Below are 55,418 nucleotides of genomic sequence, written 5' to 3'. Positions count from 1 at the left end.
CGATCAGGGTCAGCACCACGGCGGTCACTTCACGGGGTACCGAGAAGGAGAGGCTCATGGCATCACTGATGGCGTTGACTTGGGGAAAGGTGCCGATGCCGAAGAAGGCGACGCCGATGCCGAACAGGGCGAACAGCTTGGCGAGCGGCCTGGAGCCGAGCCCCTTCTCCAGATAGTACATGGGGCCGCCCGCCATCTGGCCGTTGGCGTCCTGCTGGCGATATTTCACCGCCAGCAGGCACTCGGCGTACTTGGTGGCCATGCCGAACAGGGCGGCCATCCACATCCAGAACAGGGCGCCCGGGCCGCCCAGCTTGATGGCGGTGGCGACCCCGACGATGTTGCCGGTACCTATGGTGGCGGAGAGGGCGGTGCAGAGGGCGCCGAAGCTGGAGACATCCCCCTGCTTGCCCTGGCCCTGATCGCGGCCAAAGACCAGCTTGAGAGCGAGCGGCAAACGCACGATCTGAAGCAGACCCAGACGCAGAGTAAGATAGATGCCGGTCCCGACCAGCAGGATCAGCAGGGGTGGCCCCCAGACAAGGCTATCGATGGCGGCCAGCGCCGATTGAATTGATGACATGCATCCTCCTTAAAAAACAACGATTAAGGAGGAGAAGGATGATCTTCCCATAGGTGTCGCGATCGGCCAGAGGCGATCGGATGCGGGCCAAGCCCAGGTACAACCATCCCATCCCCTCTGTCCTTTTGCCTGAGAGTTTCCGGCGCCAGATTGCGATGCAATCACGGTGCCTTGCTCCTTCGGCGCCCGATTCAACGGGTCTCTCCAGAGTATCGTCCAGTAGCAGTCCACACCGGTTGCCCGGTACCTGAAAGATTCACTTCTTCGGTGGATGGTCGCCCATCGCTCTCCTGCTACCTTCATCCGAACTAGTTTGGATTAGGAAGCGGGCATGGTAATCCAAAAAATGTGAGCTGTCTCGCACTCGTGCCCTGCTCCGCCGCTTTTTTCCGTTCTCCCCCCTGAACGGGGTAAATGCTAAATGTTTGTTAACTATCAATACTTTACCTCCCACCACCGGATTCGGCTTCTTCCGACGCTCGACTGGGGGTTTATATCGATAGCCCCTTTCGTCTCGACCAGAAAAACTTGCCGACATATTCAATCAAAAGGGTTGCACACAAACTCAATAAGCCGATAATCCCGCGCATAACTAAGCACTTCGCAAGGAAGTTATGCAGTGTGCCTGGTTGGTCCCACCGGACCGCTCGCCTGACCCGGCCGTCGCCGGTTCAATCGCATATGGCTTGGGCATATCACGCCCCCTAAGGATGACCAAAAGAGAATGAACGAGACCCTGGTTGCACAAGATTACCGTCAGCTGGTTGAACAATTCGGCTCCCCCCTGCTGCTGCTCGACAAGGCAGCCGTCCGCAAACAGTATCGGGCCCTGGCGGCCGCCCTGCCCGATGTACGATTGCACTATGCACTCAAACCCCTGCCCCACGAGGCAGTGGTCTCTGTCTTGAAGGAAGAGGGGGCCTGTTTCGATCTGGCCACCAATGGCGAAGTGGATCTGGTGCGCAGTCAGGGTGTCCGCCCGGGACGCTGCATTCATACCCATCCCATCAAGCGCGACAGCGACATCCGCTATGCGCTGGAGTACGGCTGCACCGTGTTCGTCTACGACAACCCGCTGGAGCTGGAGAAATTCCTGCCCTACAAGGACGAGGTGAAACTGCTGCTGCGGGTGAGCTTCCCGAACCCCGAGACCAAGGTCGACCTCTCCAAGAAGTTCGGCTGCACGCCGGAGCAGGCACTGCCGCTGCTGCAGCTGGCCCAGGCCAAGGGGATCAAGGTGATGGGGCTGTCGTTCCACGTCGGCTCCCAGGTCCCCCACCCCCGTCGCCACGTACAGGCCATCGACGCCTGCCGCGAGATCATGGAGCAGGCCTGGGCGCTCGGGCTCAAGCCCTGGGTGCTGGATATCGGCGGCGGCTTCCCGGTCGACTATGACGGGGGCGAGTTCGACATCGACGGCTTCTGCGCCCCCATCCGCGAGGCCCTGGCCAAGCTGCCCGCCACCGTGCAGAAGATTGCCGAGCCGGGCCGTTTCATCAGTGCGCCGGCCATGACCTCGGTGGCCAGCGTCATGGGCAAGGCCCACCGCGGCGACAAGATCTGGTACTACCTGGATGACGGTCTCTACGGCAGCTACAACGGCCAGCTCTACGACCATGTCACCTACCCGGTAAGCACCCCCTACGCCCAGGGCCCGCTGCACAATGCCGTGCTCTCCGGCCCGACCTGCGACAGCGTGGACGTCATTCGCGATGGCATCATGCTGCCGGATCTCGAGATTGGGGAGCTGGTCGTGGGCAGGGTGATGGGTGCCTACACCTGGGCGTCGGCCTCCACCTTCAACTTCTTCCCCAAGGCGAGCATCCTCATCCTGGACAGCGCCCAGAAGCAGAAACTGGTCGCCGTGGCCTGACGGGCACAACACAGCGCACAAAAAAAGAGGGGAAGCATCGGCTTCCCCTCTCTCGTTTCATCGTCAGGCTAGATGAACTGGCTCGTCAGCAGCCAACCGGTGTAGGCGACGAAGCAGGCGAGCAGCACGCCCCCCTCCAGCCGGTTGATACGCCCCTGTCCCTTGCGGCCCAGGCACATCACCAGCAGCACCAGGGTCAGACCCATCATCAGGCTCCAGTCCCGGGAGAGCACCTCGGGCGCCACTTCCAGCGGCTGGATGCCGGCGGCGATGCCCACCACCGCCAGGGTGTTGAACAGGTTGGAGCCCAGCACGTTGCCAAGGGCCAGATCGTGCTCGTTCTTGCGAATGGCGATGAGGGAGGAAGCGAGCTCCGGCAACGAGGTACCGACGGCGACGATGGTGAGACCAATCACCAGATCGCTGATGCCAAAGCCCTGGGCGATGGTCACCGCCCCCCACACCAGCAGGCGGGAGGCACCGATGAGCAGCACCAGCCCCAGCACCAGCCAGAACAGCGCGACCTTGAGGGACATGCCCTCACTCTCGATGTCTTCCTCGGTCTCCGTATCCAGCGCATCGCCCTTGCCGTTCATGCCGGCCCAGATGGACCAGCCCATCAACGCCACGAACACGGCCCCCAGAATGACCGCATCGGTGCGGCCCAGATGGCCGTCGATGAGCAGGGCACCGGAGAGCAGCGTGATGCCGAGCAGGATGGGGATCTCCTTGCGTACCACCTGGGAAGCCACGGCGATGGGGCTGATAAGGGCCGTCAGGCCCAGGATCAGGGCGATGTTGGTGATGTTGGAGCCATAGGCGTTACCGAGCGCGAGCCCGGGATTGCCCTGGGACGCGGCCAGGGCCGACACCACCATCTCGGGAGCAGAGGTACCAAAACCGATGATCACCATGCCGATGAGCAGCGGCGGCATGCCGGCATAACGGGCGGTCGCGGCGGCGCCGTCCACAAACTTGTCCGCACTCCAGACCAGCAACGCCAGTCCGGCAATCAAGGCAACAAAAGCCAGGGTCATATTCTTCCATCTCATCCACGGCAAACACGAGAGCCAGGCGCAAGCCTGGCTCCATCCAAAAACGGGCTCAGTGTAACGGGGCCGCTTGCTATTTCAAGGACTAATCAAACAACGATTAATCTTTCACAGCGCCGCCAGCAGACTCTGGGCATCGGAGACCTCGAACTTGCCGGGCGCCTCCACGAAGAGCTGCTCCACCACACCGTCGTTGGCGATGAGAGCGAAGCGCTGGGCGCGCACGCCGCCAAAGGCACCGGTCTCCTTGGCAAGACCCAGTGCCCGGGTCCAGCTGCCGTCACCGTCCGCCAGCATGGTGATGGCATCGGCGTTCTGGGCCTGCTGCCACGCCTTCATCACGAAGGCATCGTTGACCGACAGGCAGCAGATGGTATCCACCCCCGCAGCTTTGAACTGGTCCGCCAGCACCACGTAGCCAGGAAGATGGGCGTTGGAGCAGGTGGGGGTAAAGGCGCCGGGGACGGCAAACAGCACCACCCGCTTGCCTGCAAACAGGGCCCGGGTGTCCAGTACCTGCTTGCCCTCGGCGGTGATAAAGGTAAATTCCCCTGTAGGCAGGGATTGACCGACCGTGATCATGATGACGCATCCTTAGGTGACCGAAAGAGGCCCAGTCTACTCCAAGCCGAAGGGCAACGACACCGGTCAACCGGACGGCCTTCGGGGTTTGGCAACATGGCACTACTGCGAGCGCCGCGCCTGCCAGGTTGCGATCGCCAGCAGGGAGTCCGGCGTGAACTCCTCGGCCCGCCCGGCGATCTCGTCGAGGCTCATCCAGTGCACCTCGCTCACCTCCTCCGCCTGCAGCTGCACAGGCCCCTGATAATGGCAGCTGAAGAGGCCGCCCCAGACCCGGTAAGCCCCGCCCCTCGCCTCCCCTTCTGCATAGAAGGTGCCGAAATCCTGCAGGGGGACGTCGCGAATCCCCAGCTCCTCCGCCAGCTCGCGCCGGGCGGAAGGCGCCATCGCCTCCCCCGTGGTCACCACGCCGCCGGCGCAGGCATCCAGCATGCCGGGACAGAAGTCCTTGGCCAGGGTACGCCGTTGCACCAGCACGCGCCCGGTGTCATCCAGCACCAGGATATAGCTGGCACGATGGCGCAGGTTCTCCTGACGCACCCTGGCACGCTCCGCCACCCCGATCACCCTGTCCTGTTCATCTACTATGTCCACCCACTCCACACGCGGCACCTTCGTCAATCCAGAGATGGCCGCAGTATATCGGGGCCAGGGCCTTGTACGGCACTACTTTTTCCCTCGCCAGCCCCTGAGGCCGTCATGCCGAAAAGCGGATTCATACAAACCACCCACAATTGTCACATCACTGTCACCCTTGCTGGGCATAGTGTGCCCTGTCCAAGCAACAGGGTCTCTGGTCATGAAGGTGTTCAAGCAGTTGTCTCCCCGTCGAATAGCCCGCTATATCAAGAGCTTCCATCATGGAAGTTTCATGGTAGAGGCGATGGGACGGTTCGAGTTTCAGGGGGGCGTCATCGATGTGACAGGGCTGAGCTGTCGTCAGGCCCTGCGTCTGGCCCGCCAGATCAACCTGGCCGTGCGCGACCTGCGCACCACCACCCTGCTGCCGGGCTGACATACTCCTTTCTGTCTGTAGTCTGCTTCCATGCTCTTGCTTGCCCGCCGCTCACCGTAGCGTGCGGGCTTTTTTTATGGGCGACGTCGCACCCGATGGGCTCAATGCTGCAGGATCTGGGAGAGGAACAGCTTGGTCCGATCCGACTGGGGGTTGTCGAAGAACTGATCCGGCACGTTCTCCTCGATGATCTGCCCTCTGTCCATGAAGATCACCCGATCCGCCACCTGCTTGGCAAACCCCATCTCGTGGGTGACGCAGAGCATGGTCATCCCCTCGTGGGCCAGCTCCACCATGACGTCCAGCACCTCGCGCACCATTTCGGGGTCGAGCGCCGAGGTGGGTTCGTCAAACAGCATGACCTGGGGATTCATGCAGAGACTGCGGGCGATGGCGACCCGCTGCTGCTGACCGCCGGAGAGCTGGCCCGGGTACTTCAGCGCCTGCTCCGGGATCCGGACCCGGCGCAGGAAGTTCATGGCGATCTCCTCGGCCTCCTTGCGTGGCAACTGCTTGACCCAGATGGGGGCAAGGCAGCAATTCTCCAGCACGGTCAGATGGGGGAAGAGGTTGAAGTGCTGGAACACCATCCCCACCTCCCGGCGCACCGCCTCGATGTTCTTGAGATCCGAGGTCAGGGCCGTGCCCTTGACCAGGATGTGTCCGCTCTGGTGCTCCTCCAGCCGGTTGATGCAGCGGATCATGGTGGACTTGCCTGAGCCAGATGGGCCGCAGATGACGATCTTCTCTCCTCTGCCCACCTGCAGGTTGATGTTGCGCAGCACATGAAATTCACCGTACCACTTGTTGACTGCTTTCAGTTCGACGACAGCGTCCGTTTTCATCTCGAAACTACTCCTAATGCTTGTGGCCCGTGTTGAGTTTGCGCTCCAGATAGATGGAGTAGCGGGACATGCCAAAACAGAACATCCAGAAAATCATGGCGATAAAGACATACGCCTCGGTGGAATACCCCAGCCAGGCTGGATCCGCCAGCGCCACCTTGGAGATGGCCAACAGATCGAACAGCCCGATGATGAGCACCAGGCTGGTGTCCTTGAACAGGGAGATAAAGGTGTTCACCAGCGAGGGGATGGTGATCTTGAGGGCCTGCGGCATGATGATGAGTCCCATCACCTTCCAGTAGGAGAGCCCCAGGGCATCCCCCGCCTCGTACTGCCCCTTGGGTATTGCCTGCAACCCCCCTCTCACCACTTCCGCCACATAGGCCGCCTGGAACAGGATGATGCCGATGAGCGCCCTCAGCAGCTTGTCGAGCTCCACCTCGGTACTCATGAACAGCGGCAGCATGACGGACGCCATGAAGAGCACTGTGATGAGCGGCACCGCCCGCCAGAACTCGATGTAGACAGTGGAGAGGCTGGAGATGACCGGCATGTGGGAGCGACGTCCCAGCGCCAGCAGGATACCGAACGGCAGGGCGACCACTATGCCCACCACCGCCAGCACCAGGGTCAGCATCAGCCCCCCCCAGCGGTTCGTCTCCACCACCTCCAGCCCAGCCCCACCATGGATGAGGAAGAAGGCGATGACAGGAAACACCAGCAGGGTAAAGAGCGCCAGCCCCCCCTTGCGAGGGGTCTTTGGCCAGATGAGCAAGGCCAGCAGCACCGCCAGGCCGGCGAAGGTCAGGTTGATGCGCCAGTACTGATCGGCCGGATAGAAGCCATAGAGATACTGCCCCAGCCGGCTCTCGATGAAGATCCAGCACGCCCCTCCCTCGGCGCAGGCTTCACGGCTGTTCCCCTGCCAGGTGGCCGAGAACAGCGCCCAGTCCAGGGCGGACCAGATCAGTGGCAGCAGCAGATAGGCCAGCGCCATGGTCAACAGGCCGTTCCACCAGTTGGGAAACAGATTCTGCCTGAGCCAGGCGACCAGGCCCCGGCGATGGCTGGGAGGCGGCAAGGCCTCCTGCAATTCGTTCACGAACATGACAGCTCCCTAGCGCTCCACCAGCGTCATCCTGCGGTTGTAGATGTTCATCAGCACCGAGGTGGTGATACTGATGACGAGATAGACCCCCATGGTCATGGCGATGACCTCGATGGCCTGCCCGGTCTGGTTGAGGGTGGTGCCCATGAAGACAGACACCAGATCCGGATAGCCGATGGCCGTGGCCAGCGAGGAGTTCTTGGTAAGGTTCAGATACTGGCTGGTCAAGGGAGGGATGATGACCCGCATCGCCTGGGGAATGATCACCAGCCGCAACGTCTTGGCGGGGGAGAGCCCGAGTGCGGAGGCGGCCTCCGTCTGCCCCTTGCTGATGGCCAGGATGCCGGAGCGCACTATCTCCGCGATGAAGGCCGCCGTGTAGATGGTCAGCGCCAGCAGCAGAGCCGCAAGCTCGGGCAGGACCGTCATCCCTCCCCGGAAGTTGAATCCCTGCAACGCTGGCACGCTCCAGCTGAGCGGACTGCCCGCCAGCAGGAAGGTGACGGCCGGGAGCAGAATGACCAACCCGGCCGCACAGCGCCAGAACGGGAATATCCTGCCGGTCAGGGCCTGACGGCGCCGTGCCCAGCGGCTCAGTCCCCAGCTCAGCACCACGGCGATCAGCAGGGCCCAGAGCACGTAACCGAATCCCTCTTCGAACACCGGCTTGGGTAGATAGAAGCCCCGCACGTTGAGGAAGGCGAGCCCCCCCAGATCCACGCTCTGGCGCGGTGATGGCAGAGTACGCAGCACCGAGAAGTACCAGAAGAAGATCTGCAGCAGCAGCGGGATGTTGCGAAACGTCTCTATGTAGACGGCCGCAATCCGCGCCACCAGCCAGTTGCGCGACAGACGCGCCACCCCGAGCATGAAACCGAGCAGGGTGGCAAACAGGATGCCGAGCACGGAAACCAGCAGGGTGTTGAGCAGCCCCACCACAAAGGTACGGCCGAAGGTATAGGTTTCGTCATAGGAGATCAGGCTCTGCAGAATGCCGAAGCCAGCCGTGTTGCCCAGGAAACCGAAGCCGGTGGTGATGCCACGGGTGGCCAGATTGGTCAGGGCATTGTTGACGATGTAGAACAGGAACCCGACAACGACCGCGATGGCCAGGCACTGGAAGATCAATGCCCGCACCTTGGCGTCATACCACCAGCGGCCCTGTTCTTTCCTATGGTTTGATGCGTGTAACGCCATGAGGATGACTCCGACAAAGCCAGGGGAAATGGGGGGCCTTGCCCCCCGATTGTTGTCGACTCAGCGGATGGGCGGCGCGTACATCAGGCCACCCTTGTTCCAGAGCGCGTTGATACCGCGATCGATCTTGAGGGGGGAGCCGGCACCGACGTTGCGATCGAAGGATTCGCCGTAGTTGCCGACCTGTTTGACGATGTTGTAGGCCCACTTGTCATCGAGCCCCAGCACCGAGCCCTTGGGCTCTTCCAGCCCCAGCAGACGGCGGATATCCGGGTTGGTGGACTTGAGCATCTCATCCACGTTGGCACTGGTGACCCCGGCTTCCTCGGCGTTGAGCATGGCGTTCAGACTCCAGCGCACCACCTTGAACCACTGATCGTCCCCCTGGCGCACGGCAGGCCCCAGTGGCTCCTTGGAGATCACCTCAGGCAGCACCATGGCCTCCGCCGGCTTGGTGAGCTTGATCTTGAGGGCATAGAGCTGGGACTGATCCGAGGTCAGCACGTCGCAGCGCCCCGCCTCGAACCCCTTGACGGTCTGATCCGAGGTATCGAACACCACAGGGGTATATTTCATGCCACCATTGGCGCGGAAATAGTCCGCCAGGTTGAGCTCTGTGGTGGTACCGGACTGGATGCAGACGGCGGCGCCGTCGAGCTCCTTGGCGCTCTTGACCCCGAGGGACTGCTTGACCAGGAAGCCCTGGCCATCGTAGTAGTTCACCCCGGCAAAGGTCAGACCCAGCGACCCGTCCCGGGTCAGGGTCCAGGTGGTGTTGCGCGACAACAGATCCACCTCGCCGGACTGCAGGGCGGTGAACCGCTCCTTGGCGGTGAGGGAGACATACTTGACCTTGCCGGCATCCCCCAGCACGGCCGCAGCCACGGCCCGGCACACGTCCACGTCCAGACCGGTCCAGGTGCCCTTGGCATCCGGATTGGAGAAGCCAGGCAGGCCATCGCCCACCCCGCACTGCACGAATCCCTTCTTCTTGACCGCATCCAGTGTGCCGTCGGCCCACGCATTGGCTGCCACCAGCGACAGCACCATTACCATACCTGCCTTGTGTATCTGCTTCATCTCACTCTTCCCTGTGGTTTGATTCAAATAGGCATCAAAACCTGGCAAGATGCCTTCATTTACCTGCTTTTTCGCAGCTTATCGAGCGACTCAAAAACCTGTCAATCGGTGCAAACCGGCCCAAATCTGGTGCAACAGCACAAAATAGGCAAGCGGGTCGATATGCACTCTTAGAATCAAAAATAGACCCTTATTTGCAAAATGGCCTGCTGTTAAAAGCCTCCTCGAGTGTGAGGATTATTTTTCGCAAAAAAATCGGACGCACCGGAATGGGGCGGAAAATTCCGCTGACAACGCACTCATCAAGCGAATTATTTTGCCAACAGGGCCCACTATTGGGAGGGATGAACCAAGATAGGGCAGCCTGGAGAGAGGACATGAAAACGTGGGGGCGAGGGTGGCACAAGCCGGGAGGGAGGCCGGAGCCACATTGCCACATTTGGCGTGCGCCCCCGGGTCGGGAGGGATCAACCGCCGCGGGGGCCGTCTTCGATCTCGGTGATGACGCCGTTCTCGACGGTGACGAATTGCATGAACTCGCTCTTGCCGAAGTTGTAGGTCCAGCGTTCGGCATACTTGACCGTCATCCGCGCTCCGAAGCCGTTCTCCTCGTAGCGGGTGAGATCCTCCTTGAGCAGGGGCTGACCACAGCGGATCAAGAGCTCGGCCGTGGTGTCACCCTCGGTCAGCAAGGCGCTCTTGCAGCGCAGGGTGCCGGCATGCACGGGCAAGACCGCCACCAGCAGCAACCACAGAATAGGTTTCATTTTGCACTCCATTTGAACAGGATCGAACCCAGCGCGATACACGCCAGGGCAAACAGCATGACCTGGCTCAGACTCCCCGCCACCGCCTGCCACCCCGCCCCTTCCAGCATCACGGCGCGGGCCGCCTCGATGATCTGGCTCAGGGGAAGACGGGCCCCCACGGCCTGCAACCAGGGGGGAGAGCCCTCCAGCGAGAACCAGACGCCGGACAAGAACATCATGGGCAAGCTGATGAGATTGAGCAAACCGCTCGCCAGCTCCTCGTTCTGGATCCGGGCGGCGATGAGCAGGCCGAGGGAGGCCATGGCCGTCCCGCCGACCAGGGCGATCAGCAGCAGCAACCAGCCAGACCCGAGCAGGGGCACATCCAGCAGCCAATAGGCCACCAGAAAGACCAGCAGGCTCACGACCAGCGTAATCATCACTCGCGACAGCAACTGGGCGCAGAGAAACTCGGCGGCCGAGAGCGGCGTGGCGCCAAGCCGTTTGAGCACTCCGTTCTTGCGATAGCGCACGATGACGAAGCCGACGCCGAACAGACCGGAGAACATCAGGTTCATGCCGATGACCCCGGGCAGCAACCAGTCGCCGTAGCGGATGGCTCTGCCCCTCAGGGCCTCCCTGTGCAGCGGCAGGGACACCGCCTGGCGCAGCAGGTATTCGGCCATGGCCCCCTGGGGAGCATCCGGGTTGATCCAGTAGCGCCCCTCCCCCGGCGAAATCAGCAGGTCCAGCTGATGGTGGCGCACCTTGAGCCGCCCCTTCTCCGCCTCGTCATAGGGGATGATCCTGAGCAGCGGGACATCGTGCAGGGGAGCGTAGGTGGCGGGCAGAGCCCCCACTACCCCTATCTGCACCAGGGGCTTGGGGGGACCCGAGAAGATGAGGGAGAAGCCGATCACCAGCAAGAGCGGGAAGACCAGGTTCCACACCAGGGCGGCCCGATCGCGCACGAATTCGAGGGTTCTGGCGTAAAAGAGCGCGCCGATGCGCTTCATGGCTCCCGTCATCTTCTGCTCCTCGCACCTGGCACCCGTTGGACAATCACCTGGCACACACCTCTTCCCTCACAGCAAATGCGCCCCTTCATGCGCCGCTCCGCAGGCTATGGCCGGTCAGGTGCAGGAAGAGATCCTCCAGATTGGGGGAACGCACCTGCATGCCGGTGAGCGGCACGCCGAGGCTCAGCAGCCGCGGCAGCAAGGCCGCCACGTCGGGGCAGCTCAGCTCCACCTGATCGCCCGCCGGGCGCAGGGGGTAACCAAGCCCGACCAGGGCCGGGTGATCCGCCAGGCGCACCAGCACGCCGTCGAAGTGGTGGGCCAGCAGGGCCCCCGGGGTATCCAGGCTCAGCAGGTGGCCGTGATCGACGATGGCAATCTGATCGCACAGCTGCTGCGCTTCATCCATGTAGTGGGTGGTGAGCACCACCGTCTTGCCCTGGGCCTTGATCGCCTCGATACGCTCCCAGAAATGGTGGCGGGCCTGGGGATCCAGCCCCGTCGTGGGTTCATCCAGAAACAGCAGTTCGGGGTCGCCGAGCAGGGCCAGGGCCAGCAGCAGGCGCTGACGCTGACCACCGGAGAGCTTGCGACTGTCCCTGTCGATGAACTCGCCCAAGGCGCACAGCTCGATGAGCAGCTCCCGCGGCAGAGGATTGGGGTAGAGACTGGCGAACAGGCGCAGGGTATCCCGTACCGTCAGAAAGTCCTGCAGCGCCGTGTGCTGGAACTGGATGCCGATGCGAGAGCGGTAATCGGGGCCCTGCGGCGCGCCGTGAAACAGGATCTCGCCGCTGTCCGGTGAGAGGATCCCCTCCAGCAACTCTATGCAGGTGGTCTTGCCCGCCCCGTTCGGACCGAGCAGGCCGAAACAGCAGCCGGCAGAAATGGCGAAGCTGAGCCCGTCCACCGCCCTGACGCCGGGGAAGTGCTTGACGAGATCGACGACCTCGATGATGGCTGCCATGGCGTCTCTCCTCGCGCGGCCGGATGGCGACGCTCTGACTATATCCAAATCCCCCGCGCAGACACAAAGCCCATTGCGGAGAGGGCGAAGAAGCGCACAAAAACAAACGGCGACCCTGGGGTCGCCGTTTTCATCTCATCAGCCGGATCACAGGATGTCCAGCAGTTCCACTTCGAACACCAGAGCGGAGTACGGCGGGATGGAGCCGGCGCCACGGGCACCGTATGCCAGATCCTGCGGAATGTAGAGCTTCCACTTGGAGCCAACCGGCATCAGCTGCAGGGCTTCTACCCAGCCGGCGATGACGCCAGTCACCGGGAACTCGGCCGGCTGGCCGCGGGCGACGGAGCTGTCGAACACGCCACCGTGGGTGAAGGTACCGTGGTAGTGCACGCGCACGGACTGACCGGCCACCGGCACGGCGCCGTTGCCTTCAACCATGACTTCGTACTGCAGACCGGAGTCGGTCACGTTCACTTCGGCGCGCTTGGCGTTGTCGGCCAGGAAGGCTTCGCCTTCGGCGGCAGCGGCCTTGGCGGCAGCTTCCTGCTCTTCCTGCATGCGGGCGGTGATGACCTGGAAGGCATCGTTGATATCGTCACGGCTGACCGCGAACTCCAGACCGTTCAGGGCATCTGCCAGACCTTGTTGCAGGGCCGGGATATCCAGACCGGCGAAGGCTTGCTGCGCCAGTTGATCACCCATGTTGCGGCCGATGCCGTAGCTGGCCTTCTGTTCGATAGAGTCGTATTGGGACATTGAGAGATTGCTCCGGGTCCTGATGGTAAAAGAGACGGGATGATAACAGACTTTTGGGCGCCGTGCTGCGGGCGGCAGCCCTGATTTGCCCGCCCGTGGGAGAGAGTTCACACAAGCGGGCAACAGGCTGGCGACATTTTGCTTAGGTGCTTTCTTCAAGCCCGGTCAATCAGGGCCCACACCGCGGCCACCTTGGCGCCATCCGTGATATTCACGCGGCCGTCGTCCGAGGTACCCATATTGACGCCGCCGGGGGAGACACCATGCCCCCGTCTCGTCAGGCCTGATCCAGCAACGCCCGCACCGCGGCCACCTTGGCACCATCCGTGATATTCACGCGGCCGTCGTCCGAGGTGCCCATGTTGACGCCATGTGGCACCATGCCGCCACGCCAGCCCATACCGGACATGTGTACCTCGCTCACCCCGGTGAACTCGATGATGGTGCGCACGTTGTCGGCATTGACCCCGGCCCCCGGCATCAGGCTGGCGCGGCCCGCCAGCGACTGCTGCATGGCCTGCAGGGTCTCGAGCCCTGCCAGCGCGGTCGGCGCATGGCCTGAGCTCAGGATGCGCTCGCAACCTGCGGTCACGATCACCTCCAGATCGGCACGCCAGTCGGAGCAGAGATCGATGGCGCGGTGGAAGGTGACCCCGAGCGGCCCTGCCGCCTCCACCAGCTGGCGGAGCCTGGCGGCGGGCACCCGCCCCTCTTCGTCCAGCAGGCCGACCACCACCCCCTGCAGGCCGGCGGCGCGGGCGGCGGCGATGTCCTGCAGCATGATCTCGAACTCGTCGTCGCCAAAGCAGAAATCCCCGGCTCGGGGACGGATCATGGCATAGACGGGCACAGTGGCATGGCGTGCCACCTGCTGCATGAAGCCGTAGGAGGGGGTCAGGCCGCCGAGTCCCAGGGCAGAGCAGAGCTCGATGCGATCGGCGCCGGCCTCCTGAGCGGTAAACAGGGACTCCAGGTTGTCGATACAGATTTCAAGACGGGTCATGATGACTCCTTGATTCGGGGAGATCAGACCCGCGGTCCGATCTCACAGATTGAGCAGGGCGGCCCCACGCACACCGCCGGCCCCGCCAAAGCGGGCCTCGCGGATCTCGGGCAGGGCGACGCCGGGAAGCAGATGGCCGGGCAGGCGTTTGGGCAGCTCTTCATACAGGGCTGGCAGGGCGCTAAGCCCCCCCCCCAGCACCACCACGTCCGGATCGATCACCGAGATGGCGGTGGCGATGCCGGCTGCCAGGATCTCCAGCCAGCAGTCGATGGTCGAGAGCGCCGCAGGCTCCCGGGCCTCGGCACGCTCGACGATCTGGTGACCGCTGGCGCGCTCCCCGCGAAAGTGGTGATAGAGCCGCTCCAGGCCGGTGCCCGAGGCGTAGGTCTCGAAACAGACCAGACGGCCGCAGCCGCAACGGGGACGGGGTAGGTCGGGGTATTTCATCAGGATGGTGGCCGGCAACGGGTAGTGGCCAATCTCGCCGGCCAGCCAGTTGCGCCCCTGGATGAGGCGCCCCGCCAGATAGACGGCGCCGCCTATCCCGGTACCGATAGTGACGCCCAGCGCACTGTCGGCCCCCTCGGCCGCTCCCTGGTGTACTTCGGACCAGAGGAAGCAGTTGGCATCGTTGTCCACCCTGACCGGACGACCCAGCAGCTCGGCCAGATCCGCCCCCAGGTGACGACCGTGAATGGCGGGTAGGTTCGCCGCCACTATGCTTCCGTCGAGACGATTGAGGATGCCGGGAAACCCGATCCCCACGGCCCCCTTCACGCCAAAACGCACGTCGGCCGCCTCGACTCGCTCACGGATCGCCTGTTGGAGCGCCTGATAGTCGTTGCCCGGCGTACTCATGCGCTCCTCATGGCAGAGAGCCAGGGCGCCGTCGTACACCGAGAACACGATCTTGGTGCCACCGATATCAAATCCGTAATACATGCCACACTCCCTTGCCGGTGGACCCGTCCACCTCAGTCTGTCCAGATGGGGCACATTGTATTAATTCGCAAAAAAAATAAAGTGACCTGGGGCGAAAAACGGGAGAGAAATCAAAGCAAGCGGAACATTTGTCGTTGCTGGCAAGGTTGGCCAAGGCTGGTCAGGGTACGCTCCTGACCGTCGAACACGAAGCCGCGGCGCAGGTAGAATCCCTCGCCGATGTGATTGCCGTCGAGCAGCCAGAGCCTGACGCACTCGCAGCCGGCCCGGCGCATCTGCACCGCCACCGCCTGCCACAACCGCTTGCCATGGCCCTGACGCCAGTGATCCGGGTGAAGATAGAGCGCCCGAATGCGCGCCGTCATCAGTCCCTCTTCCTCGGACGTTTGCCAGTAGAGCAGGCCGATGACCACCTCGTCCCGGCAGATCAGCATGGGGATGGGGCCGGCCTCGGCGAGCCGCTGGCGCCAGATGTGAAGATGATCGGTGACGGCGAGCTGGGCCAGCATGTCGCTGCCGAGCACGCCGCCATAGGCCGCCAGCCAGCTGGCCCGCTGCATCACCGTCATGGCGGCGGCGTCGGCAGCCCGGGCCAGGCGCAGCGTTATGCCTTGCACTGGGGTACCAGCCCTGCGGCTCTCGCCTGCTGATACAGGGGCTGCACCTCGCCCTGCTGGGCCTGCAACTCCGCGATCCGGCTCTGGTCGCTGGGGTGGGTGGAGAGCAGCTGGGGCGGGGCCTTGCCCCCGGAGGCGGCGCTCATGTTCTGCCACAGGGGAATGGCCTCGGCCGGGTTGAAACCGGCGCGCGCCATCAGCTCGAGACCGAGCCTGTCCGCCTCGCTCTCCTGGGTCCGGCCATAGGGCAGGGCGATCCCCACCTGGACCCCGAGACCCAGGGCCGCCATGGTGGCCGCCCCCCCGAGGCTGCTACTGCTGCCGATGGCCGCATCGGCCACCGCCAGCCCGAGGCCGGTCAGCTGGTCGCGGGAGAGACGCTCGTTGGAGTGCTGGGCCAGCACGTGGGTCAGCTCGTGACCGATGACGGTGGCGAGCTGGTCCTGATTCCTGGCCACCTTGAGCAGGCCGCTGTAGACGCCGATCTTGCCGCCGGGCAGGGCGAAGGCGTTGACCTCCTTGGAGTCGAACACCACCACCTCCCAGCTGGTGATGCCATAGCTGGCGGGCACCTGGGCGGTCACCGCCCTGGCCACGCAGGAGACATAGGCATTCATCCTGGCATCCTTGCTCACCTTCTCCTGCTGCTTCATCTGCTCGAAGGAGTCGGCCCCCAGCTGGCTCATCTGCTGGGGGGAGAAGAGCAGCATCTGGCTGCGGCCGGTCGGCGACTGGGCACAACCGGCCAGCAGGGAACTGCACAGGGCTGTCAGGGCGAAGAGGGACAGGGAGGAGGCGCGCATGAAAAGGTCCTTAACCATGAAGTTGCCCTATTTTCGGAAATGCCGTCGCCCGGTGCAAGCCAGCAACCGCGCCCTGCGACCAAAAAGATCCCAGGGCGCCAAAATAAAAACGAGCCCGCTTGGGGCTCGTTTTTGCTGCTGGGACATGAGTGATTACATGATGCCCAGTTTCTTCAGGTCGGCCTGCACCACCTTGGCCGGTACCGGCACATAGCCATCCTTCGCCACTATGCTCTGGCCCGCCTTGGAGAGCATCATCTTCACGAATTCCTGCTCCATCGGGGAGAGCGGCTTGTTCGGGTGCTTGTTCACGTAGACGTACAGGAAGCGGGAGAGCGGGTACTTGCCGGTGATGGCGTTGTCCGAGGTCGCCTCGATAAAGGTCTTGCCATCCTTGGAGAGCGGCACGGCGCGCACGCCGGAGGTGACGTAACCGATGCCGGAGTAGCCGATGCCGTTCAGGGAGGAGGAGACGGACTGCACCACGGAGGCAGAGCCCGGCTGTTCGTTCACGCCGCTCTTGAAGTCACCGTTGCACAGGGCGTGCTCCTTGAAGTAACCGTAGGTGCCGGACACGGAGTTGCGACCGAACAGCTGCAGATCCTTGCCGGACCAGCTGCCATCCAGACCCAGATCGGACCATTTGGTGGCTGCCTTGGGTTCGCCGCACTTGAGGGTGCTGGAGAAGATGGCGTCGATTTGCGACATGGTCAGACCCTTGATGGGGTTGTCCTTGTTGACGAACACCGCCAGGGCATCGACCGCGACGCGGATGGCGGTCGGCTTGTAGCCGTAGCGCTTCTCGAAGGCTTCCTCTTCACCGGCCTTCATGGCACGGCTCATGGGGCCAAACTGGGCGACGCCTTCGGTCAGGGCAGTGGGCGCGGTAGAGGAACCGGCGGCCTGGATCTGCACGTTGACGTTGGGGTACATGCGCTTAAATTCTTCGGCCCACAGGGTCATCATGTTGGCCAGGGTGTCCGAGCCGACAGAGGACAGGTTGCCCGAGATGCCGCTGGTCGGTGCGTATTCCGGCAGATCCTTGTCGACACCGTAGGCCAGTGCGCTGACAGAAAACAGGGTTGCAGCGGTGAATCCGATGACACCAGCCAGTTTGTTGAGTTTCATCCAATCTCTCCAAGTCCAAGGTTGCAGAAGGCAATCGTCAGTATGACGTCGATACATGGTTCAAACCCGATCACCCTCTCCACAGTTACAGAAGGTCCGTTCTTGAAACGGCGCCAGTATCTGACCTGGCAGTGACAAATTTATGGATTTAATGTGACACTTTAATGACATGAGCAAGGTTTTGCACAAATGCAAGGAGGGCTGCGAACGCAGCCCTCCTTTCGTTGCTAACCCATTGCTGTGAAAGGCTATTTAATCACCACCATGCGGGCGGGAATGAGGAAGCTGAAGCGGCTGCCCGCTCCGACACGGCTCTCTATCTCCAGCTGGGCGTCGTGATGGCTCAGGGCATGCTTGACGATGGCAAGGCCGAGCCCGGACCCCCCGGTGTGACGCGAGCGTGCCTTGTCCACCCGGTAGAAGCGCTCGGTGAGACGCGACAGGTGCTCGGGGGCAATCCCCTCCCCTTCGTCCAGCACCACGAAGAGCGCCATCTGCCCCTGCTTGCGCCACTCCACGGTGATCTTGCGTCCCGCCGGGGTGTAGTGAATGGCGTTGTAGACCAGGTTGGAGACGGCGCTGCGCAGCTGATCCTGATCCCCGCGCACGAACAGGTTCGACTGCACGTTGAACACGATCTCGTGGCCCCGCTCGCCGGAGAGCGCGCGCGCCTCCTGCTCCAGCAGCCCCAGCATGGCGGGCATGTCCACCAGGTGGGAGAGATCCACCGTGGGGGCGGCTTCGATGCGTGACAGGGTAAGCAGCTGGTTGACCAGGTTATCCATGCGTATGGTCTGCTCCATCATCACCCTGTGCGCCTTGGCCCACATGGCGGGCGGCGGCGGCTCCTCGGTCATCTCCAGGTAGCCCTTGAGCACGGTGAGGGGGGTGCGCAGCTCGTGGGAGACGTTGGAAACAAAATGCTTGCGGGTCTTCTCCAGGCTGCGCAGCCGGGTCACGTCCCGCACCACCAGCATGGCCTGATCCTCGGCATAGGGCATGATGCGAAACTCGAGGAACTTCTCCTCGTTGATGGGGGACGCCATCTCGAACGGTTCGTCGTACTGCCCCTTGCCGAGGTAGGCGGCAAAGGCCGGGTGACGGATGAGGTTGCCGATGTGCTGGCCGGCGTCCTCCGGCCAGCGAAAGCCGAGCAGTTGCTCCGCCAGCCGGTTGCACCAGAGGATGCTGCCGTCGGTGCGAAACACCACGGCGGCGTCGGGCAGCGCCTCTGCCCCCTCCCGGAAACGACGGATAAGACCCGCCAGCTCCCGGCGACGGGCACGGTGGCGCTGCTGCAACTTGTAGATGCCGTTGAAGATGTATTCCCAGCTACCGCTGCCATGGGGGGGGACCAGGCTGCGATCGTGCCACAGCCAGTCCGACAGCCGCTTCTGGAAGCGATAGTGCCAGCCCAGATGGAGCACGGTCGCCACCAGCAGGCAGAGCGCGAGATGATCGATTAACCAACCTACCAAGACGAAAGGGGCGTAGAAGAACGCCATTCGCCACAACTGTCGCCGCCAGGCGTAAGGTTGCAACATTCAGGTCTCCTAGAGACGGCAAAGAGCAGGGAGCTGCGCCAGCAGGCGCGTCCGGCATGGGGTCCCTAGAGGCGGGTCGAGAAGCGGTAACCGGCCCCGCGCACCGTCTGGATCAGCCTGTCGTGCCCCGTCTCCTCGATGGCCTTGCGCAGGCGGCGGATATGCACGTCCACGGTTCTGTCCTCGACGTACACATTGGTCCCCCAGACGTTGTTGAGCAGCTGCTCGCGGCTGTAGACCCGCTCCGGGTGAGTCATGAAGAAATGTAGCAGCTTGAACTCGGTCGGCCCCATGTCCAGCGCCTTCTCCTCGGCGCTGACCCGGTGGGACACCGGATCCAGCTTGAGCCCCTGCACCTCGATCACCTCGTCCACCGAGGTGGGAGAGACACGGCGCATCACCGCATGCAGGCGGGCGGTCAGCTCCTTGGGGGAGAACGGCTTGGTGATGTAGTCGTCGGCACCCGCCTCCAGGCCGCGGACCTTGTCCTCTTCCTCACCGCGGGCGGTCAGCATCACCACCGGGATCTGGCGGGTCATCTCATCCTGCTTGAGCTGCTTGATGAACTGGATGCCGCTGCCACCGGGCATCATCCAGTCCAGCACGATGAGTTCGGGGTAAGGCTCGCGCACCTTTGCCAGTCCATCGGCGTAGTCTTCCGCCTCTACTGTTTCATATCCCTTCTGCTCGAGCACGAAGCAGAGCATTTCGCGGATCGGTGCCTCGTCCTCGACCACCAGAATTCGCTTAGCCATATCCCTTCTCTCTCCTCTGTGAAGATGGGTGCGCCAATTATTAGAACTTTCTGTGACACTTTTATGACTTTATGACGGGCGGGATGATAAACGTTTTCAGATTCAGTTGGCAGCAGTGCGTTGCAACAGATCCCAGCGGTTGCCGCTGATGTCCTCGAACACCACTACGGTGCCGTAAGGCTCGCACCTGGGTTCTTCACAGAAATGAACGCCGTATTCCCGCATGCGTTCGTAGTCCCCCCAAAAGTCATCGGTCTCGAGGAAGAGGAAGACCCGGCCGCTTCCCTGTCGGCCGATGGCGGCCCGTTGCTCCGGGGTGGCGGCCCGCGCCAGCAACAGGGCGGAACCGGGGGCCCCCCTGGGGGCAACCCGCACCCAGCGCTTGCCCGGCTTGCCCGGTTCGTCGAGCAGAGTGTCTTCCAGCAGCGCGAAGCCCATCCCCCGGGTAAAGAAGGCGATGGCCTCGTCATAATCGGCCACCAGCAGGGTCAGGGCGCCAAGATGTTGTGCCATGGGAAGTGCCTCCACAGATGAATGAACGGGGCGCATCATAGCGGGCGCGTCTCTCTGGCTCCAGCGATCCGGGACCATGGCGAGCAGATCCTGCCGCCGGGCAGGCTCGCTCGCCCTTGCTCAGCCCTGCCCGAGCCAGTCGCGCAGCACCGCATCCCGGTCACCGTCCAGGGCCGGCGAGGCGCGCCCGTAGCGCACCGGGGTGGCCGACAGATGGAGCGGGTTGGCCAGGGTCGGCAAGGTCTGCTCACCGCGCTGCACCTGCTGCACCCAGCCGCGCACCGCCCCCTGCTCGAGGGCGAACAGGGCATCCAGGGTGAGGATGGGGCCGCCCGGGACGCCGGCCGCCTCCAGCATGGCACTCCACTCGGCGCTGGTGCGCGCCAGCAACCGCTCGGCAATCAGGGCGTTGAGCCGGTGGCGCTGGCGCACCCGGGCAGCGTTGGTGGCAAAGTCGGGATCCTGCGCCCACTCGGGGGCCCCCAGCAGGGCCGCCAGGGCGGCAAACTGGCCGTCGTTGCCCACCGCGAGGATGAGGTGGCCATCGCTGGTGGGATAAACGTCGTAGGGGACGATATTGGGGTGGCCGTTGCCAAGGCGCCCGGGGGCCTGCCCGGTGGCGAGATAGTTCATCGCCTGGTTGGCCAGCACCGCCACCGACACGTCGAGCAGGGCCAGATCGATCTGCTGCCCCTCCCCGGTTCGCTCCCGGTGACGCAGGGCCGCCTGGATACCGATGGTGGCGTAGAGGCCGGTGAGGATGTCGACGAGCGCCACCCCCACCTTGACCGGCCCGCCGCCGGGCACCCCGTCGGGTTGACCCGTGATGCTCATCAATCCGCCCAGCCCCTGGATCAGCAGATCGTAACCGGGTCGCTGGGCCCAGGGCCCGTCCTGGCCAAAGCCGGTGATGGAGCAGTAGATGAGCTCTGGGCGGCGGGCCTTGAGGCTAGGGTAATCGAGGCCAAAGCGCGCGAGCCCCCCCACCTTGAAGTTCTCGATCACCACGTCGGCACGGTCCACCAATGCCAGCAGGGTGTCTCTGTCGCGCGCCAGATCCAGGGCGATGGAGCGTTTGCCCCGGTTGGCGGCGTGAAAGTAGGCCGCCTCCCCCGCCACCAGCTCGGGCGGGCCCCAATGGCGGGTGTCGTCACCGCGCCCGGGGGCCTCCACCTTGACCACGTCGGCGCCGAGATCGGCAAGCAGCTGGCTGGCCCAGGGGCCGGCCAGCACGCGGCTGAGATCCAGCACGCGCACACCGGCGAGCGGCCCCATCACTCGAACGCCTGCAGGTCGGTCTGGGCACGCCCCAGGATCAGGGCGTGGATGTCGTGAGTCCCCTCGTAGGTATTGACCGCCTCCAGGTTCATCAGGTGGCGGATGACGTGAAACTCGTCGCTGATGCCGTTGCCGCCGTGCATGTCGCGGGCGATGCGGGCTATCTCCAGCGCCTTGCCACAGCTGTTGCGCTTGATGAGGGACACCAGCTCCACCGGGCAGCGCCCCTTGTCCATCAGGCGCCCGGTGCGCAGGCAGCCCTGCAGGCCGAGGGCAATCTCGGTCTGCATGTTGGCGAGCTTGAGCTGGAACAGCTGGGTGGCGGCCAAGGGGCGACCGAACTGCTGGCGATCCAGCCCGTACTGGCGGGCGGCGTGCCAGCAGAACTCGGCGGCGCCGAGCGCCCCCCAGGCGATGCCGTAACGCGCCTTGTTCAGGCAGCCGAACGGCCCCTTGAGGCCGCTCACCCCGGCCAGCCGGTTGGCCTCGGGCACGAAGACCCGATCCATCACGATCTCGCCGGTGATGGAGGCGCGCAGGGAGAACTTGCCCTCGATCTTGGGGGCAGAGAGTCCGGCCATCCCCTGCTCCAGCACGAAGCCGGTGATCTCGCCATCGAGCTTGGCCCACACCACGAAGAGATCGGCGATGGGGGAGTTGGTGATCCACATCTTGTTGCCGGTGAGCAGATAACCGCCCTCGACCCGCTCGGCGCGGCTCTTCATGGAACCAGGATCCGAGCCCGCGTCCGGTTCGGTGAGGCCAAAGCAGCCCACCAGCTCGCCCCGGGCCAGCCCCGGCAGCCAGCGCTGGCGCTGGGCCTCGTCGCCGTAGGCAAAAATCGGATGCATCACCAGGGACGATTGCACACTCATGGCCGAACGGTAGCCGCTGTCGACCCGCTCCACCTCCCGGGCGATGAGACCATAGGCCACGTGATTGACCCCGGCGCAGCCATACTGCTCCGGCAAGGTGGCGCCGAGCAGCCCCAGCTCCCCCAGCTCGTTCATGATGGTGCGGTCAAACTGCTCGCGGCGGTTGGCCTCCAGCACCCTCGGCATCAGGCGGGACTGACAGTAGTCGCGGGCGGCGTCGCGGATGAGCCGCTCCTCGTCGCTCAGTTGGTCATCCAGAAAAAAGGGGTCTTGCCAATCGAAGGGGGTACGCGTCATAAGGCACTCCATGCCATGTGAAAGAATCAAACCGTAACAAACGGGTCTCTTGCAGACCCTGCCTGACCAAGGAAGCGGGTGGACAACACCTGTGTCACGCCTCCCCTCGCAACGCCCGATAGAGGGTGGTGCGGCTGATGCCGAGGCGGCGCGCCGCCTCGCTCACGTTGCCGCCGCACTCCGCCAGGGTCTGCTGCACCCGCTGGCGGCTCTGGGCCCGCAAGGTGGTGCCCTCGCCCGAAGGGGCCGGCACGGCGGTCGCCTCCGGCAGATGGAGGTGGGCGAGTTCAATCCAGCCCTCTCCCTCCGCCAGCACGCAGGCCACCTCCAGCGCCTGCTTGAGCTGGCGCACGTTGCCGGGCAGGGGGTGGGTCAGCAGCTGCTGCTCGGCCTCCCGGGTCAGCTGCAGCGCCGGATCCATCTCGGCCAGCAGGCGCAGGATCAGTGCCCGCCGATCTTGTGCCGGCCAGGCCCGCAATGGGGCCAGCTGCTGGCGCCAGCCGCAGATGCGATAGTAGAGATCCTCCCGGAAGGTGCCGGCCGCCACCATGGCCGCCAGATCCCGATGGCTCGCCGACACCAGCCAGAAATCCACCGGCTCGGGGCGCGTGCTGCCAACCGGGGTGACGACGCGCTCCTGCAACACCCGCAGCAACCGGGTCTGGGCCGAGAGTGGCAGCTCGCCAATCTCGTCCAGCATCAGGATGCCGCCGTGAGCGGCGCGCAGGTATCCCTGACTGCCCTGGCTGCGGGCACCGCTGAAGGCCCCGCCCACATAACCGAACAGCTCCGCCTCCACCAGATCCGCCGGCAGGGCGCCGCAGTTGACGCACACCAGGGGTTTATCGTGGCGACTTGAGCGGCGATGGAGATCGCGCACCAGATGCTCCTTGCCGCTGCCGGTCTCCCCCTCGATGAGCAGGGAGATGCCGCGCTCCAGCATCTTGAGGGGCACCTGCCCGGGCGCCTTCACCTCCCTGGCGTCATCCTGCCTGCGGGGCCGGGGGGAGGCAGGCTCCGGCACCAGCCGCAGGGCGCGCCCCTCTCGCAGCCACTGCTTGCCGTCGAAGGGGTGCTGGCCGAGCCAGAGCCGGCCGGCCCTGTTGGCCCCGAGCAGCTCACCGGCCTCCCCCAGCAGCAGGCGGGCGGACCAGAAACTCTGGGGATCGAGATCCACCAGCCAGCCCGGCTGGCTCGTCAGCAGCGCGTTCTCCAGGGTCATGGCCAGGAGGCGCACCGTGCCCAGCATGTCGCCGTCGTGGTGGGCCGCATCGGTGGAGATGTCGAGCACCCCGAGCAGGCGGCCGTCCGGCCCAAGCAGCGGGCAGGCGCTGCAACTGAGAAAACTGTGCTGGGCGAAGAAGTGCTGGGTGCCGAGCACCTGCACCTCCCCCTGTTCGGCCAGTGCAGTGCCGATGGCGTTGGTGCCCTTGCTTGCCTCTCCCCAGCGGGCGCCGCTGCGCAAAAAGACCCGCTCGGCGTGACGGGCGAAGCCGTCGTCACCGCTGGCGGCCAGGATGGCCCCCTCGCCGTCGCACAGCAGCAGGCGGCAGGGGCGGCCCGCCAGCAGCTGCTCGAAGAGGGGCAGCACGAAGCGCTGGAAGCTGGCGATAAGCAGCCTGTGCTCCTCCTGGCGGGCCGACAGCTCCCCCTGGGGCAGCAGATCCAGCTCGGCGCTCTGCTGGCGGTGCAGCCCCTGATGCAGGCAGCGCTGCCAGGAACGCTGGATCGGGCTGGAACCAGATTGGGGGAACTCGCTCATCACGCCTCCTGTTCACAAAGGGCACAGTGTCACGACCCCTGTCCAGAAACGGCACACTCCTGTGGTCGTCGCCGGGGTCACTGGTTAATCAAGATACGCCGCCGCACCCCGTTTGATAACGTTTTTGTAACTTTTGTGATGCTGGTCAGACCCTCTGGCACGCCCCTTGCGAAAGCAGGAGTGCAGCCGGCCTCTCCGGCCGGTCAGGACCACACACATAAGGATGATGAGATGATTTATACCGCTCCCGGTCAGGCAGGTGCCCTGGTCAGCTTCAAGTCCCGTTACGACAACTTCATCGGTGGCGACTGGGTCGCGCCGCGCGCCGGTCGCTACTTCGAGAACATCTCGCCGGTGGATGGCCGCGTGTTCTGCGAGGTGGCCCGCTCCGACGCCGCCGACATCGAGCTGGCGCTGGATGCCGCCCACAAGGCCTTCCCGGCCTGGAGCAAGACCAGCGTCACCGAGCGCAGCAACCTGCTGCTGCGCATCGCCGATCGCATCGAACAGAACATAGAGCGGCTCGCCATCGCCGAGACCTGGGAGAACGGCAAGGCGGTGCGCGAGACCCTGGCCGCCGATCTGCCCCTGGTGGTGGATCACTTCCGCTACTTCGCCGGCTGCATCCGCGCCCAGGAGGGCTCGGCCGCCGAGCTGGATCAGAACACCGTCAGCTACCACTTCAAGGAGCCCATCGGCGTGGTCGGCCAGATCATTCCGTGGAACTTCCCCCTGCTGATGGCCGCCTGGAAGCTGGCTCCCGTGCTCGCGGCCGGCTGCTGCAGCGTGCTCAAGCCCGCCGAGCAGACCCCGGTCACCATCATGCTGATGATGGATCTCATCAAGGACATCCTGCCTCCCGGTGTGGTCAACGTGGTCAACGGCTTCGGCGCCGAGGCGGGCCAGGCGCTCGCCACCAGCAACCGGATCCAGAAGCTCGCCTTCACCGGCTCCACCGAGGTGGGGGCCCACATCCTGCGCTGCGCCGCCGACAAGCTGATCCCCTCCACCGTCGAGCTCGGCGGCAAGTCCCCCAACATCTACTTCGCCGACGTGATGCAGCACGAGAGCAGCTACATCGACAAGGCGGTGGAAGGGATGCTGATGACCTTCTTCAACCAGGGCGAGGTGTGCACCTGCCCCTCCCGCGCCCTGGTGCAGGAGAGCATCTATGACGACTTCATGGACAAAGTGCTGGCCCGTGCCCGCACCATCGTCCAGGGCAACCCCCTCGACACCGCCACCCAGGTCGGTGCCCAGGCGTCCCGCGAGCAGTTCGACAAGATCCTGAGCTACATGGAGATTGGCCGCGGCGAAGGGGCAAAAATGCTGATCGGCGGCGGCGCGGCCAGGGTGAGCGGGCTGGAGGGGGGCTTCTACATCCAGCCCACCATCTTCCACGGCCAGAACAAGATGCGGGTGTTCCAGGAGGAGATCTTCGGGCCGGCCCTGGGGGTCACCACCTTCAAGGACGAGGCGGATGCGCTGGCCATCGCCAACGACACCCAGTACGGCCTGGGGGCGGGCCTCTGGACCCGGGACAGCAACCTGGCCTGGCGCATGGGGCGCGGCATCCAGGCCGGCCGGGTCTGGGTCAACTGCTACCACGCCTACCCGGCCCACGCGGCCTTCGGCGGCTACAAGAAATCAGGGATCGGTCGCGAGACCCACAAGATGATGCTGGACCACTACCAGAACACCAAGAACCTGCTGGTGAGCCACGACATCAACCCCCTCGGCTTCTTCTAAGCCGGTCATCGCTGATAAAAAGGGCGCCTGTCAGGCGCCCTCTCTTTTTCCGCCGAACTTTGTCCGGCTGCCACCGGGATCACCCGGGCTGACCCAGCTGCTGGCGATAGCGCTGGGGGGCGCAGCCCTGTTCGCGCTGGAACATGGCGATAAAGGCCGAGGTGGAGGTGTAGCCCAGGCGCCAGGCGATCTCCTGCACCGGCATGTCGCCGCGCAGCCAGTCCAGCGCCTTGACCAGGCGCAGCCGGGTGCGCCACTGGCCGAGGCTCATGCCAAGCTCCTTCTGGCAGTGCCGCGCCAGGGTGCGCTCCGTGCTGTGCAGCGCCCTGGCCCACTCGGCCAGGGTGCGGTTGTCCTCGGGGGCCGCTTGCAGCGCCGCCAGCAGGGGGGCGAGCAGGCGATCCCGGCTCTGGGGCAGGTAGCTCGGCTGGCAGCGGGTGCGCGCCAGCTTCTCGATGAAGAGCTCCCCCTGACGGGCGTCCCACTCGTCCTCCAGATGGCCGACCCGGCGCTGGGTGAAGTCGTCCAGCAGGGCCCGCAGCAGGGGGGTGAGCGCCAGCAGCTGGGGCTCCCGGGGCAGGCGCGGGGCCAGCGCGTGGCTCACGTAGATGGAGGTGTAATCCAGGGTCTGCTCGTTGAAGGCGCTGTGGGGCAGATTGGCCGGCACCCAGATGAGGTAGTCCGGCGGCGCCACCAGCCGCTGCCCCCCCACCTCCACCACCATGACCCCCAGGCTGATGAGGCTGAGCTGGCCCCAGGGGTGGGCGTGCTCGGCACAGGCGTTCCCCCCCTGGATCTGGCTGTAGCGAAAATAGAGGGGGTTGGGGGCGGCCAGCAGGCGATCCTGCTCGGCCAGGGTGCGGCTTCCCATGGAAAATGTCCCAAAGCGGTTATGACATGTCTTATTTACGCTACTTGCATCGTTCAAGACAAGGCTAGACTCTCCCCATCGACTCAAGGAGTGCCTATGCCCATTCTCTTCCCCCTGCTCGCCATCCTGATCTGGGCCGCCAATACCGTGGTCTCCAAGGCCGCCGCCGGCGTGGTGGATCCCGCCGCCATCTCGTTTTACCGCTGGGTGATCGCCGCCCTGGCCCTGAGCCCTTTCTGCCTGCCCGCACTCTGGCGCCGGCGCAGCGAGATCCGCCCCTGGTTCGGCAAGCTGCTGGTGCTCTCCCTGCTCGGCATGGTGCTCTACCAGTGCCTCGCCTACTACGCCGCCCACTCGACCTCGGCCACCAACATGGGGGTCATCGGCTCCCTGCTGCCCCTGCTCACCCTGCTGCAGGGGGCGCTCTTCTTCGGTCAGCGCCCCGGCAAGCAAGCGTTGCTCGGCATGAGCCTCTCCCTGTTCGGGGTGTTCTGGCTGCTCGGCCAGGGCGAGCCACTGGTGCTGCTGCGCACCGGCATCAATCCCGGCGATGGCATGATGCTGCTGGGGGCCGCCAGCTATGCGCTCTATGGCCTCCTGATCCGCCGCTGGCAACTGCCGTTCGGCCCCTGGCTCAACCTCTACCTGCAGATCCTGCTGGCGGTGCTGCTGCTGGTCCCGGTCGCCCTCAGCGCCGAGTCTCTGGCAGTGCCCCGGGAAGGCTGGGGCATGGTGCTGTTTGCCGGCATCGCCTCCTCCCTCTTTGCCGCCTACTGCTGGATGCGCGGCCTGGCGAGCCTGGGGCCGGAGCGCACCTCGGTCTTCATGAACCTGATGCCCCTGTGCACGGCGCTCATCGCCGTCATCACCCTGGGGGAGCCCATTCACGGCTATCACCTGCTGGGGGGTGGCCTCATCCTGGGGGGCGTCATGCTCGCCCAGCTCAAGCCAAGAGCCCGCCCCGTTCTGGCGGAAGAGGCCTGAGGCGGGCCCGAACACGGCCAACAGAAAAGGGAGCCCTGGCTCCCTTTTCTGTTTTGTCTTGCGTTGCTCGCGTGCAGGCTTGCGAGCCCCTCGGCTCAGTTGCTGCGCCGCCAGTGGTAGCGCCGCTCCGGGCGACCGCGCTGGCCATAGTTGAGATCCACGTCCAGCTTGTCCTCGGACTCCAGAAACTCCAGATAGCGGCGCGCCGTGGTGCGGCTGAGTGAAAGGCGCAGCGCCACCGTATCGGTGGAGAAGGCGTTGTCGGGCTCCCCCGCCAGCAGCTCCAGCACCTGGCGCAGGGTGATGGCGTCGATCCCCTTGGGGGTGTCGCGCACCTCCCTCGGCTGCACCCGCCCCTTGCCCATCAGCCGATCGAGGTCGCTCTGCTCCAGCAGGCCGCGCTCGCACAGGCGCCGGTGCAGGGTCAGTATCTCGTCCAGGCTCTGCTGGATGCGAAACAGCCTAAGCGGCTTGATGATGTAGTCCTGCACCCCCAGATTCAGGGCCTGCTGTATGGTCTCCACGTCGCAGGAGGCGGTGACCATGACCACGAACACCTCCCGGTTGTGGTGACGCAGCTGGTTGACCCACTCCAGGCCCGAGCCATCGGGCAGGGAGATGTCGACGATCAGCAGTTGGGGCTCGGTGGCGCGCAGCATGAGATCGGCCTCGGCCAGGCTGCCGGCCCGCCCCAGGAGAGAGTATCCCGGGGTCGAGGAGATCAGTTCCGCCAGAATGGCGCCGATCCGTTCGTCATCCTCGATAATCAGCGTGAAAATTGGCTTCATGACTTACACCAATTGGTTTTTATTCAAATAGATACCGAACAGTGTCGTCTGCTCGGCGGTGCGCCGCCATTCTATCACACCCCCACGACGGGCCACGGTCTTCTTGACCAGAAAGAGACCTACGCCATGATCGCCGGTCTGACGGCTCACGCCGTAGTCGAACAGGTGGTCCGCCAGCGCCTCGTCCACCCCCTCGCCGCTGTCCTCCACCTCGATCACCAGGCGCCGGCCGAAATCATCGAGGGAGAGCAGCACCCTGGGGGGGCAATGGGCTCGGTTCGCCCAGGCGGCGCGCAGGCCGTTGTCCAGCAGGTTGCCAAGGCAGGTGATGAGATCCGCCGACACCTCCGCCGGATACTCCCCGAGTGCCGAACCGGGATCCAGCACCAGCTCAACTCCCAGCTCCCGCGCCCGGCTGAACTTGCCGAGGATGAGCCCGGCCACCGGCTTGTTCTCTATGGTCCGCAGCACATCCTGGAGCATGGTCTGGCAGGCCTCGTTCTCCTGCTGGATGAGCTCCACCGCCTGATCCACGTGGCCAAGCTGGAGCAGGCCGGAGAGGCTGCCCAGCTTGTTGGCGAACTCGTGGGTCTGGATCCGCAGCATCTCGGCGTACTGGCGCAGGTGGGTCACCTGCATGCCGAGGCTGCCGGTGCCGTCCGGCCGACTGAAGATGAGCATGCGACCCGGCTCCCGCCCGCCGAGAACCTGCCAGTGACCGACGAAGTCCTCCCCCTGCACGGAGAAACGCACCCCGCCCTCCTGGGTCAGGGTCGGCAGCAGGCTGGGGGCCAGCTCTGCCAGGGAGCGCCCCAGCAGGGCATGACGGCCGGTGCCGGGCAGGCGCAGCTGATAGAAGGCGGCGCTGTTGATCATCCGGATGCGATCGCTCGCATCCAGGGCCACTATGCCCTCCGAGATGCCCTCCAGCACCAGATCCTGCTGGGCGAAGCGGTTCGCTATGGTCTCCGGCTCCAGATCCAGCAGGGTGCGGCGCAGCCGATGCTGCACCCAGAACGCCAGCAACAGGCCACAGCCCAGCACGGCGCCGATGGCACTGATAAGCAGGGCGATCCGCTCCAGGTAGATGCCCTCCACCGTACGCATCAGGTAACCCACCACCACGGCGCCGATGGCGCGGCCGTCCGCCCCGATGACGGGAGAGAAGCAGCGGATGGCCGGTCCCAGGGTGCCGACGTCCCTGGAGCAGTAGCTGCGCCGCTCCTGGATCGCCGGCCAGATATCCTCGCCGCGAAAGCTCGCACCCACCAGCTCCGGCGAGGGGTGGCTCAGGCGAATGGCATGCTCGTCGGTCACCACCATGTAGGCGGCATCGGTGCGATCGCAGATCCCCTGAACATAGTCCCGTAGCCCCGGATCCTGCCCCTGCTGCAGCGCCTGCACCACCCGGGTATCCGCCGCCAGCACCCGCGCCAGATCGCTGCCTTTATCCTCCAGGTTGCTCTCCAGCAGGTGGCGGATGAAGAGCGCGAGCAGGCCCCCCAGGATCAGGATCAGCAGCAGCGACAGACCGAGGGAGAGGGTGACTAGCTGGTGGCGCAGTTTCATCTTGTTACCTTGCAACGTCAGGAGGCGGACCAATAGTGCGGGCGCCACCAGGTCTGGTCAATCATGGGGGCAGGATCACCGGCAAAATCCGCCAGCCCCTCGTCACGGGCACAGAGCGCCACGGCACGGGCCACGGCGCGCGCCACCTCCCCCACCTGCTCGATGGGGGGCAGCAGCCGCCCCTCGGCGAGCGGGTAGGCACCCACCGCACGCACCGCCGCCTGCAGCATGCCGTCGCTGATGCGGCGCGCCTTGACGGCGCAGGCACCGAGGCCGATGCCGGGGAAGACGTAGACGTTGTTGCACTGGGAGACCCCGCGCATCTCCCCTGCCACCGCCACCGGCGGGAAGGGGCTGCCGGTGGCGAGCAGGGCCCGTCCGCCGGTGGCCTGCCACACCTGCTCCGGCGTCGCCTCGGCGCTGCGGGTGGGGTTGGAGAGCGGCAGGATGACGGGGCGCTCGCACGCCTCCCCCATGGCCGTCAGCACCGCCTCGTCGAACAGGCCCCCCTGACCGCTCACCCCGATGAGCACCCCGGGGCGCCGCTGCCTGATGAGCTCGGGCAGGGTCAGCCCTCCCTCCCCGGGTGCGCGGGCGAAGGGCTGCTGGGCCGGGGTGAGGCTGGCGCGATCCCGGCACACCAGGCCGTCCTGATCGAACAGCCAGATCTGCTCGGGACTGCCCGCCAGCTGGGCCAGCATGGCGGCGATGCCGCAGCCCGCCGAGCCCGCGCCGACGATGAGCACAGGGGTGTCGGCCAGCCGGCTGCCCGCCTGCTGCAAGCCTGCCAGCACGCAGGCCGAGGCCACTGCCGCCGTGCCCTGAATGTCGTCGTTGAACATACAGAGCTCGTCCCGGTAGCGGGCCAGGAGGTTCGCGGCGTGCTTGCCGGCGAAGTCCTCGAACTGCAGCACCACCCCGGGCCAGCGCTTGCGAATGGCCGCCACCACCTTGTCCATGAAGAGGTAGTAGGCCTCCCCGTCGACCCGCGGCGCCTGCCAGCCGAGGTAGGAGTCGTCCTCCAGCAGCTCCGGGTTGTTGGTGCCCACGTCCACGCACAGGGGCAGGGTGCGCGCCGGGTTGATGCCGCCGGCGGCGCTGTAGAGCGCCAGCTTGCCGATGCAGATCCCCATGCCGCCGATGCCGAGATCCCCGAGCCCCAGCACCCGCTCGCCATCGGAGATGACGATGACGTCTACCTCCTGCTCCACGCTGGTGAAGATATCGTCCAGATCGTCCCTGTCGTGCCAGGAGAGGTAGAGGCCGTGGCTGCGCAGGTAGAGATCGCTGTGGCGCTGGCACGCCTCCCCCACCACTGGGGTGTAGATGATGGGCAGGAGCTCGGGCAGGTGGTGGCGCACGAGATCGTAGAAGAGCACCGGGTTGTCCTCCTGCAGCTGGCGCAGCAGCAGGTGCTGATCGAAGGGGCTCTGCATGGCACTGACCAGGCGGTAGATCCGGCGCCGCTGCTGGGAGAGGGACTCCTCCTTGTGGGGCATGCGCCCCATCAGGCCCTGACGCTTGCGCTCGGCATAGGGCAGGCTGGTGCCCATCATGGTGTCGTTCATTGTCTGTTCCTTATGCCAGCAGGGAGATGATGAGGGTCGCCAGGATCAGCATGAAGGCCCCTCCGAGACGGGACGAGATCTGGGCGAACGGCATCAGCGTCATGCGCTGGGCCGCCGACAGCACGGCCACGTCGCCGGTCCCCCCCATGTTGGCCATGCACAGGCCGCCGGTGATGGCCGCCTCGATGGGGTAGAAGCCGATCATCCGGCCCACAATGGCCGCTCCCAGGGCGCCCCCCACAACTGTCGTCAGCACCATGATGAAGTAGTTGACCGAGAAGGCGCCGATGAGCTCGGGAATGCTGGTGTAGGCGACCCCGATGCCCACCAGCAGGGAGGGGGTGAGGTTGCCCACCACGAACTGGTACCAGTCTGCGGCCGCCTGCTCGTAGCGGCGTGGCAGCAGGCCGCTCACCTTGATGATGGCCACCGCCAGGATCATCAGGGCGAAGGGGTGCATGGGGATGAAGTTGCCGAGCAATGAGCCCAGCACGAACATGCTGGAGCTTATGAAGAGGCCGAGCCCCAGGCTCTCCAGGGTCGGCGCCTGCGCCTTCTCCTCGGTCACCCTGTCGGTGCTTTCTTTCAACATCAGCTTGCCGTTGCCGGTCAGGGAGGGGTAGCGGCGGCCGAGGCGCGCCAGCAGGGAACCCACCAGGATGGCCAGGGTATTGGCGATCACCACGGCGGGCACCATGCGCGACAGCAGATCGGCGCTCGACATCTGCAGCGGCCCGGAGAGGATCTCCACCAGCGGCACGGCGCCGGCCCCCATGCCGCCGCCCATGATGGGCAGGCCGATGAGCAGCACCGCGTTCTTGAAGCCGTAACCCAGGAGCACGCCGACCAGGCCGACGCTCACCAGGGCCAGCACCACGCCCCCCAGGATCACCGGCAGGTAGCGCATGGCGGCATTCTTGAGCAGGGCACCGCTCATGCCGAACACGGAGCCGGTCACCAGGCTCGCGATGAAGAAGTTGAGAAAGCCCCCCTCCTTCATGAAGTTCGTGATCACCTGGCCCGCCTCGGCCGGCATGACGCCATATTCGAACAGGGCGGCGCCGCCGAAAATGGCGAGTATGGTGCCGCCCCCCAGGTATTCACGGATGGGGGTGATACGCTCGCCGAGCTCGGTCAGCAGGGTGCCGAGCACGAACATCAGTGCCAGGGCGCCGACCATGCCCAGCGGCAGGGAGCCGTTCCAGCCCGAGAAGAGGACGCAGGTGGCGAGCCCGAGGAAGATCATCATGGGCATGCCGGCGATCTGTTGGTCGCCCCAGGGGGACTTGACCTGTGCGCGTGAGGTAGAGAGGTTTGTCATTGTTATGCTCCAGCATTGTGGTGTGGCGCCACTCTACTGCTCCCCCCGGACACTGTCGGTTAGCGGCCTTACAAAGCCATATAAAAACATTGAAACCTTAAGCACCATTCCCGGCCCCTCCGCCCCCAAAAACTGAACGTGACCTGTATCACACTATTTACTTAGCCTGCGAAACAATTATAATGCTTCGCAAGCTAAGTAAATGAGGAGCCCGTCATGGGAAAGGATCTGGAGATGTTGCGAGAGCTCTCCCTCGCCGAACAGTTGGGGCGCCTGCACCGGCTGTGGCGCACCGTAGCCGACCTGGAACTGGCGCCCCTGGGGCTGACTCACCCCCGCTGGACCGCCCTGTGGAAGCTGAGCCGGCTCGGCGGCCACCTCAGCCAGAAGACCCTGGCCGAGGCCCTGGAGATCGAACTCCCCTCCCTGATGCGGACCCTGGGTCAGCTGGAGGAGCAGGGGCTGATCGAACGCCACTGCTGCAGCCAGGACAAGCGGGCCCGCATCGTCACCCTGACCCCGGCCGGCAAGGCGCTGCTCGACCAGATCGAGGATCGCATCATGGAGATCCGCCGGGAGCTGCTCGTCGGCATCAGCCAGCAGGAGCTGTCCCAGTTTGAAGACATTGTGCACCGCATCTCCACCAATGCCCTCGGCAAGATAGCCGCACATCACGAAGAGAGAGAATGAGATGACCCCGGATCAACAATTCAAACGCTGGATAAAGTGGGCCATCGTCTGCTTCACCCTGGTGTTTGGCTACTTCCTGCTGGCCGACATCAAGATGCCCCTGACGCCCCAGGCCATGGCGACCCGCGTCGTCACCAAGATGGCGCCCCAGGTCAGCGGCAAGGTGACCGAGGTGGCCGTGACCAACAACCAGCACGTCAAGCAGGGGGATCTGCTGTTTGCCCTCGACCCCGTCCCCTTCGAGCTCGCGGTCGAGCAGGCCAGGCTCGCCCTGGATCAGGCCCAGCAGCAGAACCGCCAGCTGGATGCCACCCTGACCGCCAATGAGGCGGAGTACAGCTCCCTGCAGACCCAGGCCGACCAGAAACAGCGCGAAGCGGCGCGCATCGACGCCCTCTACCGCCGCCACATGGTGTCGGAACAACAGAAGGACGACGCCGACAGCGCCGCCCGCACCGCCCGGGCCAACCTGATCGGCAGCCAGGCCCGGGTGGAGCAGGCTCGCGTCAATCGTGGCTTGCCCGGCGACGACAACCTGCTGCTGCGCCAGGCCCGCAACCGCCTAGCCCAGGCCGAGCTCAACCTCGCCTACAGCCGGGTCCACGCGAGTCAGGATGGCATCATCACCAACCTGCAGCTCAAGCCGGGCAGCGTGGCCAACGCGGGTTCCCCCCTGCTGGCCCTAGTCTCCGAGCAGGTGGACGTGATCGCCGATTTTCGCGAGAAGAGCCTGCGTCACATCAGCCCGGGCAGCCAGGCCCTGATCGCCTTCGACGGTGAACCCGGTCGCCTCTACCCGGCCCGCGTCGCCAGCCTGGATGCCGGGGTCAGCGCCGGCCAGTTCGATGCCAACGGCACCCTGGCGGCGCCGGTCGAATCGGATCGCTGGGTGCGCGATGCCCAGCGCCTGCGCCTGCACCTGACCCTGGAGCAGCTGCCCGCTCACTTGCCGGCCGGGGCCCGTGCCACCGTCCAGCTGCTGCCGGAGGGTTCCCTGAGCGCCCTGTTTGCCCGCGGCCAGATCCGCCTGCTCAGCCTGCTCCACTACATCTACTGAGATGACGACCATGAACCTGTGGCACAGACCTCTCACCGCCAATGAACTGCGCCAGTGCCTGCGCATCGCCTTTGGCTGTACCCTGGGGTTTGTGCTGTGCAAGATCTTCGGCTGGAGCAACGGGGTCTTCTTCACCGTCACCCCTGTGCTGCTGCTCGGCATGATCCCCGTGATGAACGGCCACGCAGCCCGCCAGCTCATCGCCTCCTCCGTGATGTGCGGGCTGGAGGTGGGGCTGCTCGGCGGGTTGTTCGGGGGACACCCCGGGCTCATGCTGCCCATCGTCTTCCTGCTGTTCCTCTACCGTTTCGCCGCCATGTCCCGGGGCAGCCTGTTCCTGTTCGGTGCCAACGGGGTGCTGAGCCTCAGCATCATGCTGCACTTTGCCAGCTACCCCGGCACCGATCTGAACGACCTCATCTTCAGCAACATCTGGGCCAGCGTCCTGTCGGTCCTCATCGCCTACCTGATGACGGCCCTGATCCCGGACGTGGAGGCCAGGCCCCTGCCGACCCCCTCCCCCAAGGCACCGCACCGGATGCGCCACGAGGCCCTGCTGGGGGCCAGCATCGCCACCCTGTCGTTCCTGGTGTTCCAGATCTTCGATCTGCGCGACTCCATGTCGGCCCAGGCCACCACCTTGCTGCTGCTCTTCCCCATGCACTGGAACGGCGCCCTGGGCTATGCCCGCAAGCGGGCCATGGGCACCCTGCTCGGGGTCAGCTTCGGCCTGGTCGGCCAGCTGGTGCTCTACGACTGGTCAGGGCAACTGCTGCTCGTCACCCCGCTGCTCTGGCTCGGGGCAATGCTGTTCAGCCATGCCCACGTGAAGGAGGCGAGCGGCTCCGGCGTCGGCTTCGGCGCCCTCACCACCCTCGGCATCCTGTTCGGCCAGTACCTGACGCCGGGCAACGATCTGGTGTTCAGCGCCCTCTACCGGGTGAGCAGCATCCTCTTTGCCATCGTCGTCACCCTGCTGGCCTGTTACCTCCTCCATCGCCTGCTCAACCACTTCGAGGCGACCCGCTTCGGCCATTGACCCTTTTCTGCAGCCAAAGGACGGCTCCCTTTCGCCCCGCTTGCCTGCCGGGGCGTTTTTTTGCCCGCAGCACAGGAAATGACGCTAGCAGCCGCCGGCAGGACGCATCCCGACGCAGGCGGCCCTTGATGAGGTTGCAGTTGATCCTCATCCTGTTAGGCTCAATGCCATATGACACCGATCAAAGGATGCAACATGAAACACGCCAAGCTCTTTCTACTGGGAACCGGGGCCCTGACCCTGCTCAGCGGCTGCGATCTGGGTACCGGCAAGCTGGGTGTCACCGGCGGGGATACCGTCACCTACCTGTGTGAACAGAACCAGAAGGTGCAGGTACGCTACTTCTCCCTCTCGGACGAGAGCCTGAACTTCATCAAGCTCTCCCTGCCCGATGGCAAGGACTACACCCTGCCCCAGGCCGTCTCCGCCTCCGGCGCCCGCTACACCGACGATCACGAGGTGGTCTGGTGGAACAAGGGCAAGGAGGGGTTCGTCGAGATGCGCGATGAGGCCGGGGAGTGGCAGAGCCGCTACAACGACTGCAAGGAGCAGTAAGCCTGGCGCCGCCATGGCGCATTGCAGACACGCAACACCCCGGCCTGGCCGGGGTGTTTGTCATTTCACTTCCACTTCGAATCGGGCCTCAACCCGAGCCGGAATGGCTTGTGGATTCTGATCGGATGCCCGGTAGCGCATCTTCGCCAGCCCGGAGATGGCGATGAGATCCAGCACGCCGGGGGGCTCGGATGCCAGGACTTCAGGGCTGAACAGATTGCCATTGGAATCGATGAGATAGCGGAGCTTCACATACCCCTTGACCGGCCTCTTCTCCGGCAGCCCCCCGACCGGACGGAAGACGCCTATGTCCCCCACCAGCACCCAGTATCTGGGCAGCTCTTCCCAGGTGACATCCACCGGAGGCTGGTTCAGCTTCACGGTCGGGCTCGGGCTGGCACAGCCCCCCAGCAGGCCCAGGCTGGCCCACAGCAACAACACCTTCAAACGCACTCGACACTCCCTCTTCGTTGCACCGTTCGGCTCCTTGAACGACGTGCCAGTGTCAGATGAAAGGGCTCATACGGGAAGCCCCCATCTGGCGGGCAACAAAAAGGCCAACCCCAGGGTTGGCCTTTTTCAATCGGGCGGATCAGCCGCGCTTGTCGCTCACCACCAGCCAGAGCGCGTGGACCATGCCGGGCAGACCGCCGAGCAGGGTCAGCACTATGTTGATCAAGAAATGCAGGCTGAAGCCCACCTGGATAAAGGCGCAGACCGGGGGCAGAAAAATGGCCAGCAGGATCTTGAGCAGATTGTTCATCGCGCATCTCCTCGTAACGATGTCGCAGGAATTGGAATGGGCTAACCATAAACATCCCTGGCCTCAACTGCAAACCTGACAGGGGATGCCTTGCCCCTGTTGCGCCCGCCATGCATCGAGGTGGTGAATGATCTGGTTGCTGCTGCCGCGCCACAGCAGGCCGGGATCCGCCAGCCCCTTCTCGAACTTGCCGTCCACCAGCACGTCCAGCAAGGCCACCAGCTCCCGCTGGGCCGGGCTGAGTTCGCCGAGCAGATAGCCGGTCCAGCACCAGATGTCCTTGCCCGGGCACTCGGCGTGCACCCGCTGCACCAGCGCCAGCACAAAAGGCACGTTGGCAGGGTGGAGCGGATCGCCGCCGGAGAGCGACAGCCCCCGCCGCTTGATGCGGGTGTCGTTAAGATCCGCAATGATGCGATCGCTCATGGCCTGATCGAACAGTTTGCCGCCATCGAGGCGCCAGGTGCTCTGGTTGTAGCAGCCGGGGCACTGGTGTTCGCAGCCCGACACGAACAGGGTGGCACGGGTGCCGGGACCGTTGATCACATCGACCGGATAGTACTGGTGGTAGTGCATCGCTTGTTTCCTGCTCTCCTCACGGGACGGCGCCAGGGGCCGCCCCCCCATGAAAATGGCCCCTGGAGTCAGGGGCCGGTGCTACATCGCCACTGCGTTCACATGTGCTTGACGCGGCGCTTCACCTCTTCCTGCTTGCCCGCGTTGAAGGGGCGCGCATCCGGGCTGCCGAGGTAGCCGCACACCCGACGGGTCACCGACACCTTGGCCGGGTCGTGGTTGCCGCAGCGCGGGCAGGTGAAGCCCTTGGAGGTGCACTCGAACTCGCCAGTGAAGCCGCAGTCGTAGCACTCGTCGATGGGGGTGTTGGTCCCGTAATAGGGCACCTTGTCATAGCTGTAATCCCAGACGTTCTCCAGCGCCTCCAGGTTGTGCTGGATATTGGGATACTCGCCATAGCAGATGAAACCGCCGCTGGCGATGGGCGGATAGGGCGCCTCGAAGTCCAGCTTGTCGTAGGGGTTCACCTGCTTCTCCACGTCCAGATGGAAGCTGTTGGTGTAGTAGCCCTTGTCGGTCACCCCGGCCACCACGCCGAACTCCTTGGCGTCGATGCGGCAGAAGCGGGTGCAGAGGTTCTCGCTCGGGGTGGAGTAGAGGCTGAAGCCGTAGCCGGTCTCTTCTTTCCACTCGTCGGTGGCCGCCTTGAGCCGCGCAATGATGGCGATGGCCTTCTCCCGCAACACCTCGCTGTCGAACAGATGGGTGTCGGTGCCGAACAGGGCGTTGATGGTCTCGTGCACCCCGATGTAGCCCAGGGAAATGGAGGCGCGGCCGTGCTTGAAGATCTCGCTGATGTTGTCGTCTGCCTTGAGGCGCACGCCGCAGGCCCCCTCCATGTAGAGGATGGGGGCGACCCTGGCCTTGACCCCCTTGAGACGCTCGATGCGGTACATCAGCGCCTGCTTGGCCACCCGCAGGGCGGTATCCAGCTTGTCCCAGAAGTCCGCCTCATCGCGGGATTTCAACGCGATGCGCGGCAGGTTGAGGCTCACCACGCCTAAGTTGTTGCGCCCCTCGTGCACCAGCTCGCCGTGTTCCTCGTAGGCGCCGAGGAAGGAGCGGCACCCCATGGGGGTCTTGAAGGAGCCGGTGACCTTGACCACCTGGTCGTAGTTGAGGATGTCCGGGTACATACGCTTGGAGGCGCACTCCAGGGCCAGCTGCTTGATGTCGTAGTTGGGATCGCCCTGCTTGTGGTTCAGGCCATCCTTGATGGCGAACACCAGTTTCGGGAAGACGGCGGTCTTCCTGTTCTTGCCAAGGCCGGCGATGCGGTTGCCGAGAATGGCGCGCTGGATGAGGCGCGACTCCCAGCTGGCCCCGAGGCCAAAGCCGAAGGTGACGAAGGGGGTCTGGCCGTTGGCGGTGTGCAGGGTGTTCACCTCGTATTCCAGGGACTGGAAGGCGTCGTGGCACTCCTTCTCGGTGCGAGCCATGGCGTAGGCATCCACGTCCTGGATCCCCCACTCCTCGGCCACCTCCCGGTGCTTGTGCCAGCTGATGGTCACATAGGGCGCCAGCACCTCGTCGATGCGGTTGATGGTGGTGCCGCCATAGATGTGGCTCGCCACCTGGGCGATGATCTGGGCGGTGACCGCGGTGGCGGTGCTGATGGATTTGGGGGTGTCGATCTCCGCGTTGCCCATCTTGAAGCCGTGGGTCAGCATCCCCTGCAGATCGATCAGCATGCAGTTGAACATGGGGAAGAAGGGGGAGTAGTCGAGATCGTGGAAGTGCAGATCGCCGCTCTCGTGGGCCTGCACCACCTCCCGGGGCAGCATGTGGCTGATGGCGTAGTGCTTGGCGACGATGCCCGCCAGCAGGTCGCGCTGGGTCGGGATCACCTTGGAATCCTTGTTGGCGTTCTCGTTGAGCAGGGCCGCGTTGGTCTGCTCCACCAGGCCACGGATCTCCTGGGCCAGGCGGCCGCGGGCCTCGCGGGCCTGATCCCGGTCGTGCCGGTACTCGATGTAGGCGCGGGCGATGGCCTTGTCGTCAGACGCCATCAGGTGGTTCTCGACCCGGTTCTGGATCTCGTGGATGTCCACCTCGCCGCGCCCTTCCAGCTCCTGGCTGACCGCGTTTGCGATGCGCGCAGCCAGCGCCGGGTTGGCCTGATTGACCGCTTCCGCCGCCCGGCTCACCGCCTCGGCGATCAGTTGGCCATTGAATGGTGCACGACATCCATCGCGTTTGATCACTACCGGTTTCATCGAATATCCCCGCATTAAAGGCCTGGCGGCCACCCTCGGCTCGCCCTATGGAGTCCCCTTCCCCGCACCTGTCCCCGGCGCAAATAAAATCAGCCGGGGCTTGCAACACCTGGGCTGACACTGAGAGGGTGACGACTTATACACAGCTTAACAACACAACATATGGGTGTTTTTATTTCACTAACCCCTATATGTGGGGCTATTAGGCACCAAAGCGATACCCTGTTTCTTGATCCAGAACAGGTTTTGGGAGGAGTGGGGCAGTTCACAACCAGCGTCAAAAGGGGCTTTCTTAGCCTACCCCAGACGGGGGGCGGGCTGGCGCCTCATCCGGCCGGCCAGAAAAAGAATTCCCCCTCCGACAGTAATTGACCGGGACAGAGTTGCACCAAAATGGACATAATGGGTGACGACTCTCCCTGTCCATCTGGAAGCGACATGACCAACCCTCCCTTGCGGCTGTTGTTACTGCTGCTGTGCGCCCTCCCGCTGCGGCTGTGGGCCGCCGAGATCCTGGTGATCAGCAGCTACCACCCCGAATACCTGTGGGACAGAAGCTACAGCGCCAGCCTGGAGGCCCACCTGGGTGACCACCACCGCCTCAACTACTTCTACATGGACACCAAGCGCCGCTCTCCTGACGACTTCGACCGGATCGCCGAGCAGGCGCTCGCCTACTACCGGCAGAGCAAGCCGGATCTGGTGATCCTTGGCGATGACAACGCCATCAACTACCTGGCCAGAGACATCGCCGCGCTCGGCACCCCTGTGGTGTTTCTCGGCATGAACGAGAATCCGCGCCACAAGGGGCTGGTCGGCCATCCCATGATCACCGGCGTGCTGGAGCGCCCCCTGCTCAAGCGCAACATCAGCGAGATGAGCCAGATGATGGGGGGGATCAAGAAGGCACTGGTGCTGTTCGACTCGAGCAATGTCTCCCTCACCGCCATCGAGGACGAGTTCAGGAGCCAGACCGAGCTGCGCATCGGCCAAACCCTGGTCAACAGCCAGCTGATCGGCAACTACGGCCTGTGGCAGGAGGCCGTGCTCGGCGCCAGGCAGAGTGGCCATGACGCCATCTTCGTCGGCCTCTATCACACCCTCACCGACGATCAGGGCAGGCACGTGGACGAGCAGCAGGTGCTGGCGTGGACCAGCGCCCACAGCCCGGTGCCGCTGTTCTGTTTCTGGGAGTTTACGGTGGGCAAGGGCAAGGCCATCGGCGGCCTGGTGCTGGATGGCCGCGATCAGGGGGCCAAGGCGGCCGAACTGGTCAATGCCATCCTGGCAGGGGCCCAGCCCAGGACCCTGGCACCGCGCGCCGCCCTGCGCGGCGAATATGTCTTCAGCAAGAGCGAGCTGGCCCGCTGGCAACTCACCCTGCCCGACAAGTGGCGCTACAAAATACTCTGGCGTGAGTGACGCACCGCCCCAAACAAAGAACCCGGCCACAAGGCCGGGTTCTTTCAAGTGCGAGGGGGAGCGCCTCAGCCCTGCAGCGCCTGCTGCAGCTCCTCTTCGGTCCAGATGGTGATACCGAGCTCCTGGGCCTTGGCGAGTTTGGAGCCCGCCGCCTCGCCGGCCACCAGCACGTCCGTCTTGGCCGACACCGATCCCGCTACCTTGGCACCAAGTGCCTGCAGCGCCGCCTTGGCGTCATTGCGCGAGAGCTGGGTGAGGGTGCCGGTCAGCACGAAGGTCTTGCCGGCAAACGGCTGCTCTGCGGCTTCTTTCTTCTCGATGGCCGGCCAGTGGATGCCGGCGGCCAGCAGGGCCTCCAGCACCTCCACGTTGTGGGGCTGACGCAGGAAGTAGTAGACGTGCTTGGCCACCACCTCGCCTACGTCCGCCACTGCCAGCAGCTGCTCCACGGACGCAGCGCGCAGGGCATCCAGGGTCAGGAAGTGGTTGGCCAGGTTCAGCGCGGTCGCCTCCCCCACCTCGCGGATGCCGAGGGCAAACAGGAAGCGGGGCAGCGTGGTGCTGCGAGCCGCATCGATGGCCGCCACCAGGTTGAGGGCGGACTTTTGCCCCATCCGCTCGAGCCCGGCCAGCTGGATGGCGTTGAGGCCGAACAGATCCGCCGGGGTCTTTACCAGCCCCTTGTCCACCAGCTGCTCGACGATCTTGTCGCCCAGGCCGTCCACGTCCATGGCGCGGCGGGCGGCGAAGTGCTTGATCGCCTCCTTGCGCTGCGCCTCGCAGAACAGGCCGCCGGAGCAGCGGGCCACCGCCTCCCCTTCCAGCCGCTCCACCGCGGAGCCACACACCGGGCACTGGGTCGGGAACAGGATCTCACGGGCATCGCTTGGGCGCTGCGCCTCCACCACGGCCACGATCTGCGGGATCACGTCCCCCGCCCGGCGCACAATCACGGTGTCGCCGACCATGACGCCGAGGCGAGCGATCTCGTCCGCATTGTGGAGGGTGGCGTTGGAGACGGTGACGCCGCCGACGAACACGGGTTTGAGCTTGGCGACCGGGGTCACAGCGCCGGTGCGGCCGACCTGGAACTCGACGTTCTCAAGCTCCGTCATCTCTTCCTGGGCCGGGAACTTGTGGGCGGTGGCCCAGCGCGGGGCACGGGCCACGAAGCCAAGCTCCCCTTGCAGGGCAATGTCGTCCACCTTGTAGACCACCCCGTCGATCTCGTAGGGGAGCTCGCCACGGCGGGCCAGGATGTCGTCGTGGAAGGACTGGCAACCGGCAGCCCCCTCTTTCAGCTTCACCTCGGGGCTGAGCGGCAGGCCCCAGGCCTTGAGCTGGGTGAGGCGGCCGAAGTGGGATGCCCCCAGCTCGTCGCCACCGACCCCGACGCCATAGGCATAGAAGGCCAGCGGACGGGAGGCGGTGATGCGCGAATCGAGCTGGCGCAGGCTGCCGGCGGCGGCGTTGCGCGGGTTGACGAACACCTTCTCCCCCGCCGCCAGCGCCCTGGCGTTCATCGCCTCGAAACCAGCCTTCGGCATGAAGACTTCGCCGCGCACCTCCAGCCTCGCCGGCCAACCCGTGCCGCGCAGGGCAAGGGGGATGGCCTTGATGGTACGCACGTTCTCGGTGATCTCCTCCCCCGTGGTGCCATCGCCCCGGGTGGCGGCCTGCACCAGCTGGCCGTCCACATAGAGCAGGCTCACCGCCAGGCCATCCAGCTTGGGCTCGCAGCAGAAGGTGAAGCTCACCTCTCGCTTGAGGCGGTCGCGCATGCGCTGCTCGAAGGCCAGCAGCTCCTCGTCGCTGAACACGTTGTCCAGGCTCAGCATGGGGATTTCGTGGCGCACCTGATTGAAGGCGGCCAGCGGCTGCCCACCCACCCGCACGCTGGGAGAGGTCGGGGTCTTCAGCTCGGGGTGGGCCGCTTCCAGCTCAATCAGCTCGCGCATCAGGCGATCGTATTCGGCGTCCGGCACTGTTGGATTGTCCAGCACATAGTACTGGTGGCCGTATTCGGTGAGCAGTTCACACAGTTGACGGTGGCGGGAGAGGATATCGCTCATGGAAGAGTCTCGAAGTGTGATGGAACATTCAGTCTGGGGCACAAATAAAAATGCGGCACCGGGGTACCGCACTTTTCATGGTCAACGCCAGGAGCGCATCAGTCGCGGCTGGCCTCGTAGGCTGCCAGCTCGTGGCGATAGCGGGCGATGTCGTCATCGCTCAGCGGGCTGCGCGAGGCGTCGGTCAGCATGGCATCGAGATCGCTGGCCAGCTGATCGGCCGCCTGCAACATGTGCTCGAACGCGAAGGCCGCATTGCTGCGCAGGGGCAGTTGCATGAAGAGCGACACACCCGGGGTGCTGAACTGCTCCATCCGGTACGGATTGAAGGTGCCCGGCTTGACCATGTTGATCATGGAGAAGAGCACTTCGCCCTTGCCGCCGAGATCCTCGTGGCGGTGGAAGATGTCCATCTCGCCAAACTTGAATCCGAGCGCCAGCAGGGAGGAGAGCAGGGTCGCCCCTTGCAGATCGTGGCCGGGACGCGCCATCAGGTTGATGACATAGACATCCTGCCAGATCTTCTCGACCGGGGCGGGAGCAGGCTCAGGCTCGACCGCGCGGATCGGCTCTTCGTAGGCCGGCTCGTCATCGTAGGCGGGCTCTTCATACGCAGGGGCAGGCTGGGCATAGCGGGGCGCCTGCTGCGGTGCAGGAGCGGCCTCGCGAGCACCGAAGGTCGGTGCCTGGGCATAGGCAGGCTCCACCAGCGGCTCTTCATCCAGCGGCTGCATCATGGGTTCGCGCTGAGGACGGGAACGGTGCACCGGCGTGCGGCGGATCACCTGGGCAGGCTTGCGCACCGGGGCGGCAGGCGCCTCTTCGACAGGCTCTGCACTCGGCTCCTCGTACTCGTCCTCTTCTTGATAGACGGGCTGCGGCGCCGGACGTGCGGCGGGTTTGCGCACCACGGGAGGCGGCAGATCGGCGTCGTCATCTTCGTCATCGAAGGCGGGCGCGGGGGCGACACGGCGGGGCTCTGGCTGACGGGCTTCTTCCCCACGCAGCTTGGGCTCGGCACGGCGACCACCACTGACCACGCGCACCTGGCCGATACCATCGCTGTCAAACGCATCGTTGTCACGCTCCCGCGACTTGGATTCCATCCGACCCAGGGGTTTTTCCTTGATCGGTGCCTGACGATTTTTTCTGTTGCTCCACAACCCGTGAATGAGCAATGCCGCGATGGCAATACCGCCCAGGGCAACCAAGATGTAACGCAATTCCTGCATTAGCTGCTTCTCTTTCTAGTTTTGCTCAGCCAAAGCGACGGCTTCACCGATATCGACCGACACTATGCGCGAAACCCCGGGCTCTTGCATCGTGACGCCAACCAGCTGCTCGGCCATCTCCATGGAGACCTTATTATGACTGATGTAAACGAACTGTACTGTGCTCGACATCTCTTTGACAAGAGAACAGAAGCGACCGACGTTCACTTCATCGAGCGGTGCATCCACCTCATCCAGCAGACAAAATGGTGCTGGATTGAGTCTGAAGATGGCAAAAACCAGCGCAAGGGCGGTTAGCGCCTTCTCCCCCCCGGAAAGCAGGGCAATGGTAGCATTCTTCTTGCCCGGAGGTCTTGCCATGATGCTCACTCCGGCCTCCAAAAGATCATCCGAGGTCAGCTCAAGCCAGGCACTGCCTCCCCCAAACACTTTTGGAAACAGGGATTTTAAATCTTCATTGACCTTATCGAAAGTGTCGCGGAAGCGTATTTGTGTTTCTTTATCAATTCTTTTAATAGCTTGGCTCAGGGTGTCGAGGGCCTGCTCCAGATCCTGGCACTGGTTTTCCAGGTAACTCGAGCGGGTTTTCGCCTCTTCGTACTCCTCCAGCGCCGCCAGGTTGATGGCGCCAAGCGCCTCCACCTGCGCCTCCAGGGTCTGGATCTCCTGGCGCAGCTTGCCACGATCGGCGGCAATCAGCACGGCCTGATCGAGATCCACCAGCCTCACCCCCAGCTCCTCGAACTGCTCGTGCAACCCTTGCCTGCGGGTGAGGTTGCGCTCGCGCTCGAGACGCAGGGTTGCCAGCTTCTCCTGTATCTGCACCAGTTGCTTGTGATCGGCACCTCTGGCCAGCTCCAGCTCCCCTAACTGGCGCTCCAGCTCCGCCAGCCGCTGATGGCAGGCCAGTTGCTGCGCCTCCAGATTGCGCTGCTCCGCCAGCAGGGGGGTCAGATCCTGACCGGGCTCGGCCCCCGGCTCCTTGAGCGCGGTCAGTTCCAGCCCGAGGCGCGAGAGCTCCTGCTCCCGCACGGCGATGAGCTGGGACAGATTCTGCTGCTCCAGTTGCAACCGCTGACAGCTGGCCTGTTGCTGCTCCCGGCGCAGGCGGGCCTCTTCCAGCCCCCGCTCCGCCCCGCTCACCTGCTCCTGGGCGAGCAACAGCGCCTCGGCCAGCGTCTCCCCCTGCTCCTGCTGCTCGCTCAGGGTCGCTTCGTCCAGCTCGAGCCTGGCCCTGGCGGCGTCCAGGCGTCCGGCTTCCTCGGCCTGCTCCTTATCCAGCCGGGTCAGCTCCTCTCCCAGCTGGCCGAGGCGCTGCATGCGCGCCTGGCGCTGCCCCTCTTGCAGACTCCAGGCCTCGCGCAGCTGCTGCCACTGCTGCTCCTGCTCCCGCAGGGTACGCTGGGCCAGCTCATGGGCGCCGTGCAGCTGGGCCCGGGTGGCATCAGCCTCCGCCAGTTGCCTGTCCAGCTGGGCCAGCGTCTGCCGGCCTGCGGCCTGCTCGGTGTGCAACCGCTCACGCTCGCCGAGCAGCGCCAGGGTGCCGAGGGCGCCCCCCTCACCCAGATCCGCCCAGTTCGGGCCGAACCAGTCCCCGGCGGGAGTGAGCAACGACTCACCGGCGGCGAGTTCGGGCAGGCGAGCCAGCGCCTCCTCCCGACTCTGTGCCAACCAGATGGCATTGAGGAAGGCCGGAATATGCTCGCCGCCTAGCCGGGCCGCCAGGGTGCCGGGGACGGCGGGGTGGGCCTGGCCAATCCAGAGCCCGGGCTGCGCCAGATTGCACTCGTCCGCAGGCGTTGCAGTGAGCCAGCGGCCGAGCACCTTGTCGAGGGCCCCGGCCCACTCGGGGGCCACCTGCAGCCGATCCGCCAGGGTGGCGCCCGCCATCTGCTCCCCCAGGATCTGATCCAGGGTGGCGAGGCGGGCCTCCAGCTCCCGCTGCGAGCCCTGCTGGCGACCCAGCTCGGCCTTGAGCCCTTCGTGACGGGCCACGCCGGCCTGCCACGCCGCTTCGGCTTCCTCATGACGGGCGCGGGAGAGCGCAAGCTCCGCCGCCAGGGAATCGAGGGCGGGTTGCAGGCTCTCCTCCCCGCCGAGGGGGCCGGCCTGTTCATCCTCCAGCTTGAGACGGGCGAGCCGGGTCTTGGCCTGCAGCTCTTGCAGGCCGTTCACCTCGGTGCGGGTCTGGTTGAGCCGCCCCTGCAACTGGCCAAGCTGCTGCTGCCACTGTTGCTGACGCTGACGCGCCTGCTCGAGCCGCTCACCGGCCGCCGCGCGCACACCCTGCTGGTCGGCGAGTAACTGCTCACACTGCTCGAGCCGCGCCGACTCCACCTCGGCCTTGAGTGCCCCCTCGCTCAGCTGATCCTGCTGGCTCGCCAGCTGGGCCCTGAGTCCCTCGATGCGCTCGCAAAGGGCCTGGCGCCTCGCCTGCCAGTCGCGGCCGAGTTCGGTCTGGTGCAACTGCTGCTGCTCGAGACGGGCGATGGCCTGGCCGCCGAGAAAGATCTGCTGCTGGCGGCTCGCCTGTTCGGCCTGCGCCTCCTGGCGGGCCACCGAGAGAGTGACGTGGCGCCCTTCGTCCGAGGTGCGCTTGGCATCGAGGGCCACCAGCGCCTGCTCGGCCTGGGCCAGCTCGCTCTTGGCCTCCCCGAGGCGCGTCTCCAGCGCCCACAGTTCGGAACCGATAAGCTCGGCCCGGGCAGCGCGCGAACGGCTCTTGAGCTGCTTGTAGCGCTCGGCGGTCTCGGCCTGGGCTTTGAGGTGATCGAGGCGCGACCCCAGTTCGCTGCGGATGTCGCCGAGGCGCTCCAGGTTCTCCTGGGTATGGCGGATGCGCTGCTCGGTCTCCCGGCGCCTTTCCTTGTAGCGGGAGACCCCGGCGGCCTCTTCCATGAACAGCTTGAGATCGGCGGGGCGCGACTCCACCAGCCGGCTGACGGTGCCCTGCTCGATGATGGCGTAGCTGCGCGGCCCGAGGCCGGTGCCGAGGAAGAGGTCGGTCACGTCCTTGCGACGGCACTTCTGGCCGTTGATCTGGTAGTGGTTGGAGCCGTCGCGCAGCACTTCGCGGCGCACCGAGATCTCGGTGAAACGGCCGAACTCGCCGGGAACCCGGTTGTGGGGATTGTCGAATACCAGTTCCACCGAGGCGCGACCGTGGGCGCTGCGGTTGATGGAGCCGTTGAAGATGACGTCCGTCATGTTTTCCCCGCGCAGGTGGCGGGCGGAGCTCTCCCCCAGCACCCAGCGCACGGCGTCGATGACATTGGATTTGCCGCAGCCATTGGGGCCCACCACGGCGGTCATGTCGGCGTTGAGTTCGATGCGGGTCGGCTCGACAAACGACTTGAAACCGGCGAGTTTGATCAATTTCAGACGCATGGCGGCCTATGTGGGTCACGAAATAAAGAGGAGGCGAACAGGGGATCTTACCGAATCCAGACCCGACCTTGCCTGTCATGACAGGCGGCCCCCCCCTCAATACCCGGCGCGCAGTCGCAACGGGCAAGCGATAAGGAATAGTCGGCGACTTTACCAAATCAAGGGCTTGTTTGTAATATGCTGGCACTTTCCCCATTCATTGATGGAGCTCATATGAGCCAATCACCCCACATGGTCAAAGATTCTGTCAGCGGCGCGGACTACTTCCTGCGCGGCTTCTCCCTCATTCGCCAGCCCGGCATCCGCACCTTCGTGCTGATCCCCCTGCTGGTCAACGTGGTGCTTTTCGCCGGCGCCTTCTACGCCCTGCTGCTGCAGCTGGACGGCCTGTTCACCTGGCTGCACCAGCAGATCCCGTCCTGGCTCTCCTGGCTCGACTACCTGCTCTGGCCCATCGCCCTCGTCACCATACTGGTGGTGTTCTCCTTCATCTTCAGCTCGGTGACGAACTGGATCGCGGCCCCCTTCAACGGCCTGCTGGCGGAGAAGGTGGAGCAGGTGCTCACCGGCGAGACCGTGAACGACACCGGCATGCTGGACGTGGTCAAGGACGTGCCACGCACCTTCGGCCGCGAGTGGACCAAGTTGAAGTACTACCTGCCCAAGGCCATCGGCTGCCTGATCCTCTTCCTCATCCCCGTGGTGGGCCAGACCCTGGCGCCGGTGCTCTGGTTCCTGTTCAGCGCCTGGATGATGGCGATCCAGTACGTGGATTATCCGTTCGACAACCACAAGATCGACTTCATCACCATGCGCGACGCCCTCAAGCAGCGCCGTGGCAAGTGCCTGAGCTTCGGTGCCCTGGTCACCCTCTTCTCCGCCATCCCGGTGGTGAACCTGTTCGTGATGCCGGTCGCCATTTGTGGCGCCACCGCCATGTGGGTGGATCAGTACCGGGCAGAGCAACTGCGCCGCTGACCTGGGCAACCATGATAAAAAGTGGGGGCGAAAGCCCCCTTTTCATTACTTAATCTAATGCATGCATGAGTTTGCTTGCCGCACCAACACTGGGTTGTTAGGATGCGGGCCTTTCTCGCACCCTGGGATATCTCATGTTACATGCACTCTTCTTGCTGGGCCTGGTGGCCGAAGGAATGACGGGCGCGCTGGCGGCGGGTCGGCGACGGATGGATCTGTTTGGCGTCGTGATCATCGCCTCGGCGACGGCCATCGGGGGCGGCACCATCCGGGATGTGCTGCTCGGACACTATCCCCTGCTCTGGGTGGAACACCCCGAATACGTGTTGCTGGTGGCGGGCGCCGCCATGGCCGGGGTCATCTCTGCCCCGCTGATGCGCTACCTCGGCAAGCTGTTCCTGGCGCTGGATGCCCTGGGACTGGTGGTCTTCTCCATCTTCGGGGCCGCCCGGGCGCTGGAGATGGGGCACGGGGCCGGCATCGCCTGCATCATGGCCGTGGTGACCGGCGTCTTCGGCGGTGTGCTGCGGGATCTTTTGTGCCAGCGCATCCCGCTGGTGTTCAAACGCGAACTCTATGCCGCCGTCTCCCTGGTGACGGCCGCCCTCTACTGCTTTGCGCTGGATCAGGGGATCCCGGCGGACTGGGCCGCCTTCGGCGCCATCGGCATCGGCTTCGTACTGCGCCTGCTGGCGGTGCGCTTCAAGTGGGGGCTGCCCACCTTCAACTATCAGTATGCGGCCCACTGAGCGCGCCAGTTTTTGGCCGCATCGCCCGGATAACGACCAACAAAAAAGCGCCAAAGGGCGCTTTTTTGTTGGCTGAGCTTATGAAAATCTGGCTCAGTTGATCCCCTCGGAGCTGAAGAAAGTCGCCTTGTCAGCGATGAAGCGGATCTTGATGTTCTTGTCCTCTCCCCCCCAGATGCAGCTGGTGGTGCCGAGGGCATCGTCACAACGCTCGGCCTTGCCGAGGATGGCGCTCGCTTCGGCATAGCTGATCCCGACCTTCAGCTTCTCGTAGTTCTCGCGGTTGAGCTTGCTGCAACCGGTCAGCAGCAGGGCGATCATTCCCCCGATCAAAATCTGCTTCATCTCTCTCTCCTCTTGCTGGAGTCCAGAGCCTAGCAGCAGAAACCCCCTCATTGCCAGCGCCCACCAGCGGCATACGACACCACTCAACCGCCGTCACCAGCTACGAACGGGGCCCGTATCCAGGTGCACGAAGTTGTCAGACGGGTAGTAACCCACCCCGCCGACCTTGAGGTTCAGGGCCGCCTTGCGCAGATGGGCCAGCTGCACGTCTGGCATGCGCACATCCACCGCCTGGCCCAGGGTGTGGTAGCTGTGCTTGGCAACCCCGCGGCTCTTGCGCCGCTTCTGGTCGTTCGTCCGTGGGGAACGGTAGCCCGAGATGAGCTGGATCTCCCCCTTGCGGCCCAGCTTGTGCTGCAGCAGGAACAGCTGATCGAACAGCTTCCTGTCGATGTTGAACACTTCATTGCGACGATAGTCGCGGAAAATGTGGTTGAGCTCCGCCAACCCGTCGTTCAGGTAGCGGCCATCTTCCCAATAACTGGCCCGCACCCGCTCGCCGGTATTGAGGTTGAAGAAGCTGAGCTCCCGCCCCGAGGTACTGCGGCTCGCCTGCGCCGGAAACGACAGCAGGCTGGCGCCCATCAGGCAGCCGGCTCCCAGCAGCAGACGGCGTCGGCTCATCTCTTGTTCCAGCATCCGTTGTCCGTCCATCTCATGGTGAATGAAAGTCATACAGAGGCCGAAACTACCTGCCGGGAAAAGCCCTGTCAAACCGCAAGCGCCCATGAAAAAGCCCGGCGCAGGCCGGGCTGTTCACTCTGTGGCGAGGATCACAACAAGCGACTCTGGTAGCTGACTCTGTCGAATCCGTAGATGTCGTTGCGCAGCTGCTGGCGACCCTCTTCATCGATCCAGCTGCTCCAGTAGACGGTGAACACCGGGATCGGGCTGGTCAGGGGCAGCCACTTGGTCTGGGTCTCTTTCAGGATGTTGGCCACCTTGTCAGGCTGATAGCGGGAGTCTGCCAGCAGCAGCTCCGCCAGATCGTCCGCGTGCTCGACCCGGATGCAGCCCGAGCTGAAGGCGCGGGCCCCCTGCTCGAACAGCGCCTTGCGCGGCGTGGAGTGCAGGTAGATGGCGTCGTTGTTCGGCAGGTAGAATTTGTAGCGGCCCAGGGCGTTGTGATCCCCCGGCTTTTGCCGCAACCGATAGGGGAAGCCGGAGGCCAGCGCCTGGTGCCAGCCATCTTCGCTGAACTGTACCGGATTGCCTTCGCCGTCGATCACCTCGAACTGTTCCCGATCCAGGTAGGCAGGATCGCGCCCGAGCTTGGGCAGGATGTCCTTGCTCAGAATGGAACGCGGCACGTGCCAGGCCGGGTTGAGCACGATGGAGCGGATCTCGCTTGCCAGGATGGGGGTGGCCCGCTGCTCCTTGCCGACGATGACCCGGCTGGTGAAGACCTCGCTGCCGGACTCCACCACGCTCAGGCGGTAATCCGGGATATTGACCAGCACATAGCGGCCGGCGAGGTGATCCACCAGATCCCGGCGCCACAGGTTGCGCAGCAGCAGACTGGCGCGCACCTCGGGCCCGGTATTGAGCCAGGTGCGGGTCTGGCGACCGATGATGCCATCGGCGGTCAGGCCATGGCGGCGCTGGAACTGCTTGATGGCCTGTTCGGTGTCCGCATCGTAGAGGGCATCCTGGTGGGTGGGAGCGCCATCCCCCAGCTCGTTGAGGATGGTGCGGATCTGGCCGAGCTCAGCCGAACTCTCGCCGGCCCTCAGGGTCGGCATCTCCAGGTTGGGCCAGCGTTTGGCCATGGGCATGGCCAGCAACTTGCGCACTTCCTCGCGCACGGCGTCATACTCCGCCACCTGGGGTCTGAGCTGCTTGACCTGATCCAGCAGGTTGTCGCCCACGGGCTCGTGGGCCAGCGGCTGGTTCAGATCGAGCTTGAGGGTCTGCATCTGCTCGCGAGCGACCAGATCCATGGCCCGCCAGGCTTGCTGGAAACGAGCCAGCTTGCCAAAGGCTTCGTCATAGAGGGCGCCGCGCCGATCCGCCGGGGCCTTCTGCAGTCGCTGCCAGAGCTGGTAGAAGTCGGGATGGAGCTGGGCCAGCACCGCCTCCTGCATCTGTTGTTCGAGCTCATGGCGCGCCTGCTCCGCTGTGCTGTTCTGATACCAGTCATGCTGAATGCTGGTACTGGCCACCACCGCCTGCTCGGGGCTTGCCTGAACCATGCTGGCCGGCCAGCAGCCAAGCCAGATGAGATTCGCCAATGCCAACCAATACTTCTTACCCATGCTTCTTACCACGCTTGCCTCAAATCGGTTCAATTCGGCCTGTCAGGCGCGACGGTCAGGTGCCCATGATGCGTGAATGCCGGCGACTTTGCTAGCGCACGGAGGTGTAGCGACGCCAGATATGCTCATGCTCCCCGCTCTCGCCCACGGCCACGATCGCCTGGTTGAATCGCTGCACAAATTCACTCGATATCGTCTTCTTGCTCAGCATGAAAGAGGTCGGCGTCTCGTAAATCCCCATGGCATGGGGAACCACCTTGTCCGACAGCCCCTCTTTTTTCAGACCCCAGGAAGTGGCCAAACTATCCCCGAGAAACCCGTCTATCCGTCCCAGCACCAGCTTGCGGTAATTCTGCACATCGTTGACCGCGCTCACCCGATCAGGATAACGACGCAGCTGCTCGGCGATGTCGGGGCCATAGTAGTAATCCCGGGTGACCCCCAGCCGGTGCCCGCGGTCCAGCCAGCGACCCAGATCCATTTCATCACCCGTATCGGGCTTGCGCACCCAGAGCGCCGTCCGGCCGGGATTGTAGGGAATGGAGAACCAGGCATAGCGCGCCCTGTCGTCGGAGAAGTAGGCCTCCATCAGGATGTCCAGCCGGCCCAGTTCCAGATCGTGCAGTCCCCGCTTCCAGGGGAGCTCCACATAGTGGAGACGGCATCCCAGCCGGGCCGAGACGGCGTTGAGGTAATCGATAGCGAACCCGCGCAACTGACGGTGTTCCCCTTCCTGCTGGTAATAGTGATAGGGCGGCCAGTCATCGAAACCGACACGAAGCGGCACAGGACAGAGGGTCTGCGCCCACAGGGATTGCAGGGGCAGGCAGCAGAGCACGCTCAGAGATAGCAGTCTCATGGGTCATCCTTGACAGCGGGACGAGCCATCTTAATGGTGGCCGCCCAAAATGGCGACAGATCCTGCCACAGCAATGGATAATTTCAGCCATTTGCCTGAGGCGGCCAAGCCCCGGGCCGGCGGGAGGCCCCGTAGAAAGGGCGACAAACCCAGGTGACAAACGGCCCCAAAGCCTCTTGGAGTACAGGGATATCAAGGGTTAATATGTGAGCAAATATATTTTTGTGATCCACTATGCTTTTTTTGCAATTGGATTAGCATATGCGCGAAATCTGCCTACCCATCTGTCAGGCGTCGAGTGAGTAATATGACCTACAAAAAGTTCGGTTTTCTGGCTGCCATCCTGGCACTGAGCGGTTTTTATCTGTACACCCTCTACCTGGCCGCTCACCCCAACGTGAGCCTGGCTTACAAGCTCTATTACCTGGAAGGCAAGACCCGCTTCTGGGAGCACAACTCCAGCATGACCTACCAGCCGGGTAACGAACTCAACCTGACCAAGCCGAGCCGCTTCCTCTCCAGCGAAGGCTGGGCCAAGAAGCCGAGCGAACAAGGCACCGAACTGAGTGGTCAGGGCGGTCTCTATTTCGTGCTGCCCAAGCAGCAGGCCCAGCCGGAGCAGCTCACCATCCAGGCCAGGATCAACAGCCCCGAAGCCGGCGCCCTGCTGAAGGTAGCCCTGGGTCACGACTTCACCACCACGGTCAAACTGGCCAAGGCGGGCATCAACGAGATCCGCCTCAGCCTGCCGGGCGACTCCCTGACCGCCGATCCCAAGCACCCCAACTTCCTGGCGCTCTCCGCCCCGACACCGCTCAACGTCCAGTCGGTGCGTCTGACCGTCGCGCAGTGAAGCTGAATTCTCAACACGCTGTTTTATAAAATAATTCTTTCAATAAGGAAGTTTCCATGTCGCATGCCGATTTTCGACTCTCTCTGGTCGTGCCCGTTTATAACGAGGAAGAGAGCATAGACGCCTTCATCAGCGCGATAGACAACGAACTGGCCCCCCTCAAAGACCGGCTTGAGATCGTGTTCGTCAACGACGGCAGCCGCGACCGCACCCGCGACGTGGTCGAGCAGGCCATCGCCCGCGATCCCCGCGTCACCCTGGTCAACCTGGCCCGCAACTTCGGCAAGGAGGCGGCCATGACCGCCGGTCTGCACCATGCCAAGGGTGATGCCATCGTGCCCATGGACGTGGATCTGCAGGATCCCCCGGCCCTCATCCTCGAATTCGTCAAGTTGTGGCAGACCGGCGACTATGACACCGTCTACGGCATCCGGGTGGATCGCAGCGCCGACACCCCCATGAAGCGCCTGACCGCCGGCGGCTTCTACCGTTTCTTCAACGCCCTCTCCACCAGCACCAAGCTGCCGGAGAACGCCGGTGACTTCCGCCTCATCGACCGCAAGGTGGTCGAGGCCATCAAGCAGCTGCCCGAGCGCAACCGCTTCATGAAAGGGCTGTTTGCCTGGGCCGGTTTCCGCGCCGTCGGCGTGCCCTACGAGCGCCCCGCCCGCCACGCCGGCGAGACCAAGTTCAACTACTGGAAGCTGTGGAACTTCGCCCTCGACGGCCTGATGAGCTTCTCCAGCTGGCCGCTGCGCGTCTGGAGCTATGTGGGGGTCGGCGTCTCCTTCATCGCCTTCCTCTATATCCTCAAGATCGTCACCCAGGTGGTCTTCTTCGGCATCGACGTGCCGGGTTACGCCTCCCTGATGTCGGTGGTGCTGTTCCTCGGCGGTATCCAGCTGCTGTCGCTGGGCATCATCGGCGAGTACATCGGCCGCATGTTCGTGGAAGTGAAGCGGCGTCCCGTCTACCTCATCGAGGGGGTCTACGGCCAGTATGCCCGCCAGGATGCCGAGCAGCCGCAGGCGCCTGCCGCGCAGCCGGATGCAGACAAGCAGGAGCCGGCGTCCCGATGATCTCCCGCGAGGAATTCTGGCGGCTGGTGCGCTTCGGTTTTGTCGGCGGGGGGGCCACCCTCGTCGATCTGGGCACCTCGGTCGCCCTGTTC

Annotated in this window: 53 protein-coding genes and 1 riboswitch (2 of these 54 cut by a window edge); of the genes, 14 read left to right on the top strand and 39 right to left on the bottom strand. The window is 64.4% G+C overall.

The features are described 5' to 3' along the window. Positions 1 to 583: the start of an alanine/glycine:cation symporter family protein gene (locus BN1136_RS17560; RefSeq protein ID WP_043758877.1), read on the bottom strand. Its footprint begins 794 nt before the window's first position; 583 of the gene's 1,377 nt are visible here — the first part of the coding sequence; it begins with the start codon at positions 581 to 583; its stop codon lies beyond the left edge, outside the window. A gap of 107 nt (positions 584 to 690) precedes the next feature. Further along, a riboswitch (glycine riboswitch) is annotated at positions 691 to 801 on the bottom strand. A 506-nt stretch (positions 802 to 1,307) separates the two neighbouring features. Between BN1136_RS17560 and BN1136_RS17555 the strand changes: the two genes are divergently transcribed. Next, the gene (locus tag BN1136_RS17555) at positions 1,308 to 2,456 is read left to right on the top strand and encodes a type III PLP-dependent enzyme (protein WP_043758874.1); all 1,149 of its coding nucleotides are present in this window, start codon (positions 1,308 to 1,310) and stop codon (positions 2,454 to 2,456) included. A gap of 68 nt (positions 2,457 to 2,524) precedes the next feature. Here the strand turns inward: BN1136_RS17555 and BN1136_RS17550 are convergent, their stop codons facing one another. The 3 genes from BN1136_RS17550 to yfcD form a co-directional block, all read right to left on the bottom strand. Beyond that, on the bottom strand, positions 2,525 to 3,493 hold the full coding sequence (locus tag BN1136_RS17550) for a calcium/sodium antiporter (RefSeq protein WP_043758872.1): 969 nt from the start codon (positions 3,491 to 3,493) through the stop codon (positions 2,525 to 2,527). A 123-nt stretch (positions 3,494 to 3,616) separates the two neighbouring features. Further along, on the bottom strand, positions 3,617 to 4,090 hold the full coding sequence (locus BN1136_RS17545) for a peroxiredoxin (protein ID WP_043758870.1): 474 nt from the start codon (positions 4,088 to 4,090) through the stop codon (positions 3,617 to 3,619). Between the two features lie 102 nt (positions 4,091 to 4,192). Further along, positions 4,193 to 4,693, bottom strand: a complete 501-nt coding sequence (gene yfcD / locus BN1136_RS17540; RefSeq protein WP_043758867.1) for an NUDIX hydrolase YfcD — start codon at positions 4,691 to 4,693, stop codon at positions 4,193 to 4,195. A gap of 196 nt (positions 4,694 to 4,889) precedes the next feature. Here yfcD and BN1136_RS17535 point away from each other — a divergent pair, with 196 nt between their 5' ends. Beyond that, positions 4,890 to 5,105, top strand: coding sequence for a DUF1107 family protein (locus BN1136_RS17535; RefSeq protein WP_043758865.1), 216 nt, complete (start codon positions 4,890 to 4,892; stop codon positions 5,103 to 5,105). Between the two features lie 101 nt (positions 5,106 to 5,206). Here the strand turns inward: BN1136_RS17535 and BN1136_RS17530 are convergent, their stop codons facing one another. The 19 genes from BN1136_RS17530 to BN1136_RS17440 all read right to left on the bottom strand — a co-directional run bounded on the left by BN1136_RS17530 (position 5,207) and on the right by BN1136_RS17440 (position 24,349). Next, complete coding sequence (locus tag BN1136_RS17530) at positions 5,207 to 5,950, bottom strand: amino acid ABC transporter ATP-binding protein (RefSeq protein ID WP_043758863.1); 744 nt, start codon at positions 5,948 to 5,950, stop codon at positions 5,207 to 5,209. A gap of 13 nt (positions 5,951 to 5,963) precedes the next feature. Further along, complete coding sequence (locus tag BN1136_RS17525) at positions 5,964 to 7,058, bottom strand: amino acid ABC transporter permease (RefSeq protein ID WP_043758862.1); 1,095 nt, start codon at positions 7,056 to 7,058, stop codon at positions 5,964 to 5,966. Between the two features lie 9 nt (positions 7,059 to 7,067). After that, positions 7,068 to 8,255 carry an amino acid ABC transporter permease gene (locus BN1136_RS17520; RefSeq protein ID WP_043758860.1) on the bottom strand — a complete coding sequence of 396 codons (1,188 nt, stop codon included), beginning with the start codon at positions 8,253 to 8,255 and terminating at the stop codon, positions 7,068 to 7,070. A 60-nt stretch (positions 8,256 to 8,315) separates the two neighbouring features. Further along, entirely contained in the window at positions 8,316 to 9,335 is a 1,020-nt protein-coding gene (locus BN1136_RS17515; protein ID WP_043758859.1) for an amino acid ABC transporter substrate-binding protein, read from the bottom strand. Between the two features lie 467 nt (positions 9,336 to 9,802). Further along, positions 9,803 to 10,102, bottom strand: coding sequence for a DUF2845 domain-containing protein (locus BN1136_RS17510; RefSeq protein ID WP_081843642.1), 300 nt, complete (start codon positions 10,100 to 10,102; stop codon positions 9,803 to 9,805). Beyond that, complete coding sequence (locus BN1136_RS17505) at positions 10,099 to 11,112, bottom strand: ABC transporter permease (RefSeq protein WP_043758856.1); 1,014 nt, start codon at positions 11,110 to 11,112, stop codon at positions 10,099 to 10,101. Before BN1136_RS17505 ends, BN1136_RS17510 begins: the two co-directional genes overlap by 4 nt. A gap of 76 nt (positions 11,113 to 11,188) precedes the next feature. Next, entirely contained in the window at positions 11,189 to 12,070 is an 882-nt protein-coding gene (locus tag BN1136_RS17500) for an ABC transporter ATP-binding protein (RefSeq protein ID WP_043758855.1), read from the bottom strand. Between the two features lie 147 nt (positions 12,071 to 12,217). After that, positions 12,218 to 12,829, bottom strand: coding sequence for a BamJ family beta-barrel-assembly machinery protein (locus tag BN1136_RS17495; RefSeq protein WP_043758853.1), 612 nt, complete (start codon positions 12,827 to 12,829; stop codon positions 12,218 to 12,220). 277 nt (positions 12,830 to 13,106) lie between these two features. Beyond that, entirely contained in the window at positions 13,107 to 13,832 is a 726-nt protein-coding gene (locus tag BN1136_RS17490) for a copper homeostasis protein CutC (protein ID WP_043758851.1), read from the bottom strand. A 42-nt stretch (positions 13,833 to 13,874) separates the two neighbouring features. After that, entirely contained in the window at positions 13,875 to 14,777 is a 903-nt protein-coding gene (locus tag BN1136_RS17485) for an ROK family protein (protein ID WP_043758850.1), read from the bottom strand. 110 nt (positions 14,778 to 14,887) lie between these two features. Next, the gene (locus tag BN1136_RS17480) at positions 14,888 to 15,394 is read right to left on the bottom strand and encodes a GNAT family N-acetyltransferase (RefSeq protein WP_043758848.1); all 507 of its coding nucleotides are present in this window, start codon (positions 15,392 to 15,394) and stop codon (positions 14,888 to 14,890) included. Then, positions 15,382 to 16,197 carry a M48 family metallopeptidase gene (locus BN1136_RS17475; RefSeq protein WP_152552597.1) on the bottom strand — a complete coding sequence of 272 codons (816 nt, stop codon included), beginning with the start codon at positions 16,195 to 16,197 and terminating at the stop codon, positions 15,382 to 15,384. The genes BN1136_RS17480 and BN1136_RS17475 overlap by 13 nt, the downstream gene beginning before the upstream one ends. Before the next feature lie 153 nt (positions 16,198 to 16,350). Further along, the gene (locus tag BN1136_RS17470) at positions 16,351 to 17,325 is read right to left on the bottom strand and encodes a PstS family phosphate ABC transporter substrate-binding protein (protein WP_043758844.1); all 975 of its coding nucleotides are present in this window, start codon (positions 17,323 to 17,325) and stop codon (positions 16,351 to 16,353) included. Between the two features lie 248 nt (positions 17,326 to 17,573). After that, a complete protein-coding gene (phoR, locus tag BN1136_RS17465) occupies positions 17,574 to 18,869 on the bottom strand; it encodes a phosphate regulon sensor histidine kinase PhoR (protein WP_043758841.1) in 1,296 nt (431 codons plus the stop codon). 65 nt (positions 18,870 to 18,934) lie between these two features. Next, entirely contained in the window at positions 18,935 to 19,624 is a 690-nt protein-coding gene (gene phoB, locus BN1136_RS17460) for a phosphate regulon transcriptional regulator PhoB (RefSeq protein ID WP_043758840.1), read from the bottom strand. Positions 19,625 to 19,726: 102 nt separating this feature from the next. After that, positions 19,727 to 20,137 carry a VOC family protein gene (locus BN1136_RS17455; RefSeq protein WP_043758837.1) on the bottom strand — a complete coding sequence of 137 codons (411 nt, stop codon included), beginning with the start codon at positions 20,135 to 20,137 and terminating at the stop codon, positions 19,727 to 19,729. A 120-nt stretch (positions 20,138 to 20,257) separates the two neighbouring features. After that, on the bottom strand, positions 20,258 to 21,412 hold the full coding sequence (locus BN1136_RS17450) for a CaiB/BaiF CoA transferase family protein (RefSeq protein WP_043758836.1): 1,155 nt from the start codon (positions 21,410 to 21,412) through the stop codon (positions 20,258 to 20,260). Continuing rightward, complete coding sequence (locus BN1136_RS17445; protein ID WP_043758834.1) at positions 21,412 to 22,587, bottom strand: acyl-CoA dehydrogenase; 1,176 nt, start codon at positions 22,585 to 22,587, stop codon at positions 21,412 to 21,414. The genes BN1136_RS17450 and BN1136_RS17445 overlap by 1 nt, the downstream gene beginning before the upstream one ends. Before the next feature lie 94 nt (positions 22,588 to 22,681). Next, positions 22,682 to 24,349 (bottom strand): sigma-54-dependent Fis family transcriptional regulator, encoded by a 1,668-nt coding sequence (locus tag BN1136_RS17440; RefSeq protein WP_043808992.1) that lies wholly within the window; start codon positions 24,347 to 24,349, stop codon positions 22,682 to 22,684. A 231-nt stretch (positions 24,350 to 24,580) separates the two neighbouring features. Here BN1136_RS17440 and exaC point away from each other — a divergent pair, with 231 nt between their 5' ends. Then, positions 24,581 to 26,098 carry an acetaldehyde dehydrogenase ExaC gene (gene exaC / locus BN1136_RS17435; RefSeq protein ID WP_043758832.1) on the top strand — a complete coding sequence of 506 codons (1,518 nt, stop codon included), beginning with the start codon at positions 24,581 to 24,583 and terminating at the stop codon, positions 26,096 to 26,098. A gap of 79 nt (positions 26,099 to 26,177) precedes the next feature. On the opposite strand, the gene BN1136_RS17430 is transcribed toward exaC, so the two are convergent. Continuing rightward, positions 26,178 to 26,969 (bottom strand): AraC family transcriptional regulator, encoded by a 792-nt coding sequence (locus BN1136_RS17430; protein WP_043758831.1) that lies wholly within the window; start codon positions 26,967 to 26,969, stop codon positions 26,178 to 26,180. A gap of 96 nt (positions 26,970 to 27,065) precedes the next feature. Between BN1136_RS17430 and BN1136_RS17425 the strand changes: the two genes are divergently transcribed. Next, a complete protein-coding gene (locus BN1136_RS17425; RefSeq protein ID WP_043758830.1) occupies positions 27,066 to 27,953 on the top strand; it encodes a DMT family transporter in 888 nt (295 codons plus the stop codon). Between the two features lie 95 nt (positions 27,954 to 28,048). Here the strand turns inward: BN1136_RS17425 and BN1136_RS17420 are convergent, their stop codons facing one another. Genes BN1136_RS17420 through BN1136_RS17405 form a run of 4 tightly spaced genes read right to left on the bottom strand, consistent with a single transcriptional unit; the run spans position 28,049 to position 33,199 of the window. Beyond that, on the bottom strand, positions 28,049 to 28,741 hold the full coding sequence (locus tag BN1136_RS17420; RefSeq protein WP_043758828.1) for a response regulator: 693 nt from the start codon (positions 28,739 to 28,741) through the stop codon (positions 28,049 to 28,051). Between the two features lie 3 nt (positions 28,742 to 28,744). Continuing rightward, positions 28,745 to 30,310, bottom strand: coding sequence for an ATP-binding protein (locus BN1136_RS17415; protein WP_043758826.1), 1,566 nt, complete (start codon positions 30,308 to 30,310; stop codon positions 28,745 to 28,747). A gap of 17 nt (positions 30,311 to 30,327) precedes the next feature. Then, entirely contained in the window at positions 30,328 to 31,878 is a 1,551-nt protein-coding gene (locus BN1136_RS17410; protein WP_043758824.1) for an NAD-dependent malic enzyme, read from the bottom strand. Between the two features lie 10 nt (positions 31,879 to 31,888). Continuing rightward, positions 31,889 to 33,199 carry a 2-hydroxycarboxylate transporter family protein gene (locus BN1136_RS17405; RefSeq protein WP_043758822.1) on the bottom strand — a complete coding sequence of 437 codons (1,311 nt, stop codon included), beginning with the start codon at positions 33,197 to 33,199 and terminating at the stop codon, positions 31,889 to 31,891. A 216-nt stretch (positions 33,200 to 33,415) separates the two neighbouring features. Between BN1136_RS17405 and slyA the strand changes: the two genes are divergently transcribed. The 4 genes from slyA to BN1136_RS17385 all read left to right on the top strand — a co-directional run bounded on the left by slyA (position 33,416) and on the right by BN1136_RS17385 (position 36,540). Then, a complete protein-coding gene (gene slyA / locus BN1136_RS17400; RefSeq protein ID WP_043758819.1) occupies positions 33,416 to 33,889 on the top strand; it encodes a transcriptional regulator SlyA in 474 nt (157 codons plus the stop codon). A 1-nt stretch (position 33,890) separates the two neighbouring features. Continuing rightward, the gene (locus BN1136_RS17395; protein ID WP_043758817.1) at positions 33,891 to 34,946 is read left to right on the top strand and encodes an HlyD family secretion protein; all 1,056 of its coding nucleotides are present in this window, start codon (positions 33,891 to 33,893) and stop codon (positions 34,944 to 34,946) included. A gap of 10 nt (positions 34,947 to 34,956) precedes the next feature. Next, complete coding sequence (locus BN1136_RS17390) at positions 34,957 to 35,985, top strand: DUF2955 domain-containing protein (protein WP_043808989.1); 1,029 nt, start codon at positions 34,957 to 34,959, stop codon at positions 35,983 to 35,985. Between the two features lie 195 nt (positions 35,986 to 36,180). Then, entirely contained in the window at positions 36,181 to 36,540 is a 360-nt protein-coding gene (locus tag BN1136_RS17385; protein ID WP_043758816.1) for an MliC family protein, read from the top strand. Positions 36,541 to 36,600: 60 nt separating this feature from the next. Here the strand turns inward: BN1136_RS17385 and BN1136_RS17380 are convergent, their stop codons facing one another. The 4 genes from BN1136_RS17380 to nrdD all read right to left on the bottom strand — a co-directional run bounded on the left by BN1136_RS17380 (position 36,601) and on the right by nrdD (position 40,095). Then, positions 36,601 to 36,993: an energy transducer TonB gene (locus BN1136_RS17380; protein ID WP_043758813.1), complete on the bottom strand. Its 393-nt coding sequence runs from the start codon at positions 36,991 to 36,993 to the stop codon at positions 36,601 to 36,603. Positions 36,994 to 37,132: 139 nt separating this feature from the next. Further along, entirely contained in the window at positions 37,133 to 37,303 is a 171-nt protein-coding gene (locus BN1136_RS20045; RefSeq protein ID WP_005343870.1) for a YqaE/Pmp3 family membrane protein, read from the bottom strand. 63 nt (positions 37,304 to 37,366) lie between these two features. Then, positions 37,367 to 37,879, bottom strand: coding sequence for an anaerobic ribonucleoside-triphosphate reductase-activating protein (gene nrdG, locus BN1136_RS17370; RefSeq protein WP_043758809.1), 513 nt, complete (start codon positions 37,877 to 37,879; stop codon positions 37,367 to 37,369). Between the two features lie 98 nt (positions 37,880 to 37,977). After that, positions 37,978 to 40,095: an anaerobic ribonucleoside-triphosphate reductase gene (gene nrdD, locus BN1136_RS17365; RefSeq protein WP_043758806.1), complete on the bottom strand. Its 2,118-nt coding sequence runs from the start codon at positions 40,093 to 40,095 to the stop codon at positions 37,978 to 37,980. Between the two features lie 438 nt (positions 40,096 to 40,533). Between nrdD and BN1136_RS17360 the strand changes: the two genes are divergently transcribed. After that, the gene (locus BN1136_RS17360; protein ID WP_081843639.1) at positions 40,534 to 41,517 is read left to right on the top strand and encodes an ABC transporter substrate-binding protein; all 984 of its coding nucleotides are present in this window, start codon (positions 40,534 to 40,536) and stop codon (positions 41,515 to 41,517) included. A 65-nt stretch (positions 41,518 to 41,582) separates the two neighbouring features. Here the strand turns inward: BN1136_RS17360 and ligA are convergent, their stop codons facing one another. The 3 genes from ligA to BN1136_RS17345 form a co-directional block, all read right to left on the bottom strand. After that, entirely contained in the window at positions 41,583 to 43,589 is a 2,007-nt protein-coding gene (gene ligA, locus BN1136_RS17355) for an NAD-dependent DNA ligase LigA (protein WP_043758802.1), read from the bottom strand. Positions 43,590 to 43,687: 98 nt separating this feature from the next. Further along, positions 43,688 to 44,821 (bottom strand): cell division protein ZipA, encoded by a 1,134-nt coding sequence (gene zipA / locus BN1136_RS17350; protein WP_043758801.1) that lies wholly within the window; start codon positions 44,819 to 44,821, stop codon positions 43,688 to 43,690. A 15-nt stretch (positions 44,822 to 44,836) separates the two neighbouring features. Then, on the bottom strand, positions 44,837 to 48,208 hold the full coding sequence (locus tag BN1136_RS17345; RefSeq protein WP_043758799.1) for an AAA family ATPase: 3,372 nt from the start codon (positions 48,206 to 48,208) through the stop codon (positions 44,837 to 44,839). Between the two features lie 213 nt (positions 48,209 to 48,421). Between BN1136_RS17345 and cysZ the strand changes: the two genes are divergently transcribed. Beyond that, positions 48,422 to 49,186 carry a sulfate transporter CysZ gene (gene cysZ / locus BN1136_RS17340; protein WP_043758797.1) on the top strand — a complete coding sequence of 255 codons (765 nt, stop codon included), beginning with the start codon at positions 48,422 to 48,424 and terminating at the stop codon, positions 49,184 to 49,186. Between the two features lie 134 nt (positions 49,187 to 49,320). Further along, a complete protein-coding gene (locus BN1136_RS17335) occupies positions 49,321 to 49,935 on the top strand; it encodes a trimeric intracellular cation channel family protein (protein WP_043808986.1) in 615 nt (204 codons plus the stop codon). A gap of 93 nt (positions 49,936 to 50,028) precedes the next feature. On the opposite strand, the gene BN1136_RS17330 is transcribed toward BN1136_RS17335, so the two are convergent. From BN1136_RS17330 to BN1136_RS17315, 4 genes are all read right to left on the bottom strand, one after another. Then, positions 50,029 to 50,280 carry a hypothetical protein gene (locus BN1136_RS17330; protein ID WP_043758794.1) on the bottom strand — a complete coding sequence of 84 codons (252 nt, stop codon included), beginning with the start codon at positions 50,278 to 50,280 and terminating at the stop codon, positions 50,029 to 50,031. A 93-nt stretch (positions 50,281 to 50,373) separates the two neighbouring features. After that, positions 50,374 to 50,919 carry a peptidoglycan L,D-endopeptidase MepK gene (locus tag BN1136_RS17325; protein ID WP_043758792.1) on the bottom strand — a complete coding sequence of 182 codons (546 nt, stop codon included), beginning with the start codon at positions 50,917 to 50,919 and terminating at the stop codon, positions 50,374 to 50,376. 134 nt (positions 50,920 to 51,053) lie between these two features. Then, positions 51,054 to 52,535, bottom strand: coding sequence for a L,D-transpeptidase family protein (locus BN1136_RS17320; RefSeq protein ID WP_043758791.1), 1,482 nt, complete (start codon positions 52,533 to 52,535; stop codon positions 51,054 to 51,056). A gap of 91 nt (positions 52,536 to 52,626) precedes the next feature. Next, positions 52,627 to 53,394 carry a substrate-binding periplasmic protein gene (locus tag BN1136_RS17315; RefSeq protein WP_043758789.1) on the bottom strand — a complete coding sequence of 256 codons (768 nt, stop codon included), beginning with the start codon at positions 53,392 to 53,394 and terminating at the stop codon, positions 52,627 to 52,629. A 307-nt stretch (positions 53,395 to 53,701) separates the two neighbouring features. Between BN1136_RS17315 and BN1136_RS17310 the strand changes: the two genes are divergently transcribed. The 3 genes in view from BN1136_RS17310 to BN1136_RS17300 are tightly spaced (at most 56 nt apart) and all read left to right on the top strand, a layout consistent with a single transcriptional unit that may run on beyond the window. After that, positions 53,702 to 54,247 carry a hypothetical protein gene (locus tag BN1136_RS17310; protein ID WP_042074263.1) on the top strand — a complete coding sequence of 182 codons (546 nt, stop codon included), beginning with the start codon at positions 53,702 to 53,704 and terminating at the stop codon, positions 54,245 to 54,247. A gap of 56 nt (positions 54,248 to 54,303) precedes the next feature. Continuing rightward, the gene (locus tag BN1136_RS17305) at positions 54,304 to 55,326 is read left to right on the top strand and encodes a glycosyltransferase family 2 protein (RefSeq protein ID WP_043758784.1); all 1,023 of its coding nucleotides are present in this window, start codon (positions 54,304 to 54,306) and stop codon (positions 55,324 to 55,326) included. Next, positions 55,323 to 55,418, top strand: partial view of a GtrA family protein gene (locus tag BN1136_RS17300; protein WP_043758782.1) — the beginning only. The gene runs 276 nt beyond the window's last position; 96 of the gene's 372 nt are visible here — the first part of the coding sequence; the start codon lies at positions 55,323 to 55,325; its stop codon lies beyond the right edge, outside the window. Before BN1136_RS17305 ends, BN1136_RS17300 begins: the two co-directional genes overlap by 4 nt.

The sequence above is a fragment of the Aeromonas taiwanensis genome (genome assembly GCF_000820165.1).
In the GTDB taxonomy this organism is placed as follows: Bacteria; Pseudomonadota; Gammaproteobacteria; order Enterobacterales; family Aeromonadaceae; genus Aeromonas; species Aeromonas taiwanensis.
This window is presented reverse-complemented; position numbering and strand designations above follow the sequence as displayed.

Excerpts from the sequence above, each read along its gene's own strand:
- BN1136_RS17555 (WP_043758874.1), top strand. The coding sequence starts at position 1,308 with ATGAACGAGACCCTGGTTGCACAAGATTACCGTCAGCTGGTTGAACAA.
- BN1136_RS17550 (WP_043758872.1), bottom strand. The coding sequence starts at position 3,493 with ATGACCCTGGCTTTTGTTGCCTTGATTGCCGGACTGGCGTTGCTGGTC.
- BN1136_RS17545 (WP_043758870.1), bottom strand. The coding sequence starts at position 4,090 with ATGATCACGGTCGGTCAATCCCTGCCTACAGGGGAATTTACCTTTATC.
- BN1136_RS17535 (WP_043758865.1), top strand. The coding sequence starts at position 4,890 with ATGAAGGTGTTCAAGCAGTTGTCTCCCCGTCGAATAGCCCGCTATATC.
- BN1136_RS17530 (WP_043758863.1), bottom strand. The coding sequence starts at position 5,950 with ATGAAAACGGACGCTGTCGTCGAACTGAAAGCAGTCAACAAGTGGTAC.
- BN1136_RS17525 (WP_043758862.1), bottom strand. The coding sequence starts at position 7,058 with ATGTTCGTGAACGAATTGCAGGAGGCCTTGCCGCCTCCCAGCCATCGC.
- BN1136_RS17520 (WP_043758860.1), bottom strand. The coding sequence starts at position 8,255 with ATGGCGTTACACGCATCAAACCATAGGAAAGAACAGGGCCGCTGGTGG.
- BN1136_RS17515 (WP_043758859.1), bottom strand. The coding sequence starts at position 9,335 with ATGAAGCAGATACACAAGGCAGGTATGGTAATGGTGCTGTCGCTGGTG.
- BN1136_RS17510 (WP_081843642.1), bottom strand. The coding sequence starts at position 10,102 with ATGAAACCTATTCTGTGGTTGCTGCTGGTGGCGGTCTTGCCCGTGCAT.
- BN1136_RS17505 (WP_043758856.1), bottom strand. The coding sequence starts at position 11,112 with ATGACGGGAGCCATGAAGCGCATCGGCGCGCTCTTTTACGCCAGAACC.
- BN1136_RS17500 (WP_043758855.1), bottom strand. The coding sequence starts at position 12,070 with ATGGCAGCCATCATCGAGGTCGTCGATCTCGTCAAGCACTTCCCCGGC.
- BN1136_RS17495 (WP_043758853.1), bottom strand. The coding sequence starts at position 12,829 with ATGTCCCAATACGACTCTATCGAACAGAAGGCCAGCTACGGCATCGGC.
- BN1136_RS17490 (WP_043758851.1), bottom strand. The coding sequence starts at position 13,832 with ATGACCCGTCTTGAAATCTGTATCGACAACCTGGAGTCCCTGTTTACC.
- BN1136_RS17485 (WP_043758850.1), bottom strand. The coding sequence starts at position 14,777 with ATGTATTACGGATTTGATATCGGTGGCACCAAGATCGTGTTCTCGGTG.
- BN1136_RS17475 (WP_152552597.1), bottom strand. The coding sequence starts at position 16,197 with ATGCGCGCCTCCTCCCTGTCCCTCTTCGCCCTGACAGCCCTGTGCAGT.
- BN1136_RS17470 (WP_043758844.1), bottom strand. The coding sequence starts at position 17,325 with ATGAAACTCAACAAACTGGCTGGTGTCATCGGATTCACCGCTGCAACC.
- phoR (WP_043758841.1), bottom strand. The coding sequence starts at position 18,869 with ATGTTGCAACCTTACGCCTGGCGGCGACAGTTGTGGCGAATGGCGTTC.
- phoB (WP_043758840.1), bottom strand. The coding sequence starts at position 19,624 with ATGGCTAAGCGAATTCTGGTGGTCGAGGACGAGGCACCGATCCGCGAA.
- BN1136_RS17455 (WP_043758837.1), bottom strand. The coding sequence starts at position 20,137 with ATGGCACAACATCTTGGCGCCCTGACCCTGCTGGTGGCCGATTATGAC.
- BN1136_RS17450 (WP_043758836.1), bottom strand. The coding sequence starts at position 21,412 with ATGGGGCCGCTCGCCGGTGTGCGCGTGCTGGATCTCAGCCGCGTGCTG.
- BN1136_RS17445 (WP_043758834.1), bottom strand. The coding sequence starts at position 22,587 with ATGACGCGTACCCCCTTCGATTGGCAAGACCCCTTTTTTCTGGATGAC.
- BN1136_RS17440 (WP_043808992.1), bottom strand. The coding sequence starts at position 24,349 with ATGAGCGAGTTCCCCCAATCTGGTTCCAGCCCGATCCAGCGTTCCTGG.
- exaC (WP_043758832.1), top strand. The coding sequence starts at position 24,581 with ATGATTTATACCGCTCCCGGTCAGGCAGGTGCCCTGGTCAGCTTCAAG.
- BN1136_RS17430 (WP_043758831.1), bottom strand. The coding sequence starts at position 26,969 with ATGGGAAGCCGCACCCTGGCCGAGCAGGATCGCCTGCTGGCCGCCCCC.
- BN1136_RS17425 (WP_043758830.1), top strand. The coding sequence starts at position 27,066 with ATGCCCATTCTCTTCCCCCTGCTCGCCATCCTGATCTGGGCCGCCAAT.
- BN1136_RS17420 (WP_043758828.1), bottom strand. The coding sequence starts at position 28,741 with ATGAAGCCAATTTTCACGCTGATTATCGAGGATGACGAACGGATCGGC.
- BN1136_RS17415 (WP_043758826.1), bottom strand. The coding sequence starts at position 30,310 with ATGAAACTGCGCCACCAGCTAGTCACCCTCTCCCTCGGTCTGTCGCTG.
- BN1136_RS17410 (WP_043758824.1), bottom strand. The coding sequence starts at position 31,878 with ATGAACGACACCATGATGGGCACCAGCCTGCCCTATGCCGAGCGCAAG.
- BN1136_RS17405 (WP_043758822.1), bottom strand. The coding sequence starts at position 33,199 with ATGACAAACCTCTCTACCTCACGCGCACAGGTCAAGTCCCCCTGGGGC.
- slyA (WP_043758819.1), top strand. The coding sequence starts at position 33,416 with ATGGGAAAGGATCTGGAGATGTTGCGAGAGCTCTCCCTCGCCGAACAG.
- BN1136_RS17395 (WP_043758817.1), top strand. The coding sequence starts at position 33,891 with ATGACCCCGGATCAACAATTCAAACGCTGGATAAAGTGGGCCATCGTC.
- BN1136_RS17390 (WP_043808989.1), top strand. The coding sequence starts at position 34,957 with ATGAACCTGTGGCACAGACCTCTCACCGCCAATGAACTGCGCCAGTGC.
- BN1136_RS17385 (WP_043758816.1), top strand. The coding sequence starts at position 36,181 with ATGAAACACGCCAAGCTCTTTCTACTGGGAACCGGGGCCCTGACCCTG.
- BN1136_RS20045 (WP_005343870.1), bottom strand. The coding sequence starts at position 37,303 with ATGAACAATCTGCTCAAGATCCTGCTGGCCATTTTTCTGCCCCCGGTC.
- nrdG (WP_043758809.1), bottom strand. The coding sequence starts at position 37,879 with ATGCACTACCACCAGTACTATCCGGTCGATGTGATCAACGGTCCCGGC.
- nrdD (WP_043758806.1), bottom strand. The coding sequence starts at position 40,095 with ATGAAACCGGTAGTGATCAAACGCGATGGATGTCGTGCACCATTCAAT.
- BN1136_RS17360 (WP_081843639.1), top strand. The coding sequence starts at position 40,534 with ATGACCAACCCTCCCTTGCGGCTGTTGTTACTGCTGCTGTGCGCCCTC.
- ligA (WP_043758802.1), bottom strand. The coding sequence starts at position 43,589 with ATGAGCGATATCCTCTCCCGCCACCGTCAACTGTGTGAACTGCTCACC.
- zipA (WP_043758801.1), bottom strand. The coding sequence starts at position 44,821 with ATGCAGGAATTGCGTTACATCTTGGTTGCCCTGGGCGGTATTGCCATC.
- BN1136_RS17345 (WP_043758799.1), bottom strand. The coding sequence starts at position 48,208 with ATGCGTCTGAAATTGATCAAACTCGCCGGTTTCAAGTCGTTTGTCGAG.
- cysZ (WP_043758797.1), top strand. The coding sequence starts at position 48,422 with ATGAGCCAATCACCCCACATGGTCAAAGATTCTGTCAGCGGCGCGGAC.
- BN1136_RS17335 (WP_043808986.1), top strand. The coding sequence starts at position 49,321 with ATGTTACATGCACTCTTCTTGCTGGGCCTGGTGGCCGAAGGAATGACG.
- BN1136_RS17330 (WP_043758794.1), bottom strand. The coding sequence starts at position 50,280 with ATGAAGCAGATTTTGATCGGGGGAATGATCGCCCTGCTGCTGACCGGT.
- BN1136_RS17325 (WP_043758792.1), bottom strand. The coding sequence starts at position 50,919 with ATGCTGGAACAAGAGATGAGCCGACGCCGTCTGCTGCTGGGAGCCGGC.
- BN1136_RS17320 (WP_043758791.1), bottom strand. The coding sequence starts at position 52,535 with ATGGGTAAGAAGTATTGGTTGGCATTGGCGAATCTCATCTGGCTTGGC.
- BN1136_RS17315 (WP_043758789.1), bottom strand. The coding sequence starts at position 53,394 with ATGAGACTGCTATCTCTGAGCGTGCTCTGCTGCCTGCCCCTGCAATCC.
- BN1136_RS17310 (WP_042074263.1), top strand. The coding sequence starts at position 53,702 with ATGACCTACAAAAAGTTCGGTTTTCTGGCTGCCATCCTGGCACTGAGC.
- BN1136_RS17305 (WP_043758784.1), top strand. The coding sequence starts at position 54,304 with ATGTCGCATGCCGATTTTCGACTCTCTCTGGTCGTGCCCGTTTATAAC.